Source organism: Sphingomicrobium clamense, from assembly GCF_019264355.1.
GTDB lineage: Bacteria > Pseudomonadota > Alphaproteobacteria > Sphingomonadales > Sphingomonadaceae > Sphingomicrobium > Sphingomicrobium clamense.
Window position 1 is genome coordinate 1,942,236 of record NZ_JAHVAH010000001.1, and the last position, 54,939, is coordinate 1,997,174.

Genomic DNA, 54,939 nt, shown 5'->3' on the forward strand with positions numbered 1-54,939 from the left:
CATTGCCCTGTTGGGTGTCGCCGCCTGGTGGACTGCTAGGGATCCACGACAAAATAGGTGGATATTGCGGTCTCTCCTGACGCTCTTGGCCGCGGCCGTGATATTCCAAGGCTATCTGGGCGGCGAATTGAGCGACGGGCCAAATCATTTGGGCCTGAGATAGCGATCTCATACGGCCGTGCCGGCCATTGTCTCGAGACTGAGATCGTCGGGAGAGAAAGCGCCGGCGGCTGGTGGAGCTAGGGGGATTCGAACCCCCGACCTCTGCAGTGCGATTGCAGCGCTCTCCCAACTGAGCTACAGCCCCGAGCCTGCCGGCGAAGCGCGTCTTTAGCGCCGCGTGCACCCCTTTGCAACGCTTGATCTTGCCTCGTTCACGGCTTGGCGATTACGCCGCCGAAGGCCGGAACGCGCACCTCCAATTTTCCGTTGGTTCTCCGAATGTTACGCGCAATCGGCGTGTGACGATCTGTACCGACGTAAAGGGAGAACACGACCATGGCATATGATCGCTATGACAACAGGATGAGGCGCAATTCGGGGTATGAGACCTCGGAATTCCGCAGCCCCCGCAGCACTGGTCGTAATATGGGGCGCGAAGACCTTCGCGACCTTGATTATGACCGTAACGACCGCGACTTTTTCGAGCGCGCGTCGGATGAAATCCGCAGCTGGTTTGGTGACGAACGCGCCGAACGACGCCGCATGATGGACGAACGTTTCGAAGGGCGTAGCCGTTACGACACCAGCCCCGGTAATTATCGCCGCGAGTATGACCGTCGGCCCTATTCGCCGTCGTCCTACGACCGCACCGACGATTACGACTATGAACGCGCCCTAGCGCAGAACCGCTTCGATCGCGGATCGACGCAGGGTGAATTCACCTCGCGCGGCTCGTTCGACGACGATTACACCAATTGGCGCAACCAGCAGATCGAGGAACTCGATCGCGATTACGCCGAATGGCGCAGCGAAAATGCTCGTCGCTTCGACGACGAGTTCACCAACTGGCGTAGCGAGCGGATGAGCTGCGCGAGATGATGCGCTCGATCCCAGAGCATGTCGAAGTGGTCGACTGCGAAGGCAATCATGTCGGGACCATCGACAAGGTCGTTGGCGACCGCATGATCCTGACCAAGAATGACAGCGAAGATGGCCACCATCATTCGCTGACCTGCCGCCACCTCGATACGGTCGATGGCGACAAGGTGAAGCTGAACCTCACCGCCGAACAGGCCAAGGACGAATGGCGCGATGAAGGTCGCGGGCGCAGGCCTTGGCGAAAAGTTCGACAGTGGTGAAGCCGGTCCGCACATGCTGAACCGCAGCTTCTCGCACACTTACTAATCGACACAGTTCGATTTCGGGTCGGCCCCGCTCAATAGCCGGCCCTTGGCCCGGTCATCTTCGGATGGCCGGGCCTTTCATTTGCACCGCCAGCCGCGTAGGCCGGTGGCAATTCGAAACGGGAGACGAGATATGGCCAAAGCCTGGCACCTGATGCAGCGCCCGCAAGGGCTCCCTACCCATGATGATGTTGCGCTCAAGGACATCGAGCTCGCCCCACTCGAGGACGGCATGGTGCATGTGAAGAACGACTGGCTGTCGGTCGACCCTTATATGCGCGCGCGCATGGACGACACGGAAAGCTATTTCGACGCCTTCCAGCTCGACCGGCCGATGGACGGCGGCGCGGTCGGAACAGTCGTCGCTTCGAAAGCCGACGGCTTTGCGGAGGGCGACAAGGTCCTGACCTTTGCAGGCTGGCGCGACGAGGCGGTGCTTCCCGCCGCTGCGGTCAACAAGCTCCCCGATTTGGGCGTCGACCATTATCACTTCCTCGCCAATCTCGGCCTGACCGGCGGCACCGCCTGGTTCGGGCTGATGGACGTGGCCGAGGCCAAGGAAGGCGATGTCGTGTTCGTCTCCGCCGCGGCGGGCGCGGTCGGTAGCGCGGTCGTGCAGATCGCCAAGGCCAAAGGCATGACCGTCATCGGCTCGGCGGGCGGCGCCGACAAATGCGACTTCGTCAAAGGTCTCGGCGCCGATGCCTGCGTCGATTACAAGGCCGGTCCGATCCTCAAGGGGCTCAAGGCCGCGCTCAAGGAGCTCGGCCACAAGGGCATCGACGTCTATTTCGACAATGTCGGGCGCGACCATCTCGACGCCGCCTTTGTGGTCGCCAAGGATAATGCGCGCTTTGCCGAATGCGGGATGATCGACGGCTACAACCACGAAGATCCCTATGCTTATCGCTACATCATGTACGTGATCGGCAAGCGGCTGCAGTTGAAGGGCTTCATCTTCACCGATTTCCAGCCGCGCATGGGCGAATTCTACGCCGCCATGGGCCCGATGATCGCGGGCGGACAGGTGACCAGCAAGGAAACCGTCATGAACGGCCTCGACAGCACCTTCGACGCCTTCCTCGGCCTCTTCAGCGGCGCCAACACGGGCAAGATGCTGGTGAAGCTGTAGGGTTAGCTAGCCTTTCCCCGCTCGCGCGCCAGATAGTGGCCGATCGGCAGGCAGATCGCGACCAACCCGAGCATCACGGCCCCGCCGAAGAAATCGGACGTCACGAACAGCACCAGCAGCACCGCATCGAGCACCAGCACGGCGGCGGGAAGCCAAGGGTAGAGCCGCGCGCGATAGGGTCGCTCGAGATTCGGAAACTTGCGCCGCAATCCGAACAACGACGCTTGGTAGAGCACCAGGATCAGGATCGTCAGCGCCCCCATCAGGCGGAACAAGAAATCGAAGCCGCCGGTGAAGACCAACGCGATCATCAGCGCCATCGAGCACAGCAGTGCGACGTGAGGCGTGCCGCCGCGATTGACCTTGGTCACGACATTGGGGAACAGCCCGTCGCGGCCCAACCCGTAGATGATCCGCGGCATCACCATGACGCTGCTGTTCATGCAACTCGCGGCCAGCAGCAGCGCGCCGCCCGCCACGATCTTGCCCCCCGTCGCCCCGAAAATATTCTCCAGCGCCACCGCGACCGGCAGCTCGGATGCGCGCATCTGTTCGACCGGCAGGGCCGACAGCAGGCTCGCATTGACCAGGAAATAGACGCCGGTGATCGTCAACAACGACAGGAACAATCCGCGCGGCAGGTTGCGCGATGTGTTGACGTCTTCCTCGGAAAAATTGACCGGTGCAGTCCACCCGGCAAACGCGCCATAGACCAGCTGGTAGGCCGCCACGATCGCGAACAGGCCGAGGGGCTCGACCGTTTCGGTCAACGTGGATTGCGGGGCGGCGGGCTTGGTCGGCTCGACCAGGAAAATTATGGCGATAATCGCGAACAGGAAGCTCGCCTTGAGCAGGCTACCGATCAACTGGAAGGCCGCGCCTTCCTTCACCCCGAAATAGTTGAGCAGCATGGAGCCGAGCGCAACTCCGGTTGCCGTGATTGCGATATGGTCATTGGCCGCTGGCACGAGGAGCGCGAAGAATTCCGCCGAAACGACTGCCAACATCGCCGCGCCAGCGACATAAGAGAGCCAGTCGGTCCACCCGGCGAGCAGTCCGATGGCGTTCCCGAATGCCAGTCGCACCGGCACGAACAGCCCGCCAGCCTTGGGCACCGATGTCGCCAATTCCGACGCGGTATTGCGACCAGCATGCAGTGAACGCCGCCTAGGACCCAAAGGAGCAGCACCAGTTCCACCACCGGCAAGGCATCGAGCACCGCGCCCGGCGTTCGCATGATGCCCGCGCCGATCACCGCCCCGACCCCGATCGCAAGCGCGAAGGCGAGCCCGAGCACTCGGTGGAGTTTCCCGCGCGTGCGTCCGGTTGCGATGATCGTTGCCATGGCGTGTCCCCCTCAACGCGCGGGCGTGCTGCCGCGCGCGTGTTTCCAACACGCCTTACGAGGGAGTGATCTTAGGGCGCGTAGGCGCGAAAGCTAGCCCGAATAGTTGCAGGCCGCCGGATTGCCGGTGCTGAGGCCGCGGCGGAGGGCTTCCATGCGCTGGGCAGACGAGCCGTGGGTGAAGCTTTCGGGCTGGACACGGCGGCCGGCGTTGCGCTGGAGCGTGTCGTCGCCGATCGCTTCGGCGGCGCGCATGCCTTCTTCCAGGTCGCCTTCTTCCATCGCGCCGGTCTGCGCGGCCCACACGCCGGCATAGCAGTCGGCCTGTAGCTCGACGCCGACCTGGAGCTGGTTGCCCTGCGTCTGGCTGACGCGCTGCTGCTGGCGCTGCACGTTGGCGAGCGTACCTTCGAGATTTTGGACGTGGTGCCCGACCTCGTGTGCGATCACGTAACGCGCGGCAAAGTCGCCCGGCGCGCCGAACCGCTGGTGGAGCTCGTCAAAGAAATCGGGATCGATATAGATCGAATTGTCGCCCGGGCAGTAGAACGGTCCCATCACCGCCTGGCCGTAGCCGCAGGCCGTCTGCGTCCCGCTTGTGTAGGCGACAAGCTGCGGCTCCTGATAGGTCGCGCCAGCCTGCCGGAACAGCGCGGTCCAGACGTCATCGGTCGATTCCAGCGTGCCCGTCAGGAGCGCACGATCTTCGGCTGATAGCGTCGATTCGCCCGCACTACTGGCTCCTTGCGGAGCGCCGCCCAGCATCCCGCCGAGCCCGCCGGAAAGCGCGCAGTAGCCGAGCGCGAGGACGATGACGCCGACGATCCCGAACTTGGACGCGACGAAGCGGAACAGCAGCGCGAAGATGCCCGCCGACAGTCCGCCGCCGAGGCCGCCGCCCCCGCGCTGACCCGTCCGGTCCTGGAAATTATTGCTGTCGCGACCACCGATACGCATGCTTCGTCCCCTCTTGGATTGCCCCTTGGGAATGCTTGGGGACCCGAAACGGTTGCAATCGCGCGCCGCCCACGCGACACGATGCGCCAAAGGGAGAAGACCTGATGAAGCTTCAAGGGAAACGCGCGCTGGTCACCGGATCGACGTCGGGCATCGGCCTTGCAGTCGCCAAGGCGCTTGCCTCCGAGGGCGCGTCAATCATGCTCAACGGCTTCGGCGATGCCGACGAGATCGAGGCCATTCGCGCCGAAATCGAGGAGCTGGCGGACGCCCCCGCGCTCCACGACGGCGCCGATCTTTCCGACCCCGAACAGATCGATGCGATGGTCGGCCGCTGCACCTCCGAACTCGGCAGCCCGCACATCCTCGTCAACAATGCCGGCATCCAGCATGTCGCCCCCGTCGCCGAGTTCCCGGTCGACAAATGGGATGCGATCATGGCGGTCAACCTCTCGGCGGTTTTCCACACCACCCGCCTGTGCCTGCCCGCCATGCGCCAGAAAGGCTTCGGCCGCATTATCAATATCGCCAGCGCGCACAGCCTAGTCGCCTCGCCCAACAAGTCCGCCTATGTCGCGGCCAAGCACGGCGTCGCGGGCTTCTCCAAGACCGTTGCGCTCGAGGCAGCGACCGACGACGTCACGGTCAACTGCATCTCTCCGGGCTATGTCTGGACCCCGCTGGTCGAGGCGCAGATCCCCGACACGATGAAGGCCCGCGATATGACCCGCGACGAAGTCATGAACGACGTGCTTTTGAAGGCCCAGCCGACCAAGCGCTTCGTCACGGTCGAGGAAGTCGCCAGCCTTGCCGTCTATCTTTCGGGCGACGACGCAAAATCGATTACCGGCGCCAATCTCTCGATGGACGGCGGCTGGACCGCGCAATAGGGTGCGCCTCATGAGATGGCCTTTTCTCGCCTTTGCGCTCGTGCTTTCGGGATGCTCCCAGCTCCCCGGCCGCCCGCTGATCGACACGCTTGAGACACGCAACTGGCGCCAGGCCGCCACCGCTGCCGACCGCGATCGCATCGGAGACTGGCGGGAGACCTTCGTCGCCGCGCTCGCGGATGCGCGCGCGAACGGGCATGGCGACGACATCGACGCGCTAGGCGCGCTCGGTCAGCCCGATGCCGCGCTGCCCTACGCGCCGCCGGCACCCGGCGACTATCGCTGCCGCGTGATTAAGGTCGGGGCGAGGAGTGCCGGCATGCTCTCATATGTCGACTATCCCTATTTCAATTGCCGCATCCGCACCGAGCAGGACCTGTTGGGCTTCGCCAAGCTGACCGGTTCGCAGCGCCCGGTCGGGCTGATCTTCCCCGACGGCCAGCTACGCGCCGTCTTCCTCGGCACGCTGGTACTCGGCGACGAGCAACGCGCGATGCGCTACAGCGCCGACCCCGACCGCGACGTCGCGGGCGTGCTGCAAACAATCGAGGGTGGCCGCTACCGCCTGCTGCTCCCCGAACCGCGGTTCGAGAGCATGCTCGACATCATCGAGCTCGTCCCCGCGACCTGATCACTCCGCAGCCCACAGGTCGGCTTTCTCGTTGAGCGTCAGCTCGCGCAGCATGGCATCGACGCTCTTCGTGAGTTCGGGAAGGAAGGTCGGCTGGTGCCGCGCCCCGCGATAGGATTCCACCAGCAGGATCGCGTCGAGCAGGATCGGCACGACCAGCGCCTCGGGATCGTCCAGCGCGCCGAGCCCGTGTAGCTTGCGCAGCGCCTTTTCCCGCGCTTTTTCGGGATTTTCCATGGCCGCGGCCCTTCCGATAATCCAACCCATCCAACGATCCTTTCGCGCTCCACGATAGGTGGATCGCCCCCGGTCGCCTAACGCGCCGGGCGCAGCAGGACGGCGGCTCGCCGATAAGGCCGTTAACCGCTGGCTTGGTCGAGTTTCTGAATCTGCGCGTCGGTCAGCGACAGTTCCATCGCCACCGTCAACTCGCTCAGCTGCGCCAGGCTCGTCGCGCTCGCGATCGGTGCGGTCACCCGCTGCATCAGCCACGCCAGCGCAATGCTCGCGAGCGGCGCGCCCGTCTCGGCCGCAACCTCGTCCATCGCCTCGAGCACCTTGGGCCCCTTGCCCACGAGATAGCCAATATTGCGCATCCCGCGCGGGCTCTTGTCGAGATCGTCCTTCGAGCGATATTTGCCCGCGAGGAAGCCATTGGCGATGCCGTAATAGGGGAAGACCGAGAGCCCCGCTTCCTTCGCCGCGCCTTCCAACTCATCCTCGAACCGCGCCCGCTCGACCAGGTTGTACCAGGGCTGCAGCGCCTGCGGGTTTGCAAGCCCGTTTTCCTCGCACACCCGCATCGCCTCGGCGATCCGCGGCGCGGTGAAATTGCTCAGGCCGACGGCACGAATTTTGCCGGCCTTCACCAGCGCGTCATACGCCCCCATCGTCTCCTCGAGCGGCGTCGCGTCGTCATCCTTGTGCAGGTAATAAAGGTCGATCGTCTCGACCCCCAACCGCTCCAGCGACGCCTGGCACGCCGCCGCGACCGTGTCCGCGGCCAGCCCCGCCATCATCCCGACCTTGGTCGCGATCACCACCTCGTCGCGCTTGCCCGACTGCGCTAGCCACTTGCCGATGACGGTCTCGCTTTCACCCCCTGAATGACCCTCGACCCACGCCGAATAGACGTCGGCCGTGTCGATCATGTCGCCCCCGGCATCGACGAAGGCGTCCATCAGGCGAAAGCTGGTCGTCTCGTCGGCGGTCCATCCGAACACGTTTCCGCCTAGCGCGAGCGGCGCCACCATGATCCCGCTCGACCCGATTTCCCGCTTTTCCGCCATAATTTATCCGCCTCTCGGTAACGCTTCATTTGTAAAGTTTTGCGACAGTGCCACTATGTCGGTGATCTTTACACCCCTACGCAAAGGCACGCTGCGATGGACGCGCTGATCGCCTTCTGGACCCACGCGCTGGCGGCGGGGCTCTTTGCCGTGCTGGTCGGCTGGCAGCTGCACCTCGGCGTGAAAGGCAATGGCCAGCGCCTGCTCCTGTCGTCGCTGGCAATGACCTGCCTGTGGGCATGGGTCGTCGCGACCGAGCCGGGTTCGCCGCTCGCCATGGTCGCGGAAACTGCGCGCAACCTCGTCTGGATCGCCCTGCTCTACAGCATCGCGATGAGCGACGAGCATGCCGAGCGACAGAAGGGCGTGCGGCTCGTCTACGGCGCGGTCGCGGCGGTGCTCGGCCTGCAATTCCTCGCCGACACGCTGCCCCATGTCATGCCCCCCGACGCCTCGCTAGAGGCCGGGCTGGTCACGACCGCCGCCCTGCTGCGCATCACCGCGGCGGCGGGCGGGCTGGTGCTCGTCCACAACGTATACGGCCAGGCGGCGCCTGCCAGCCGCTCGGCCATCTCCTACGCCATGCTCGCCTTTGCGGCGCTGTGGGTCTTCGATCTCAACTATTACACCATCGCCTATCTCGGCTGGGACTGGACGCAGACCGTCTATGACTGGCGCGGGCTGGTCGTCGCGCTGACCGCCCCGCTGTTCGCGCTGGCCGTGCGTCGCAATTCGCTCTGGCGCATTCGCCTGTCGCGCGCCGCCACCTTCCAGTCGCTCTCCATCCTCGGCATCTGCGCCTATCTCGTCGTGATGGCGGTGCTGACCAGCGTGCTGCGCGAGGCGGACGGCGACTGGTCGACCAATGGCGCCATCGCCTTGCTCTCGGTTCTCACTGTCGGCGCCATCGCCATCCTGCCGTCGGCCCGCGCGCGCAGCTGGGCCAAGGTCAAGATCGCCAAGCATTTCTTCGAACATCGCTACGACTATCGCGCCGAATGGCTGCGCTTCGTCGACACGCTCGGCGGGACGCGCGAAGCGGGCAGCCTCGGCCAGCGCATCGCGCGCGCCTTTGCCGACATGCTCGAGGCACCGGGCGGCATCCTCATCGCCCGCGACCGTGACGACAATCTCGTCCAGGCTGCTGACTGGGGTTGGCCGGGCAGCACCCCGCCCATCGCCTCCGACGCCGATCTCGATGCACTGTGGGACCAGCTGTCCAAACAGGGCCATATCCTCGAACTCGATGCCATTCGCGGCGGTTGGGCCAAGGGGCCTTCGCTCCCCGTACCCCGCTGGATGAAGCAGGACGAGACGATCTGGGTCGGCATCCCGCTGATCCACGACCATCGCATGGTCGGGCTCGTCCTCGTTGCCGCGCCCGATTATCGCCGCCCGCTCGACTGGGAGGATTTCGATCTCCTGCGCACGGCCGGCCGTCAGGCCGCGTCCGCGCTGGCTGAGGCGCTGATGCAGGACGCGCTCGCCAAAGCCGAACGGTTCGACGAGTTCAATCGCCGCTTCGCCTTCATCCTGCACGACATCAAGAATCTGGTTAGCCAGCTCTCGCTGGTCGCGCGCAATGCCGAACGCCATGCCGACAATCCCGAATTCCGCGCCGACATGGTCGCGACGATCAAGAGCTCGGTCGGAAAGATGAACGACCTGCTCGCACGCCTGAACAGCGAAAGCGGAGCAGCTTCCGAAAAGGTCGGCGCCGCGCCGCTCAAGGACGTGCTCGGCTTCGCCGTCGCGGCCAAGAATCGCGGCCACGAGGTCCGCCTGCTCGGCGATATCGATCGCTGGGTCCACGCCGATGCCCACGGGCTCGAACAGGCGGTCGGTCACTTGCTCCAGAATGCGGTCGACGCGAGCGATCCCGACCAGCCGGTCATCGTTCGGGTCGACGGCGACGGCGACGAGGTCACGATCGCAATCATCGACACCGGGCGCGGCATGGACGGCGAGTTCGTCCGCTCGCGCCTGTTCGAGCCCTTCGCCTCGACCAAGGACGGCGGCTTCGGAATCGGCGCCTACGAAGCCCGCGCGCTGATCGGCGCTATGCACGGTCGTCTCAGCGTCGAGAGCCGTCCCGGCCATGGCAGCAATTTCACCATTCACCTCAAGAAAGCGGCCCCCGAGGTCGCTCAGCCCACCAGGAAAAGCGCATGAGCAAATCCGATCTTCCCGTCCTACTCGTCGTCGAAGACGATGAAGGCCTGCAGCGTCAGCTGAAATGGGCTTATGAAGACTATCAGGTCGTCGCGGCCACCGACCGCAAGCAGGCGATCGAGATGCTCCGCCTTCACGAGCCCGCCGTCGTTACGCTCGACCTCGGCCTGCCGCCCGATCCCGACGGCACCACCGAAGGCTTCGCAACGCTCGAGGAAATCCTCGCGCTCAAGCCCGATACCAAGGTCATCGTCGCCTCGGGCCATGGCGCGCGAGAAAGCGCGTTGAAGGCGGTCGCGAGCGGCGCCTACGACTTCTATAAGAAACCGGTCGATATCGACGAGCTCGGCCACATCGTGAAGCGCGCCTTTCAGCTGCACGAGATCGAAAGCGAAAACCGTCGCCTCGAGGCTAGCGCGGGCGAGAGCCAGACCGTGCTTGGCTCGATCGTTTCGGCGTCGCCCGAGATGCTCAAGGTCGCGCACACCATCGAACGCGTCGCCTCTGCCGACGTCTCGGTCATGCTGCTGGGCGCAAGCGGCACGGGCAAGGAATTGCTCGCCCGCGCCGTCCATGACCAGAGCCCGCGCGCCAAGGGCGGGTTCGTCGCTATCAACTGCGCCGCAATCCCCGAAAACCTGCTCGAGGCCGAACTGTTCGGCTATGAACGCGGCGCGTTCACCGGCGCGGTCAAGACGACCGAAGGCAAGATCGAACAGGCGCAGGGCGGGACGCTCTTTCTCGACGAAGTCGGCGACATCCCCCTGCCCCTCCAGGTCAAATTGCTGCGCTTCCTCCAGGAACGCGTCATCGAACGCATTGGCGGGCGTAAGGCGATCGAGGTCGATACGCGCATCGTCTGCGCCACCCACCAGGACCTCGACGCGATGACCGCCGACGGCAGCTTCCGCGAAGACCTCTATTACCGCCTCGCCGAGATCGTCGTGCCGATCCCGCCATTGGCGCAACGCACCGGCGATGCCGTCCTGCTCGCGCGGCATTTCGTCAACAAGTACGCCGCCGACCTCGGCCGCAAGGTCACCGGCCTTGCCCCCGACGCGGTCGAGGCGGTCGACGAACATCCCTGGCCCGGCAACGTGCGCGAACTCGAAAACCGCGTGAAGCGCGCGGTGATCATGGCCGACGGCAAGCTCGTCACCGCAGGCGATCTCGACCTCCAGTCGGGCGTCGACAGCGAGGGCGAAGCCACCCCGATCAACCTGCGCGCCGCGCGCGAGATCGCCGATCGAAAGGTGATTCAGCAGGCCCTGACCCGCACCGAGAATAACATCTCGGGCGCGGCCAAGCTGCTCGGGATCAGCCGCCCGACGCTTTACGACCTCATCAAGCAATATCAGCTCAGCGCCTGAGCCCGACCGACCATCGGAGAGACCAGATGACCATCCTTCAACGCCTCTCGAGCATCACGCTCATCATCAATTTCAAGACGGTGCTGATCTCGGCGCTCGCGATCGTCGCGACCTGGGCCAGCCTGCAGCTCGGGCTGGTTGCGGACTATCCGCTGACCATCATCTCGACCGCGGTGATCTTCCCGATCGTCTTCTCGATCGGTCATGCCTACAAGCGCCGCGAGGCCGCGCTCGACGATTATGGTGTCATGAAAGCGCATGGCCGTGCGCTCTATTTCGCCGCACGCGACTGGCTCGCGGAAACCAATCCGGCGCGCTTGCGCCAGATCGAGCAGACGATGGCCGACCTGCTCACCGCCTGCCGCGACATGTTCAAGGGCGACCGCGCCGACATGCGCGAGAACGAGAAACGCGTCTACGCTGCCTTCTCCGACCTCTCGCGCTTCGTGCGTGCCATGCGCGAGGACGGGCTCGCCTCGGGCGAATGCTCGCGCTGCAACCAATATGTCTCCAAGATGATCGTCGCGTTCGAAAGCGTGAAGCACATCTATCAGTATCGCACCCCGCGCACCCTGCGCGTGTTTAGCGACATCTTCATCATCATCCTGCCGCTCATTTACGGCCCCTATTTCGCCTACGAAGCGGTCGAATATGGTGCGCCCATGCTGACCTACGTGATGCCCATCCTGTTCGCGATCATTCTCACCGGGCTCGACAATATCCAGTCGCACCTCGAGGACCCGTTCGACCAGATCGGGGTCGACGACGTCGCCATCCATGCGGAGAAATTCGTCGAGTTGCTGGCTTGCGGTGAAGAGCCGGAGGCACGGCTCGCCGCCTAGGCCAGCGCCTCCGCCTTCTCGGCGACTTCCAGCCACCGCTCCTCGGCTGCATCCTTGTCGGCGCGCAGCTGCTCGAGCTTCTTGGTCAGCGCCGCGAAGCGGTCGGGATCCTTGGTGAACAGGTCGGGGTCGGCCATCGCGCCTTCCGCCTTCACGATCTCGCCCTCGATGCGCTCGATCTCGCCCGGCAGCCGGTCGAAGTCGCGCTGGTCCTTGTAGCTAAGCTTGGTCGCCTTGGTCGTCGGCGCCGCCTGCTTCTCGCCCTCTGGCTTCGCCTTCTTGGTCTCGACCCGGCGCTCCTTGCGCCGCTTGGCCCAGTCCTCATAACCACCCGCGACGATATCGACCTTGCCCGAACCATCGAGCCCCAGCGTCATCGTCACCGTGCGGTCGAGAAAGTCGCGGTCGTGGCTCACCAGCAGCACCGTGCCCTGATAGTCGCTGATCACCTCTTGCAGCAGGTCGAGCGTCTCCATGTCGAGATCGTTGGTCGGCTCATCGAGCACCAGCAAATTGCTCTCTCGCGCAAATTCGCGCGCCAAGAGCAGCCGGTGCCGCTCGCCCCCCGACAGCGTCCCGATCAGCGCATCGCTCAACCCCGGATCGAACAGGAATTCCTTGAGATACCCCTTGATGTGCTTTTTCGACCCCCGCACCTCGATCCAGTCGCCGCCCTCGGCCAGCACGTCGCGCACCTTCTTCTTCGGATCGAGCAGCTTCCTCTGCTGGTCGACCACGATCCCCGACAGCGTTTTGGCCAGCGTGACCGACCCCTCGTCCGGCGTAAGCTCACCCGTCAGCAGCTTCAGCAGCGTCGTCTTGCCCGCCCCGTTCGCGCCGACGATCCCGATCCGGTCGCCGCGCTGGATACGCAGTGAGAAATTGTCGATGATCGTGCGCTCGTCATAGCGCTTGGTGACCTCCTGCGCGTCGATCACCACCTTGGTCTTGGCGTCGTCCTTGGCGAGTCCCAGCGCCGCCTTGCCCTGCATCCCGATCATCGCCGCGCGCTGCTGGCGCAGCTCGAACAGTTTCCTCAGCCGCCCCTGGTTGCGCTTGCGCCTCGCGGTCACGCCCTTGTGCAGCCACTCGGTCTCCTGACGCAGCTTTTCGTCGAGCTTCTCTAGCTGGCGGCGATCCTCCTCGAGCACGTCCTCCATCCATTTCTCGAACCCGCCATAGCCGACCTCGGCGCGGCGCAGCGTCTTGCGGTCGAGCCACAGGCACGAGCGCGTCAGCCGCGACAGGAAGGTCCGGTCGTGCGAAATCACGATGAAAGCGCCGGTATAGCGCTGCAGCCAGCTTTCCAGCCAGTCGATCGCGGCGAGGTCGAGATGGTTGGTCGGCTCGTCAAGCAGCAACAAATCGGGCTCGAGCGCCAGCGCTCGCGCGATCGCCGCGCGCCGCCGCTCGCCCCCGCTCGCCGTCTTCGCGGGCCGCTCGAGATCGATCCCCATCTGGTCGGCGATCGCTTCGGCGGCATGCGCCTCGGGCGCGCCCTCGCCATCGGTGACCCAGTCGATCAGCCGCTCGTGCCCGCTCATGTCGGGATCCTGCTCGAGGATCACGACCTGCTTGCCCGGCACCAGCGTGCGCGACCCCTTGTCGAGCTCGACCTGGTCAGCGAGCATCCGGAACAGCGTCGTCTTGCCCGCCCCGTTGCGCCCGATCAGCGCCAGCCGGTCCTTGGGCCCCACATGCAGCGTGAGGTCCTCGAACAGCCAGCCTTCGCCCTGGTGGAGCCAGACATCTTCCAGTGAAAGGATCGGTGGAGCCATGGCGCGGCGCTGTAGCTTGGAGCCGCCCCGGCTAGCAAGCGGCATCGCTTTCTGGCAGCGTCGGGAGCCATGACGCGCACCATCCTCGTCTACGCAGGCCTCCTCGCGCTCGCCGCCTTCGTCCTCCAATGGCTCGATGCCCGCATGATGATGCGCAGCCTGTCGGGCGACCTCGTCACCGCGCTCGTCGCATTGGGCTTTGCCGCGCTCGGCCTGTGGACCGGCATCGCGCTGATGCAGCGTCGCCAGGCAGGTCCGGAACGCAACGAGGCGGCGATCCGCTCGCTCGGCCTGTCGACCCGCGAGGTCGAAGTGCTCGAACAGCTGGTCGCGGGCGGCTCGAACAAGGAAATCGCCCGCGCGCTCGCCATCTCGCCCAACACGGTCAAGACGCACCTTGCCCATCTTTACGAGAAACTAGGGGTCGACCGGCGCGCCGCCGCCGTCGCCGAGGCCCGCCGTCTCTCCTTGGTCGGCACCGGAAGAACGGGTGATTTTGGCCAAATCACCCATGTGGGCGATAGCTAGGCTGCTTTTCGTGTGACTAGTGGGAGGTCTTCCCGAACATTGGAGGACAAGATGCAGAAAACGATTCTCACCTACGGCCTGCTCGCAGGCATCACGATCGCGGTCTCGATGACGTTGGGCGGGCTGGCCGCCTCGGGCGACGGCTTCATGGTCCCCGAATGGGTCGGCTACCTGTTGATGCTCGTCGCGATGAGCTTCATCTTCATCGGCGTGAAACGGTATCGCGACGGCGAATTGGGCGGTGCCATCGGCTTCGCCCCCGCCTTCAAGCTGGGACTCGGCATCGCCCTCGTCGCCAGCCTGATCTACGTTGCCTCGTGGGAGCTCTATCTCGCGCAAACCGACTACAGCTTCGCGCAGGACTATATTGACGGCGCCATCGCCTCGCTCGAAGCGTCGGGGGCCAGCGCGGCCGACGTCGCTGCCAAGCGGGCGGAGATGGAAGGTGCGATGGCCAATTACGGCAATCCGCTCTACCGCCTGCCCATCACCTTCCTCGAAATCTTCCCCGTGGGGCTCGTCGTCTCGCTGGTCACCGCGCTGATCCTGCGCAACGCACGCGCCGTCCCCGCGCATACCGAGTAAACACTTGCAAGACCAAATAATTCGGTACTCAATCTAGCGGAAATTGTCGGCGTAAGCCTGCAGCTTGAGCGTGTGGCGCGGTGCCTTGACGAGGTGATAGTCGAACCCGTTCTTCTCGCAATAACGGATCGCTTCCTCGCACGTCTCGAACGTCAGCCGCACTTGCGTCTTCGTATCGCCCGATCCGGCCCAGCCCGTCAGCGGGTCCGGGTTCATCTTCTCTGAGCGTTCGAATTCGAGCGTCCAGCGGCCAGCCTGTGCTTTGCCCGACTGGGTGGTCTTGCGCTGCTGTTCGATGATGCGTGCGGTAGTCATGGCGCTGCTCTGGCGCGATCCGGAACCGAAATCAAGATTTTCGCCGCGCCTTGGTGCGCAAATCCGCTGCCGCGCTTGCCGGGTCGTCGGGCCAATCATGCTTGGGATAGCGTCCGCGCATATCCTTCGCGACGTCGTCCCAGCTGCCCTGCCAGAATGCGGGCAGGTCGGTAGTCGTCTGGATCGGTCGCCCGGCCGGGCTGGTGATCGACAGGACCAGCGGCACCGCGCCGACCTTGGGATGCTCGGACAGGCCATAGAGCGCCTGCGCGCGCACCTCGACCTTAGGGCCGCCGGGCGCGGCATAGTCGATCGCATGGCTGGTTCCTGCAGGGCTCTGGAAGCGGGCCGGGGCGAGCCGGTCGATACGCCGCGCCGCATCGTACCCGGCATAGGTTTCGAGCGCGCCCGTAAGCGTGGCCGGATCGATCCTGTCGAGCCGTTTCTGGCCGTGGAGCAGGGGTGCAAGCCATGCATCCAGGTCTTCGAGCAGGGCGGAGTCGCTAAGGTTGGGCAGCGATGCGTCGCCGGTGCGTGCGAATTGCGCGCGGGTGCGTAAAGCCTTGCCGCGCTCGTTCCACGGGAGGATGTCGAGCCCCTCACGCTGAACTGCGTCGAGCAAGCCTTTGAGGATGGCGCTTTCGTCCGGATTTGGGTCGGGCGCGCTTGCCAGCGCAATCGTCCCCAGCTTGCGTCCCCTGGTCGCCGAAATCGACCGTGACCCGCTGTCATAGCGAACGTCGGAGAACTCGGTGATGCGGTCCGCAAGCAGCTCCTCGACACGGGGCCCGTCGATGGGCGCCGCGGACAGGATGCGGGCGCCCGACGCAGCGCCGGCCACTTCGGCAATGGCAAGCCATTTTGAGTTGGCGAGCGGGCTTACAGGGTCGAGCCGGAAACCGCGACCGCCGACCGATTGCCATTGCTCGCCGCTGGCATCGCGACGCCGTGCAACACGGTCGGGAAAGGCGAGTGCGACCGCTTCGCCGATCCGGTCGGGCTCGACTTGCCCTCGCCCCCAGCGCCGCAAGAGGCCGCGCGCCGCCTCGGCCCGTTTCGACCGGTCGGACGTCCAGCGTCGATAGCGCTGCTCCAGATCCTCGACCTTGCCGCCCAGGCCACGTTCGGTCAGCAACGCCGCCGCCGCCGCCGCGGTGGCTTTTAATCCGTGCGCCTCGGCTTCGACCAACATGTGCGCGAGGCGCGGTTCGAGCGGGATGGCCGCGATCGCCCGACCGTGCGGCGTGATCCGCCCCTCGGCATCGATCGCGCCCATGTCGTCGAGCCGCTGGCGTGCCTCTGCCAGTGCAGCAGGGGCCGGCGGATCGAGGAAGGGCAGGCGCGCGGGGTCGGCCTCGCCCCAAAGCAGCGATGCAAGTGTCAGCCGCGAAAGATCGGCCTCGAGGATCTCGGGCGGGTCGTGCGATGGAAGGGCCTTGTTCGCCGCCTCTTCCCACAGCCGGATGGCAACGCCGGGCGCCTGTCGCGCCGCGCGTCCGGCGCGCTGGGTGATCGCGGCTTGGCTGGCGCGCTCGGTGACGAGACGCGTCAGGCCCGCAGCACGGTCATAGCGCGGGCGACGGGCAAGCCCGCTGTCGACGACGATGCGCACGCCGTCGACCGTGACACTGGTCTCGGCGATTGCGCTGGCGAGAACGAGCTTGCGTTTGCCCTCGGGCGGCGGGGCGAGGGCCGCGCGCTGGGCGGACGGGTCGACCAGCCCGTGCAGGCGGTGAAGGATGATGTCATTGGAAAGACTGCCGAGCGCGTCGGCGGTTCGCTCGATTTCGCGAACGCCCGGCAGGAAGGCAAGCAGCGATCCTTCATGCTCGCCGAGCGCGGTGCGGATGGCCGACGCCATTTGCGGCTCGATGTGTGCGCCGGCGTCGCGCCCGACATGGTCGAGGGTGAGCGGGAAGCTCTTGCCTTCGCTCTCGATCATCGGCGGATTGTCGAGCAATCGGGCGAAGGCAGCGCCGTCGAGCGTGGCCGACATGGCGAGAAGGCGCAGGTCTTCGCGCAGACCCGTCTGGCTTTCGATCGCGAAAGCGAGCGCAAGATCGTTGTCGAGGCTCCGTTCGTGCACCTCGTCGAACAGCACGGCACCGACCCCGGGAAGGTCCGGATCGGACTGTATCCGCGCGAGAAAGACGCCGTGGGTCATCACCGTCACGCGCTTGCCCGGCTTGCTGTCGAGACGCGTTGCGTAACCGATCGTCTGGCCGGGCCGTTCGCCGCGTTCGCGCGCCATATATTCTGCCGCCGCCCGGGCCGCGAGACGGCGCGGGACGAGCAGAAGTGTCTCTCCATCGCACCAAGGCTCATCGAGCAGGGCAGGCGCAACCCGGGTCGTCTTGCCCGCACCCGGCGGCGCGATCAGCAGTGCGCGATTGTTCGCGGCCAGCGCGGCCTTGAGGTCGGGCAATACGGTGTCGATCGGCAGCGCCATGCCGCTGCCATGCCATGGGTGCAGGGCGGACGCTAGCGCAAGAGGCGGCGGCGCATGTCCTCGACCCCCAGCGCTTCGACCGCGCGTTGGCGGTCGGGCGAGGCCATCACCTTGTCGAGACGCGCGAGATGCTGTTCGACTACCTCGAGTTCCTGCAGGTCCCGCGGGTGGCGGGCGATTAGCGGTGCGAAGCCGCTGAGCGATTCCAGCGCGCGCCCGACACGGCGCGACAGCATGCCCAATTCCTCGGCGATGCGGCGGTCCAGCTTCTGGAGGTCGACCGATGGAGCGGTGTCCTCCGTTGCCTCATCAGCCTTGGCGCCCCGTACTTCGGCGACCATCTTGTCGACCTCCATCTGCTCGCGGTGGCGCAAGCCCGGTGCCCAGCGGGCGAGGTTGACCTTCGCGGCAAACTCGATCCCGGCCTGGTCGTCCTGCTGCCACGCGATCGCGCCCACCGCGCGCAGGTCGGCGCGAATAAGCTCGATCGCACTCCCGCGCTCGGGGAGGCAGTCGGCTTCGACCATTGCGCCGCGTTCGGAGATGTTGCGCACAATGACCGTGCAGTCGGAACCGCGGTGGCGCAGCATCGCGGCCATGTAGAGACCCGATCTCGGGGAGCGGCGTGCCTTCTTGCCGGGTTCGACGGGGAGGAGTTGGCCCATGCGCCGCGATTAGCGCAAAGATGGTCAACAGGCGCTGATGGAACGGTCCGTTTCGGATCAGTAGGCGCGGGCGACGGCGAACTGGGCGGCGTCGGCCATCGCGGTCTTGGCGCGGCTGTCGGGGAAGATGGACAGCGCATCGATCGCGCGGCGGGCGTAGGTGCGTGCTTCCTCGAGCGTGTCGGACAGAGCGTCGGTTTGCTGGAGGAGGGTCTGCGCGTGTTGGAGATCCTCGTCTCCTACACGGTTGCCCTGCATCGCGTCTTTCCAGAAAGCCTTGTCCTCGGCGCTGCCGCGGGCGTGGGCAAGGATGACGGGAAGCGTCATCTTGCCATCGCGGAAGTCGTCGCCAAGGCCCTTGCCCATCGTTTCCTCGTCGGAGGTGTAGTCGATCGCGTCGTCGGTGAGCTGGAAGGCGATGCCCAGGTTGCGGCCGTAGGCTTCGAGCGCGTCCTCCGCCTTTTCGCCCGCTTCGGCGATGATCGGGGCGACTTGGCAGGCAGCGGCGAAGAGCGCGGCAGTCTTCGCGCCGATGATTTTGAGATATTCCTCTTCCGAAGTCTCGATCCGGCGCTGTGCGGTGAGCTGGTCGACCTCGCCCTCGGCGATCACGGCGGAAGCGTGACTGAGGACCTTGAGAACCTTGAGGCTGCCATCCTCGACCATCAGCTCGAAGGCGCGGCTGAACAGGAAGTCGCCGACCAGCACGGTCGCGGGATTGCCCCAGATGAGGTTGGCGGCGCGCTTGCCACGGCGCATCGCCGACCCGTCGACGACGTCGTCGTGGAGCAGGGTCGCGGTGTGGATGAACTCGACCGCGGCGGCGAGCTTGTGATGGCGGCTGCCGGGATAGTCGAGCAGCGCCGCGCTCGCGAGCGTCAGCATCGGCCGCATCCGCTTTCCACCACCCGCGATCAGGTGGCCGGCCAGCTCGGGGATCAGCGCGACCTTGGACTGCATGCGATCAAGAATGACCGCGTTGACCGCGTTCATGTCGTTGGCAGTGAGCGCCATCATGCCCGCGAGGCTGGGCGGACGAGCAGGGTCGAGCGGGGTGACGGTCGCGGTCATGGGCAGCCCCTTAGCCTTCCTCGAGCGCGGCGGGAAGGGAGAGGATGACGAGGAGGCCGCCGAGGTCTTCGCTTTGTTTGAGCGTGACGTTGCCGCCGTAGATTTCGGCGACGTCGCGGACGATGGCGAGGCCGAGGCCGGTGCCGGGCTTGCCGGTCTGGTCGAGCCGCTTGCCGCGCGCGAAGATGCTGTCGCGTTCGGCCTCGGGGATACCGGGGCCGTCATCCTCGATCACAATGTCGACCATCGGGGCGGAGCGCTCGACGGTCACGAACACCCGTCCACCGCCATATTTGGCGGCATTCTCGATGAGGTTGCCGAGCATTTCGTCGAGATCCTGCCGCTCGACGCGGACCATCGCGTCGCGCTCGCCGACCACGTCGATGGTCGTGCCTTCGTGGAGATGGCTGACCGCGCGCTCGATCGTCTCGAGGCTCTTGCCGACCTCGGTGCGTGCCTGCGCGCTTGCGCGGCGACCGATGGCGCGGGCGCGCGCGAGATGGTGGTCGACCTGGCGCCGCATGACCGTCGCCTCGCGGCAGACAATGTCGTTAAGGCGATCGTCCTTGGCGGTCGCGGCATTGGTGATGACGGTCAGCGGGGTCTTCAAGGCATGGGCGAGGTTGCCGGCGTGGCGGCGCGCTTCCTCGGCCTGCGCCTCGCTATGCGCGAGCAATTCGTTGATCTCGTCGACCAGCGGGCTGACCTCGCGCGGGAAATCCTCGTCGACGCGGCTCTTGCGACCGGTGCGGATGGCGACGACTTCCTGCCGGACGCGTCTTAATGGCCAGAGACCGTAGACCGTCTGGAGCGCGGCCAGGAGCAACAGTCCGAGCGCGAGCGCGGCGAAGAACTGGATGAGGGTGGAGCGGACGTCGGCGATCTGCTCGTTGACCTGCTCGCGCGACTGGGCAACCTGGAAACGCCAGCGAATGTCGCTGTCGGGCAGGAACACGTCGCGTTCGAGGATACGCAGCGGCTCGCCCGGAAACTCGTTCGAATTGCGAACGTGCAACTCGGTATCGTTGTGGGTCATCGAGGCGTCGAGACGCCGGTCCCACAGCGAGCGGCTGGGGAAGGTCTCCGCGCCCTCGCCCGACACCTGGAAATAGAGGCCCGAATAGGGTTCGAGAAAGCGCTGGTCGGCAGGCGGGCGGTTGAAGCGCACCTCGCCATCGGGACCGATCTCGGACGCGGCGAGCATGGCGTTGAGCACGAATTCGAGCTGGGCGTCGAAATTGTCGACGATCGATTTGGTCAGCACGCGGTCGAGCGCGAAGCCGCCGCCCAGCAGGAGGACGGCGATCCACAGCGCAGCAATGCCGATCATGCGGCGGGTGAGCGTCACCCGCCGGTCGGGAAGAGCGACCTCAGCCTTGGGAGTCACGATCCTCCGGGTCCTCGAGGCTGTAGCCGAGACCGCGGATGGTGGTGATCGTGTCCGCGCCAAGCTTCTTGCGGATACGCGTGACGAACACTTCGATGGTGTTCGAATCGCGGTCGAAATCCTGGTCGTAAATATGCTCGATCAGCTCGGTCCGGCTGACCACCTTGCCCTTGTGGTGCATGAGGTAGGAGAGGAGCTTATACTCCTGCGCGGTGAGCTTTACCGGCGAGCCGCCCTTGGTGACCTTGCCCGAACGCGTATCGAGGCGAATATCGCCCGCGGTCAGTTCCGAGGAGGCATTGCCCGACGCACGGCGAATGAGCGCGCGCAGGCGGGCGATCAGCTCTTCGGTCTGGAAGGGCTTGGCGAGATAGTCGTCGGCACCCGCATCGAGTCCTGCGACCTTGTCCGACCAGCTGTCGCGCGCGGTCAGCACGAGCACCGGCATCTTGCGGTCCTCCTTGCGCCAGCGGTCGAGGATGGTCAGGCCGTCAATTTCGGGAAGGCCGAGGTCGAGCACGACCGCGTCATAGCTTTCGTTGGCGCCCAGGAAATGGCCGTCCTCGCCGTCGGTGGCGAGGTCGACGGCATAGCCGGCACCCTCGAGCGTGGTCCGCAGCTGCTGTCCCAAGGACGGTTCGTCTTCGACGATCAGTACCCGCATGGTGTGCGTTTCTCCGCTGTTCGTTTCACCCCATCAACAGTCCTTGGCATGAACGGTTGCTTGACGCCAAGGGCAAGCGCAAAAAATCGCGCAAATTGGGGGAAAGGCCTAGTTGCCCGAGCGGCGGACGACGCGGCCCGTGCTGGCATCGACATCGACCCAGATCACGCGCCCGTTGCGCAGGAATTTGAGGCGATAGATGCTGCCACGGAATTCGGGGCCGAGATATTGCGCGCCGCCCATCTGGGGCACGACGCGCCGCTCGATCATCGGCAGCGGCATCGACTTGCCCGATTTGGTCGCGTCATAGGCGCGATCCTGGTCCCGGCCATTGTCCTGCTTGGCCGCGGCAAGCGCGGAATCGCGATCGAACGCCGCGGCGGGCGCCTCCGGGATGGTCAGGGCCGCAAAGGCGGCAAGGGCAGTCAAAATACGCATCGAACTCATGTCCTTCACTACGCCGCCCTGATACGCAAGGGGCGTTGAATAACCCATGAATACGACGCTGTTGCTACGTTCAGGTAACGACCTTGGCGCCTTCGGGCATCGTTTTGATGTAGACGTCGCGCTGCGGGAAGGGGATCTCGATCCCCTCGTCCTTGAACGTCCACCAGATCGACTTGAGCACCTCGGAGCGGACGTTGCCCACGCCGCTCTCGGGATCCTTGATCCACGCCTGGATTTCGAAATTGACGCTATTGTCGCCAAATTCCTTGAGCCAGACATTGGGCTTGGGATTGTCGAGCACGCGGTTGCAGGCGCGCGTCGAATCGATGAGGATTTCCTCGACCCGCTTGAGATCGCTCGAATAGCTCACGCCGACTGGGATCTGGATGCGGACGTTCTTCGACGAATAGCTCCAATTCTCGACCGTCTCGGTCATCAACAATTCGTTCGGGATCAGGAATTCCTTGCCGTCGCGCGTGATCATGCTGACCGCGCGGGTCCCGATCTTGCTGATCGCGCCGAAATAGTCGTTCACGACGATGACGTCGCCCGGCTTCACCGAGCGGTCCATCAACAGGATCAGCCCGGCGATGAAGTTCCCGAATGTCTTCTGGAGGCCAAAGCCGACTGCGAGGCCCAATGCACCGGAGAAGAAGGCGAGGCTCGACAGGTCGAAGCCGATCACGTCCACGCCGATGAAGAAGACGATCGCGAAGATGATGATCGTCGCGATTTTCTCCGCCAGCAGTCCCTGCGCCGCATCGAAGCGATTGGCGCGCCGGATCAACCGTTTGACTACCCACAACAGGACCTTGGCGAGGACAAGCAGCCCGATCGCAATGACCGTCCAGGTCAGCAGGTCGAGCACCGAGACACGGAAATTGCCGATCGCGAGCGCGATCTCGTCCAGCCCCTCGAACAGGCGCACGGTCGTATCGACGGTCCCTTCGACCGCTCCTTCGACGATTTCCTCGGCTGCGTTCTGTGCCATCGCCTAACTGCCTAGCAGCGATGGGCCGAATGTCGAGTGCACAAGGCTAGAGGAGATACTTCATCTTGACCCGCTGCTCGACCTGTCCCGGCTCGAGCTCGAAGCGGACATGATGCGCCTTGGGCGGGCCCATGCGGATCTTGGGGTTGCCGGAGAAGCCGAAGCCTTCCTTGGGAATGCCCAGCATCTTGTCCATTTTCCCGTTGGCGTTTTCGTCATGAAGGACAAGGACGGCATAGGTGCCGGCAGGCAGTGCCTTGAAGGTCACGGGCGCGACGTCGCTGGTCGCCATCTCGGCGGTCCGCGCGGCCGGGTCCTCGTCGCACTTCAGGAATTCGCGGCGCTGGGTCACGCACAGCTGCACCTCGCCTTTCACGTTGCGAAGGCCATGGACTTCGACCGTGAGGTCGGCAGTCGCCTCATGCGGGGCGGCGGCGGTCAGGCTCAACGCGGCGAGCGCGCAAGCTGCCAGCTTCGGCAAATTCGCCGAGCCCGCGGTCCGTGCCGCAAAGATGGTCCCAGAAGCGGAAGTAGAGGCCATAGTTACACTTATATTTTTGATGGTGAAGTTCGTGATGACTGGCCGTTATCAGCCCTTTGCCCAATGAACCATGAACGATGCGCCTTGGGAAGATTTCCCACCCCATATGATTGGTGACGCCCATGATTGTCATGATGGTGAGGACAAGAAGCAACATGCCGACATGGATGGGGACGAAGAAGACCAGCATTGGGATCACGATCGCACCCGTCACCGATTCCGAAGGATGGAAGCTCATCGCCGCCCACGCCGTCGGCGGACGGCTGGCATGATGGACCGCGTGCATGCGCTTGAAGAGCGGCGGCCAGTGCATGGCACGGTGGGTCCAGTAGAACCAGGTGTCGTGCGCGAGCAGATAGACGAGCAGCGACGCCGGCAGCCACCACAGCGGATAGACATCGAGGTCGGTGTAGATTTTGGTCCAACCATGTTCGGCCCAGCCCCAGGCCACGAACCCTGCGGGCGCGCCGTAAATCAGTGCCGAGATCAGGCTGTAGCCGATTTCCATCCGCACCTGCTTGCCCTGCCCGGCGAGGCGGCCGGGAAAGCGCCTGGCGGTCCACGCCGCGAACAGGCCGCTCGAGGCGAAGTAGCGGATCGCGACGATCGCGCTCATGGCCAGCATCGAGAGGAGGATCGCGGTCATCATGCCTCGACCCTATGCGAGCGGGCGCATGGGGGCTAGAGGTCTTGGCATGAGCGGGGTGCGTCCAAATCTCCTGATCCTCGGTGGCGGGCTGGCCGGAGGGCTTGCAGCGATCGCGCTGGCGGCGCGACGGCCCGAATTGGAGGTGGTGCTGGTCGAGCGCGATGCGCAGCTTGGCGGGAACCATCTCTGGTCCTTCTTCGCGAGCGATGTCGAGCCGGACGATCTGCCGCTGCTCGAACCGCTGATCGAGCAACGCTGGGACGCTTATGACGTGCGCTTCCCCGATCACCGCCGGACGCTCGAAACGCCCTATCACAGCATGACGAGCGAACGGCTTAGCCGGACGGTGCGGGACGCGCTGGGCGAGGACGCGATCGTCATGGGCGAGGTGGTCGAGGCCGGGCCGGGTCATGCCAAGCTTAGCGACGGACGCCGGATCGATGCCGATGCGGTGATCGACATGCGCGGCCTGTGCGGCAAGCCCGAGGGCGTCGAGTGCGGTGCGCAGAAGTTTGTGGGACGCATGATGCGGGTCACCGGCGGGCACGGTCTCGAGCGGCCGGTGGTCATGGACGCCACGGTCTCGCAAACCGACGGGTACCGCTTCGTCTACCTCTTGCCCTTCAGCGAAACCGACGTGTTCGTAGAGGACACCTATTACCGCGAAGATGCCGCGCTCGACGTCGAGATGCTGGCGCAGCGGATCGACCATTATTGCGACCTGCAAGGCTGGAACGCCGAACCTGCGGGGCGGATGGAGACAGGCGTGCTGCCGGTCGTGACCGGCGGCGATCCGAAGATTTTCTGGCCAGAGGGGAGCGGTGTCGCGCGCGGCGGGGTGCGCGCGGGCCTGTTCCACCACCTCACCAGCTACTCGGTTCCCGACGCGATGCGTTTCGCCAACTGGCTGAGCGACGTGTTGCCGTGTGATGGCGAGATCCTGGCGCGCAAAACGCGCGCCTATGCCGTGCGGCACTGGAAGGAGCAGCGGTTCGACCGCATGTTGGCGCGGATGTTGTTCAAGGCTGCCGAGCCTCCCGAGCGCTATCGCGTGCTCCAGCGCTTCTACCGCCTTCCGTCCAGCCTGATCGAACGATTTTACGCGGGTAGAACCAATCCTGCCGACCGGGTACGCATCCTGGCCGGCAAGCCGCCCGTTCCAATACACCGCGCCATCCGCGCCATCTTAGGAAAAGCATGACATCAGCCATCGTGATCGGGTCGGGCTTCGGAGGTCTGGCGCTTGCCATTCGCCTGCAGTCCGCTGGCGTGCAGACGACCATCGTCGAGGCGCGCGACAAGCCGGGTGGGCGGGCTTATTATTGGGAAAAGGACGGCCACGTCTTCGACGCCGGTCCAACGGTCATTACCGACCCCGACTGCCTCAAATCGCTGTGGGCACTGTCGGGAGACGACATTGCCAACGATGTCGATCTCGTTCCGGTCGATCCCTTCTATGCGCTCGATTGGCCCGACGGCACACGCTTCGACTATACCAATGACGAAGAGCGATTGTTCGCGCAGATCGAGGCGCTCAATCCCGACGATGTCGATGGCTACAAGAAATTCCTGACCTACTCCGAGGGCGTCTTCCACGAGGGTTATGAAAAGCTCGGGACCAAGGCCTTCCTGTCGATCCTCGACATGCTCAAGGCCGCGCCCGCACTGGCCAAGTATCAGGCGTGGCGCTCGGTCCACTCGATCGTCGCCAAATATATCAAGGACCCGCACCTGCGCGAGGCGTTCAGCTTCCACACGCTGCTGGTCGGCGGCAACCCGTTCACCTGTTCGTCCATCTACGCGCTGATCCACAAATTGGAGCGTGACGGCGGTGTCTGGTTCGCGAAGGGAGGCACCAACCGGCTAGTCGCGGGCATGGTCGCGTTGTTCGAGCGGTTGGGCGGTACGGTTCGGCTCGGCGATCCCGTCACCTTCATCGGCACCAAGGGCGACCGCGTAACCGGTGTCGAAACGCGCAGCGGCTGGCATGGAGAGGCCGACATGGTCGCAAGCAACGGCGACGTGGTCTCGACCTATCGACTGCTCAAACATCCGCGCGGGCAGAAAGAGACGAAGCGGCTCGCGGGCAAGCGGATGAGCCCGTCTTTGTTCGTGCTCCATTTCGGGCTGGAAGGGACATTCCCCGACATTCCGCATCACATGATCCTGTTTTCGGAGCGCTACAAAGGCCTGCTCGGGGATATCTACAATGCGGGCCGACTCGCGCCCGATCCGGCGCTCTATCTCCATCATCCGACCAAAACCGATCCGGCGATGGCACCCAATGGATGCTCGACCTTTTACGCGTTGGCCCCTGTCCCACACCTCGGGAAGGCGCCGGTCGACTGGGACAATGAGCGCGAAGCTTATGAGGAGATTATCCTCGACACGCTCGAAAAACGGCTGATTCCCGACATTCGCTCGCGCATCCGGACGCGCTTTTCCTACGCGCCGACCGACTTCCAAGGTGATCTGTTCGCGCATCTGGGCAGCGCATTCAGTCTCGAACCCGTGTTAACACAATCGGCATGGTTTCGAGTCCACAATCGCGACGATGTCTTACAGAACCTCTTCTTCGTGGGAGCGGGAACCCATCCTGGCGCGGGTATCCCGGGCGTGGTCGGCTCTGCCGAAGCCACGGCCCGCCTCATGCTCGATGACTAGCCCGCGCGACCAACTCGTCGCCGATGCGCAGGCAACCATCGCCGAAGGATCGAAGAGCTTCCGCTTCGCCAGCCAGTTGTTCGACGCCCAAACGCGCGAGCATAGCTGGCTGCTCTACAGCTGGTGCCGCGCCTGCGACGACATCACCGACGGTCAGACGCTAGGCCACGATGCCGAAGTGACCGAGGACCCGCTCGACCGGATCGCATTCCTCGAAGAGAAAACCAATGCCGCCTTGCTAGGCGAGGAAACCGGGCTTGCCGCGTTCGACGCATTGGGTGTGGTCGTGGCCGAATGCGGCATCGACCCAACCCTGACCGACGATCATCTTGCCGGTTTTTCACGCGATGCGGTCGGCTGGCAGCCCCGGACCGAAGACGACCTGCTTTCCTATTGCTATCAAGTCGCAGGCGCCGTCGGCGTCATGATGGCGCAGGTGATGGGGGTCGATCCCGACGATCGCGACACGCTCGACCGCGCCGCCGATCTTGGCATTGCTTTCCAGCTCGCCAACATCGCGCGTGACGTGATCGAGGATGCCAATGTCGGGCGCTGCTACTTGCCGATGCAGTGGCTCAAGGCGGTCGGGCTCGCCGGTGAGGATATCACCCACCCGATCCATCGCTCCTCGCTCGCACGGCTCAACAAGCGCCTTGCCGACCTCGCCGACCAGTATCGCGCCTCGGCGCGTGTCGGTGCCGCCCGCCTGCCCTTCCGCAGCCGCTGGGCGATCAACAGCGCGTCGCGTATTTACGGTCGGGTCGCAGAGAAGGCGCGCAAGCTCGGCGAACATGCCTGGGACCAGCGCATCGTCGTGCCCAAGCACGAGAAGGCGCGGCTCGTCGCGCTGGCACTACTCGATTCGCTCAAATCGCCTCCGCAGGTCAGCCGCGAAGGGCTTTGGACGCGGCCCTAGTCGGGGCGGCTGTCAGCGAGAAAACTCATCAGCTGTGCCAGCGTGGATTCCATCTGGTCCTGCATCTGGCTGATCAGCTCGTTCTCGCGCATGCCTTCATGGTCGAGCGGCTTGGAATAGCTTTCCGAAAAGGCCTGCAAATCTTCCTGGTCGAACACGCCCCGCGCCACCAGCCGGGCAAGAATGACCAACAGGCCATTGGTGTTGGCAATGTTGCCGGCCACCAGCGCCTCGTCCACCATGGTCAGTCGCTGGCTTTCCTCTTCGGTTTTTTCGGTGCCTTCGAGCGTGTCGGATTCTTCGGTCATGCCGCCAGCTTAAGCGCTTCGTCGGCAAGCGCCACCCCCGAATGATCTTGCAGCGCAACAAGCCGCTCGTCTAAGCCTTGCGCCCATGGATCCAACGGCCATGCGTGTTGCCCTGTTCGCCGGCAACTACAACTATGTTCGCGACGGCGCGACGCAGACGCTCAACCGGCTGGTCGAGTATTTGCTGCGCAAAGGAGTCGCGGTCCGGATCTACTCTCCGGTCGTCAAGGCTCCGGCCTTCGAGCCGCAAGGTGAGATGGTACATGTCCCCGCGCTGCGCATCCCCGGACGGTGGGAATATCGCTACCCGATGGGACTGCCGCGCCGCGTGCGCAAGGACCTGGAAAAATTCGATCCCAATGTCGTGCACATCGCCAGTCCCGACATCACCGCGCACCGTGCTGTGACATGGGCGCGCAAGCGCGACATCGCGCGCGTCGCCTCGGTCCACACACGCTTCGAAACCTATTTCCAATATTATCATCTGGGCTGGGCCGAGCCGTGGGCGCGCGCGGGCCTGCGTCGCCTCTACCAGCGCTGCGACGCGCTGGTTGCCCCTGCCCAATCGACGGTCGATGTCCTCTACGCCCAGCGCATGAACGACGACATCTCGATCTGGTCACGCGGGATCGATCGTGAACAATTCAATCCCGAGCGGCGCGACATGGGCTGGCGCCGCGACCTCGGGATCGGCGACGATGAGATGGTCATCAGCTTCCTCGGACGCATCGTCATGGAAAAGGGGCTCGACGTTTTCGCCGACACGATCCGGGCGCTGAAGGACAGAGACGTCCCGCATCGCGTGCTCGTCATCGGCGACGGCCCGCATCGCGACTGGTTCGAAGACGCATTGCCCGACAGCGCAGTGTTCGTGGGTCACCAGGAAGGCCCCGACCTCGCGCGCGCCCTCGCCTCGAGCGATGTGTTCTTCAATCCCTCGATCACCGAAACATTCGGAAACGTCACCTTGGAGGCGATGGCCTGCGCGCTGCCGGTGGTCGCCATCTCGGCGACAGGAAGCTCGAGCCTGGTGCAGGACGGCGTCAACGGGCAGCTCGCACGGCCGGGCAATGTCGATACCATGGCGGATGCGATCGCGGCCTATCAGGAGTCCCCTGAATTGCGCCAACGCCACGGTCGCAAGGGGCTCGAGATGGCGCGCGACCGCGATTGGGACACGATCAACAATGCGGTGCTCGACGTCTATGCGCGCTGCATCGCCAAGCACCGCGACTGAGCGTTAGATCTTCTCGATCTTCTTGGCCGCCTTGTTGACGATGGCGGCAATCTTCTCGAGCGTTTCTTCGTCGCCATTGGTCTCGGCCATCTTCATCCAGAACGCCTTCATCAACCGCTTGACCGCGGGCTTGATCGGCTTGGTGTCCGAGTGGGCCTTGTGCTGGCGCTCGCCATGGCCTTCGAGCCGCTCGAGCAGCGCCTCGACCTCCTCGGCGCGATCCTTGAGATATTTCTTCCCGTCCTTGGTCGCCGCAAACAGTCGTTTCTTGCCGTCGGGCTCGCGCTCTTCGATCAGCCCCATGTCCTCGAGCAGTGTCAGCGTCGGATAGACGGTGCCGGGCGAGGGCGCATAGGCACCTCCGGTCATCTCCTCGAGCGCGCGAATGACGTCGTAGCCGTGCCGCGCTTCCTCGGCGAGCAGGTGCAGGATGACGAGCCGCAACTCGCCGCTATCGAACATGCGCGCGCGGCGCGCGCGAGAGCGATGGCGGTGACGATGGCGGTGCCGGTCGCCTCCCAGATGGAAGGTAAAGCCGCCAGGACCGAAGTCCATGTCGAACCCCTTGCCGCCCTTCATGGCCGCGAACTGCCGGAAAAACTCTTCGTCGAATACGAAGGATTTGCGCCTGCCTCTCATGATCTCGTCTCCTTTGGGATATCGCGAGTCCCGCGATATATCTTTGCTTAGATATATCTTTTTGTGTGTTAGTCAAGTAGTGCAGCTAAGCACGGGTGGAACATTGGTGCGGGAGCGGGCATAGGCAGGCCATGGCCGACCTCTTCGGATCAGACCCCGCAACACCGCCCGACACGCCCGCCGAGGGCGCGCCGCTTGCCGATCGGCTTCGCCCCCGGTCGCTCGACGAGGTCATCGGCCAGGACCACCTCACCGGTCCTGAGGGCGCCATCGGCAGAATGGTCGCGGCGGGCAAGCTGTCCTCGATCGTGCTTTGGGGGCCGCCCGGCACCGGCAAGACCTCGATCGCGCGGCTGCTCGCCGATGCGGTCGGGATGCGTTTCGCGTCGCTATCCGCGGTCTTTTCGGGCGTCGCGGACCTCAAAAAGGCCTTCGCCGAAGCCAAGAAGATGGCGGGTGCGGGACAGCGCACTTTGCTGTTCGTGGACGAAATCCACCGCTTCAATCGCGCGCAACAAGACGGCTTCCTGCCTTATGTCGAGGACGGCACCATCGTGCTCGTCGGCGCGACCACCGAAAATCCCAGCTTCGAGCTCAATGCGGCGCTCTTGAGCCGCGCGCAGGTGCTCATCCTGCATCGCCTCGACGAGACCGCACTGGGAACCCTCCTCGACCGTGCGGAGGAGGAGATAGGCACCGCCCTGCCCCTCACCGACGACGCGCGCGCTGCGCTGATCGCCAGCGCCGACGGCGACGGGCGCTTCCTGCTCAACCAAGCCGAGACGCTGCTCGATCTGGGGCTCGAGGAAAGGCTCGATCCGGCGAGCCTCGCCAAGCTGCTCCAGCGCCGTGTTGCGGTCTATGACAAGGATCGCGAGGGGCACTACAACCTCATCAGCGCTCTCCATAAGAGCTTGCGTGGTTCCGACCCACAGGCTGCGCTCTACTATCTCGCGCGGATGCTGGTCGCGGGCGAAGAGCCGCTCTACGTGCTCCGCCGCCTCGTCCGCTTCGCCAGCGAGGATATCGGCCTCGCCGACCCGCAGGCGCTCGTCCAGTGCCTGGCGGCAAAGGACGCTTACGACTTTCTCGGCAGTCCGGAAGGCGAACTCGCCATCGTGCAGGCCTGCCTCTACTGCGCCACTGCCCCCAAATCGAACGCCGCCTACAAGGCGCAAAAAGCGGCCTTCCGGAGCGCGAAGGAGACTGGCAGCCTGATGCCGCCGCAGTCCATTCTCAACGCCCCGACCAAGCTGATGAAGGAGATCGGCTACGGCAAGGGCTATGCCTATGACCATGATGCCGAAGACGGGTTTTCGGGCGCGGATTACTGGCCCGAGGAGATGGAGTCCCAGGACTATTACATGCCCTCCCCGCGCGGGTTCGAGGCGAAGGTCGCCGAACGGCTGAAATATTGGGAAAAACGCCGCCGCGAAATCAGGGGCGACACGGCGCCCTAAATGTCGTTATCATGCCCCCGTTCAACAACAGGGGGTTGTTCCATGTACCGTTCCGACACTCCGGCCGCCTATTGGCGCGACCAACTGGTCGAATGGGGACCCAAGGTCCTCATCGCCATCCTCATCCTCGTGCTTACCCATTTCGTCGCCAAGGCGGTGCAATGGGGGGTCAAGCGGGTCGTAGAGAAGCTGCCCATCCTCAAGCGAGACCCCGGCGTCGGGGGCGACAGTGTCGGCACCGAACTCGGCCGCCTTGCCTATTGGCTGGTGTGGCTGGTCGGGCTCATCATGGCGCTCAACTCGCTGGGATTGAGCGAATCGCTCCAGCCGCTCGAACGGCTCGCCAACGAAGTCTTCGCGTTCCTGCCCAATCTTCTGGGTGCGGGCGTTATCTTCTTTGTCGGCCTGATCCTTGCGCGAATCGTCCGCCACGTAATCGAAGCCGCGCTCGGCGCGCTCAACATCGAACGGCTCGCGGGACGCGCGGGCCTTAATATCGGCGATGCGCCGGTGGCAGTCGACAGCGAAGGGAGTGCGACCGAAGGCGCTGCTCCCGCCCGCAGCTCGATCGCCAAGGCAGTCGGGATGACGGTCGGTGCGCTAATCATCATCTTCGCGTCAATTGCAGCGCTCCAGGCGCTCGAAATCACCGCCATCTCCGATCCCGCCACGCGGATGCTCGAAGCCATCGCGCTGGCGATTCCCAACGTGATTGCTGCCGCGATCTGGCTCGCCATCGCGTTCGTGATCGGCAAATGGGTCAAGACGCTGATCGAGACGGTGCTGCCCAGCATCGGCTTCGACGACAGCGTGCGCGCGATCGGCGTGCTTCCGGCGGCTAGCCAGCCGAGCCGCATCGTCGGCGTGATCGCGATGACCGCCATCCTGCTCTTCGCCGCCATCGAAGCGGCGCGCCAGATTGGCGGGGACAGCGTGGCGATCCTGCTGTTCCAGATCACCGAATTGGGCGGAAAGGTCATCTTCGGCACGGTCATCATCGTGGTCGGCCTGTTCCTCGCGCGCATCCTTGCCAACATCGTCGGCGCGGGCACGGGCGAAGGAAGCTATGCCGAAACGATCGTCAAATATGCGATCATCGCGCTCTTCACCGCGATCGGCCTTACCTTCATGGGTCTGGCCAACGAGATCGTGATCCTCGCCTTCGGGCTCATCCTGGGTTCGGCCGCCATCGCCACCGCGCTGGCCTTCGGGCTCGGCGGGCGCGACTTCGCGGCGAAGAAGCTGGAGCAGTGGGACGACGGCTCGGCCCCGCCCGCGGCGCATGCGCCGCCCAAACGCATCCGCAAGGCACCGCCCGAGGATGACAGCCAACCGCCTCTGGTGTGAGGCACCGCTTCGAGGCGACGGTCGCGATCGACTGGTCAGGCGCAAAAGGCCGTCGCCACAAGGGAATTGAGATTGCAGAGGCGCGGGGGAGCGATCCTCCGCGCCTCGTGCGTCCGGGCCATGTCTGGTCACGAAGCGAAGTGCTCGACTGGCTGCTCGACCGTGCAGCCAAAGAACCGACGCTATTCGGCTTCGACTTCTCCTTCGCGCCGCCCTTCGTCGAGCGCGGTAGCTACTTGCCGGGCGATGACGTGCCGGTCGAAGCAAAACCATTCTGGGCCTATATCGATGCCAATAGCGCCGATGAGGATCTGGGCGCTGCCAGCTTTCTCGAGCAGCTCCACCGTCGCCACTTCTATTTCGGCAAGGCCGACGGGACCAAGGCCGACTATATGCATTTCCGGCGATGCGAGATGCGCTTCAATGCGAGCGGCGGCGGCAAGGCGGCGACGGTCTACGACGCGATCGGCGCGGCGCAGGTTGCCAAGGCGAGTTTTGCGGGAATGCGATTACTGAATCGGTTTGCTGGAAGGGTGCCGGTCTGGCCGTTCGATCCGGTGCCGGCACAGGGGAGCCTGGTCGTCGAGATTTACGGACGGCTGTACATCCGGATGGCTGGCTTGCGTGGGCTCAAGCTGCGTGATCGCAGGAGCCTGAACCAGGCGCTGGACGCGTTGGGCAGTCCGCCGTGGCGGCAGCGAACCCGCCTCACCGACCATGCCAGCGACGCGCTGGTCACCGCGGCGGGAATGCGTGCGATGCTCGAAAAGCCAGACGCGTTCTCGCCCGAAGGTCTGACGCCCCTTATCGCGCGAACAGAAGGCTGGACCTTCGGCGTGACTTGAGCCAATAGCGCCGACGCGGTCGCCGGCTTAGCTCAGCTGGTAGAGCAGCGGTTTTGTAAACCGAAGGTCGCGGGTTCGACTCCTGCAGCCGGCACCGCCCTCACGAAATCTCGGAACCTTTCGGGCGCCCGCCCGTTGGGTGTGTGTAATTCAATTCGACAGATGCGAATTATGGGAAGGTCGCCAACTCACGTTGGCGACCTTTACCGTTTCCGGCTCCCGAGATTCCTAAAAGCTGAAGCGCGTGCTCAGCTTAATGTTGCGACCCGCGAGCGGCACGAAGTCCTTCGTGTAGCTGGCGTGGCGGCGGGCATCGACGTCGAAGATATTGTCCGCCGACAGCAGGATCAGGCTTTCATTGTCGCGGCCGCGGAAGCGCCAGCCGATCGACGCACCGACGAGGAGATGATCGTCGGTCGGATTTTCGAATTCGGCAACGCGGTCCTGCTCGGCAGCATATTCCGCCTCGATGCGCAGGTTGAAATCGCCAACCTCGGCACCCAGGCCGCCGTTGACGCTGAACGGCGGGATGCGCGGGACGGGATTGCTGTCATCGAGCGTCGCACGGACATAGTCGACGACCGCATCGGCCTTGAGAGCAAAACCGTCGCGCTCGACCAGCGTGGCGCCGGCCTCGAACTCGATTCCCCACCAGTCGGCATCCTGCTGGTCGTAAAGGAAGACCGGCAGCTCATCCTCTTCGACGCCCGTGTCGAAATTGTAGATGAAGCCGTCAAATTTGTTGCACCACAACGTGAGCGAGGCTGCCGCGCGCGGCCCCTCGTAGCGCGCATAGAGTTCCCCGCCCCAGGCCTTCTCATTTTCGAGCGTCGGATCGCCGATCTCGAACGCTTGCGTCGCGATATGCGGGCCGTCCGACAGCAATTCCTCGCCCGAGGGAGCGCGCGACGTGCGCGACATGTTGGCGCCGATCCGGAAATCGGGCGTGACCTTGTAGTGCGCGCCCACCGCGCCGCTGAGCGCGGTGAAGTCACGCGAGAAATTGAGCGGATCGCTGGTCACTTCGGTGCCCTCGACGCGGATCGCGCCTTCAACGCCGAATGCGCCGGGCTCATATTCCTGACGCGTGAACAGGCCCCATTGGCTGGTCTTGTGCGGCGGTACGAACGCCTCCGCGCCGATCGCTTCGAGGTCGCGCTCATAATATTGCGCGCCGCTCACGCCACCCCAGCCGTCACGATCGGCCTGGTGGAATTCGATACGACCTTCGAGCCCGTCGGATAGGAACACCGTGCCGACCTCGGCACCTTCGAACTCGGTATGCTCGTAATCGGCATAGGCGAAGCGGGCATCGATGCGGTCGAGAAACCCGTCGAGATAGACCCGGCCGCGGAAGTCGAGACGTTTCTGGAGCATGTCGATCGAAACGGGGGCCTCGCCCTCCTCTTCGCCATGCTCGTCTTCGTCATGATCCTCGTCACCGTGATCTTCTTCTTCCTCGCCATGGTGGTGCTCGGCACCCGGACGGCCCGGCACGCCATAACGCGTGTCGAACAGGCTGGCCGAGGCGCCGAATTCGAAGCGGTCGCCAAGATAGGAGAAGCCGGCACCGGCGCTGCTCTGGCGCGTCTTGCTGTTGGGCAGGACGTCGCGCAGATTGGCGGCTTCGAGCGCCTCTTCGGCTTCTTCGAGTTCGCCCTCGTCGAGGGCTTCTTCATAAAGCTCGAACAGTTCGGCGCGGAGCGGTTCGCTCACGACGTAGCCGCCCACTTCGAGGTCGTCGCTGGTCGAATGGCTGCCATCGATATGGAAGACGAAGTCGTCGCCCAGCGCGAGATCGAGTGCGCCGCCAACGCCGACACCTTCGTCGGCCGAGCTGTAGCGGCCGATATAGTCGAGGTGGATGCCGCCGTCGGGACGCGAGCGCGGGATGCGATGGTCGATCACGTTGACCGCGCCGCCGATCGCTTCCGAGCCGAACAGGAGGACCGCGGGTCCGCGCAGCACTTCGATGCGCTCGGCGGTCAGCGGATCGATCGTCACCGCATGGTCGGCCGAGGTGTTGCTGACGTCGATCGACCCGAGACCGTCATTAAGCACGCGAATACGCGTACCCTGGTAGCCGCGCAGCACGGGGCGCGAGGCACCGGGCGAGAAGCTGGTTGCCGATACGCCCGGCAGCTTGACCAACGTTTCGCCGATCTGGGTCGACATTTCGCGCTGCAGCTCCGCGCCTTCAATCGCCGACGTCCCCGCGAGCAGGTCGAGACCTTCGATATAATGGCCGGTGATGACGATCTCTTCGCGCTCAGGCGGCGGTGGCGGCGCATCGGCCTCCTGCGCAGCGGCAACCGATACATTCTGGAATGCCAGCACCGAGGCGGACAGCAACAACGTCTTCATTAACGATACTCCGAATTCAGGAAATCCCGTTCAGTGTGATGAGATAACGTAACATTGCTGTTCGCCTAGGGTAGCTTCGACGAAATGCCGGATTTGGCCGACGAAGCGTTGCGATTTGCGACGAAAAACGCGCCCCGGCATGGGGGCCGGGCCGCCTCGTGGACGGACGGGAGCGGGAAGGGGATGCGCCCGTCCGGGGTGGGACTGGTGATCTAGAGGTCGATGCCTTCGGCAATCGCCTCCAGCTTGCGCACGCGCTCGCGAAGGTCGGCGAGTTCGATGCGTCCGCCGGCGGGCGGCAATTCAGGGTCGAGCACGCGGCTGTCGAGCTCCATGCGCTTGAAATCGATCCAGCTCTGCCACCCCTTGAGGCCCATATGGGCGGCAAGCCCGATGCCTGCCAGCGTGGTCGCGCCGATGATGGTGGTGGTGACGGGGTCGATCATGATTTCTTCTCCCGCAGTTTCTCGATTTCGCGCGCCAGCTCGTCACTGTCGGCGCTGTGAAGATGCTGGTCGATCGCCATCATGCGGCGGTCGCTCTTGTCCAGCGTGTTGAGCATGTCGTGGGTCGAGCCTTTCTTGCGGCGCCCCTCGAGCAGCTTTCCGATCTTCTCGAACTCGCTGAGGCCTTCGCCGCGGTCTTCGTTGGCCTGGCCGGCTTTCCACTTCATCACGGTGAAGAGGATGCCCATGGCAAGGTAGCTGAAGAAAGCGAATGATGGCGAAATGAGGAAGATCGAGGCGATCCAGCCGATGCGGAAGAAGACCGGGTCGACCCCCGTCATCTGGCCTGCGGTCGCAGCGACGCCGGCAATCTTTCTTTCACTGGGCGCGAGCGAATATTTGTAACGTTTCTTGGCCATGGTCCCCTTTTCCTTCACCTAATTCTTCTTCGCGGCCAGCGAAGCCTTGAGCGCCTTGAGGTCGGCTTCGACCCGCTCGTCGCTCTTCAATTGCTCGAACTCGTCGTCGAGCGTATTGCCCATGCCCAGCGCATCGGCGCGGGCCTCGGCCATATCTGCTTCGCGCTCAAGATCGTCGAGGCGCGAGAGCGCGCTTTCGGTACGCGAGCCGTAAATCGCCTCGTTGGCGCGGGCGCGGGTCATCGCGCTCTCGAACCGCTGGGCGATCGCCGCCTGGCGACGACGGGCGTCGCGCAGCTTGGCTTCGAGCTTGGCGATATCGCGCTCGTAATTCTTGAGCACGGTTTCGATCTGGCCGACCTCGCCCTCAAGATCCGCGATCAGGTCGCTCGCCTTGCTGCGCTCGACCAGTGCCTGGCGGGCGAGGTCCTCGCGGTCCTTGGCAAGCGCCAGTTCGGCGCGGTCGGTCCACAGCGACTGCTGCCGGATGAGCCGGTCGGTCGCGCTGCGCAATTCCTTGATATCGGCGATCGAACGGGCGGCGGAGGCGCGCAATTCGACCAGCACTTCCTCCATCTCGGCGATGATACGGCGGATGGTGACCGCCTGGTCGTCGCTGCGATCGAGCAAATCGTTCATGTTGGCGGCGATGATGTCGCGCGCCCTCGAGAAGATCGGACCCGACAGGATCGCCAGCCGCGGCGTCTTCGCGGGCTCGGCGTCGGACCGGATCGGTCCGACGGTCTCGAGCTTCGCGACGCGCACGGTGGGAACTGCCTTGATGGGCTCCAGGTCAGGCATAGATCGACTTCTCCACCTGATCACCGCCCATGATGGCGTCGGTCGGCAGCACGGTCGAACCGACGAACAGCGCGCTCATCAGGATCGAGGCGATGCCTGCGAATATCTGACGCTGAAAGTTCGGACCCAACATTTTCTTTCTCCCTTTTCTTGCGCCGAGTGCTCGATGCATCGGTCACACCCTCACTATGCAGAGGCCGTGCCAATTGCGCTCAGGCGCAGAAAAGTGCGGATTTTGAAGCGCGCGAAAATTTTCCCAACCCGTGTTTGGTGAGATTTCCCACCAAGCGTTGGGATTTTGCGCCGACCCGTCGCGCAGCACGGAACGTCAACGCGCTTGAAGCGCTGGTTAAGTGAAACACGCATTTTCGAAAGGACCTCAATATGGTCAGGAATCTGATTACCGCCATCGCCGGCAAGAAGGTCGCCCAGAAGCTGGGCGGCGGGACGCTCGGCATGGCTGCCGCCACCGCCCTCCCCTTCATCGCCAAACGCGGTCTCGGGCCGCTCGGCCTTGCGCTGGGTGCAGGCTGGGCCGCCAAGAAGCTGTACGACAAGCGCCAGGCCTCGAAGGTGCGCGAATATCCGCGCGATGCCGTCCCGGCGACGGGTGTGGTCGTCAAATAACCGCTCCAAACAGCGGAAAAATGTTCTTTAAGGCGGGGTTGCGCAAACCCCGCCTTAACCATTTTCGGGCATGACCCGGGCCTATGTCCGAGGAAATGTTTCCCGACCCCGGCAAATTGGCCTCCTCGCCGCTCTCCGGCCTGCTCCGGCGCGCGGGCGAAGCACATGAGGAATTGCTCGATTTTCGCGTTCGCGGGATGATGGCGGTGGTCTGGTATTGCTGGGCCTGCAGCGCGACCTTCTTCGCGATTGCGTTCCTCATCCCTACCTACATGCCCAATGCGGCGATCGCACTGTCGGCGGCGACGAGCGCAATCGCTCACCTCGCCGCAGCCAGCCGACGCTATAGCGTGTTCACCTTCGCGCCGATTGCGCTGATGGCGACGCTGCAGCCTGCCATCCTGCTTTATATGCTTCAGGGCCAGGGATGGCAGAGCGAGGCGCATCTCTTCTTCTTCCTCGGTCTCGCCGCGACGACGTTGATGTGCGACTGGCGGCCGGTCCTGCTGGGGGCGATCGGGATCGCCATCCACCATCTGGCGATTGGGGAGACGATCCCCGTCTGGCTCTATCCGGACGGCGAAGCGCTGTCGCGCACACCGGTGCACATCGCCGCGCTGGTGGTCGTGGCGCTGCTACTCGGCCGTATGGCGGCGATGTTCACCGAACATCTTAACGATCAGGGCGAGGCGCGCGCGATCAGTTTCGGCGCCGCCGAGCAGGCCGACCAGGCGCGGCGCGACATGCTCGAAGCGCTCGAGGCGCAGCGGCGGGCGGAGGCGGATACCGAGCTGGAACGCGAGGCGCGCCTCAAGGCAGAGGCCGACGCGCGCAACGCCCGCGAACATGCCATCGCAGAGCTCGCCGAGGGCTTCGAAGCGTCGGTGGCGCAGGTCATCACCGGCGTTGGCAGCGCTGCCGCCCAGCTCGAACAGAGCGCGCGCGACATGGCCGACTTCTCGCGCAGCACCGGCAGTCAGGCGAAGGAGGCTATGGACCAGGCGCAGCTCGCGGCGAGCAGCGCCGAGCAGGTGACCAAGGGGATCGTCTCGCTGACCCAGTCGATCGGGTCGGTCGCCGACACCAGCCGCGAACAGCGTGCGCTTTCCGAGGCGGCGCGCCAGTCGACCGATGCGGGCGAACGCTCGGTGCGTGCGCTGGCGGACCGGACCGCCAACATCCAGCAGTTCGTCGAGATGATCCGCGGGATCGCCAACCAGACCAACCTCCTCGCGCTCAACGCGACCATCGAAGCCGCGCGCGCGGGCGAAGCAGGCAAGGGATTTGCGGTGGTGGCAGGCGAAGTGAAGGGGCTGGCAGGCCAGGCGGGCGATGCCACCGACGAAGTGGCTGCGCTGCTTGCGTCGATCAGCGAGGGCGCGGATGGCGCAGACAACGCATTCGCCGATGTCGCGGCAAAGATGGCGAGCCTGCTCGACCATGCCGAAAGCCTCGAAGCCGAACTCGATCGCCAGCGCGATACGTCACAGATGATCGAGCAGACGGCCGAGGAAAGCGCGCTTTCGGTCGACGGGATGAGCCGTCATTGTACGGGGGTCGCGGAAGCTGCGGACCGCGCCTCGACCTTGTCGGAAGAAGTCAGCGAGGCAGCCAGTCGCCTTGCGGAGAGCGCCGCGGCGCTCGAAAAGGCGACAGCGGATTTCGTAACCCGCCTGCGCGGGGCTTAACGCCTACTTTTCCTCGTCGGAATACCAGAAGGGTTCGACCTTGCCTTTGAGCTTGACGGTCATCGGGTTGCCGTGACGATCGCGGCTCTTGCCCGCGGCGATGCGGATCCAGCCTTCGGACAGGCAATATTCCTCGACATTGACCTTTTCGACCCCGTTGAACCGGATGCCGACACCCTTCTCCAGCGTTTCCGCGTTGAAGTAGGGGCTCCGCGGATCCATGCACAGGCGGTCCGGAAAGTCGGTATTGGGGATCGCTTGGGCGCCCTTGTCGTCTTTGTCTTCGCTCATGCCCGCTCCCTTGCCTGTGCCCGCGCGCGTCGTCAATCGTCCGCTCGTCGAAGCCCGCGTTGCCAAGCCTTAGAGACCATCCCATAACGCGCCAAACCAAATCACGGGGGACTATCCATGAAACGCATCCTGCTTCTTAGCGCAGCCACCTTTGCGCTCGCCACGCCCGCCTACGCCCAGCACGAGCATGACGAGGGTCCCGGACCCTCGCCCGCGCTCGACGCCGCGATGGAAGAGGACGAGGCGGAAGAGGAAAAGTGGGACGTCTCCACCCCCCGCGGCCCGGGCGAGAATGTGGCCATCGACACGACTAGCGGCACGTGGATCAGCCTCGACGTATCGCCCAACGGGCAGGAAATCGTCTTCGACCTGCTCGGCGATATCTACCTGCTCCCGATCACCGGCGGGGACGCCGTGCCGATCGCGAGCGGTCACCAGTGGGACATGCAGCCCGTCTTTTCCCCCGACGGCAGCCAGATCGCCTTCACCTCCGACCGGTCGGGCGGCGATAACCTCTGGGTCATGAACCGCGACGGCAGCGACCCGGTGCAGGTGTCGGATGAAAGCTTCCGCCTCCTCAACCAGCCCGAATGGACCCCCGACGGTGAATATGTGGTGGGCCGCAAGCACTTCACCTCGGCGCGATCGCTGGGGGCCGGCGAAATGTGGCTCTATCACAAGTCCGGCGGCTCGGGCGGGGTGCAGATGACCAAGCGCCGCACCGACCAAAAGGATACGGGCGAACCCGCTTTCTCGCCCGACGGCCGCTACATGTATTTCTCCGACGACGCGACGCCGGGCGACACGTTCGAATATTCGAAAGACGTCAACGGCCAGATCTACGTGATCCGCCGCCTCGATCGCGAGACGGGCGAGATCGAGACCATCGTTTCGGGCGCGGGCGGCGCGATCCGCCCCACCCCTTCGCCCGACGGGACCAAGCTCGCCTTCGTCCGTCGCATCCGCGCCCAGTCGATGCTCATGGTGATGGACCTCGACAGCGGCCGCATCACGCCCGTGACCGATATCCTCGACCGCGACATGCAGGAAACCTGGGCAGTGCACGGCGTCTATCCGCACATGGCGTGGACTCCCGACGGCCAGGACATCGTCTTCTGGGCCAAGGGCGGCATCCACCGCGTCAACGTCGCCAGCCGACAAGTCAGCGAAATCCCGTTCCGCGTCACCGGCTCGCGCTGGGTCGGCGATGTCGTACGCTTCCAGCAAGACGCCGCGCCCGACAGTTTCCAGACCAAGGCGCTCCGCTTCGTCACTGTCCGTCCGGACGGCAACAGCGTCGTGTTCGAAGCGCTCGGCAAGCTGCATGTGCGCGATCTCACCACCGGAAGCACGCGCGCGCTGACCCGCGATACCGACCGCATGCAGTCCTACCCCACCTTCTCTCGCGACGGCAGCCAGCTGGCGTGGGTCGAATGGGATGACCAGGACCTGTCGCGCATCATGGTCGCGCGCGGCGACGGCAGCCGCGCTCGCGCGCTCAACCTGCCGCCGGGCCATTATGTCGAACCCGCCTTCTCGCCCGACGGCAATCATCTCGCCTATCGCCGCACCGGCGGAGGCTACATCACCTCCCCGCTCTACAGCCGCGACACCGGCCTTTACGTAAAGCGCCTGTCGGGCGGCGAGCCCATGCGTGTCAGCCGCTCGGGCGCCGACCCGCAATGGGGCCGCGATTCAAACCGCCTCTTTTTCGTCACCGGCGAGGACGATGCGACCGTGCTCAAGTCGGTCGACCTCGAAACGCGCGAGATGCAGACGCATTTCTCGAGCGAATATGCCGGCGACTATCGCCTCTCGCCCGATGAGAACTGGGTCGCCTTCACCGAGCGCTTCCAGACCTATGTCCTGCCTTTCGCCCGTTCGGGGCGGACCCAGACGCTCAACCCCAAGGACAAGTCGCTGCCGCAGGCGCAGGTGACCGCCGACGTCGGCGACTGGGTGCATTGGGCCGCCGACAGCGACACGCTCTATTTCGCCGAGGGCCCTGCGCTCTATCGCCGCGAGGTGGTCGATCCCGCCAGCCTCGGCGATGGCGAAACCGAAAAACTGGCCGACCTCGCCATCACGGCGACGATGGCCAAGCCGAGCGGCATGCTCGCCCTCACAGGCGCGCGCATCATCACCATGAATGGCGACGAAGTGATCGAGAACGGCACCATCTTGATCGATGGCGACACAATCAGCGCGGTCGGGCCGACGGCGGCGATGACCTATCCCGCGGGCACGCCGAGCATCGACGTCACGGGCAAGACGATCATCCCGGGCCTGATCGACGCGCACTGGCACGGCCCGATGGGATCGGGTCTCGTCATTCCGCAACAGAATTGGAGCCACGCCGCCAGCCTCGCTTATGGGGTGACCACCGTGCAGGATCCCTCCAACAACAGCTACACCGTCTTTGCCGCCTCGGAGTATCAGAAGGCGGGCAAGATCCTCGCGCCGCGCATCTTCTCGACCGGCACGATCCTCTATGGCGCGACCACGCCCTTCACCGCGCAGATCGACAGCCTCGACGATGCGCGTTCGCACCTGCGGCGCCTCAAGTCGATGGGCGCATGGAGCGTGAAGAGCTACAACCAGCCCCGCCGCGACCAGCGCCAGATGGTGATCGAGGCCGCGCGCGAGCTGGAAATGGAAGTGATGCCCGAAGGCGGCAGCCTGTTCATGCACAACATGACCATGGTCGCCGACGGTCACACCACCATCGAGCACGCGCTTCCGGTCGCCGACATTTACGAGGACGTGACCGATTTCTGGGGCGGCAAGGAAGGTGACGACGTCACCGCCTACACCCCCACGCTCAACGTCGCCTATGGCGGTCCGTGGGGCGAGATGTACTGGTACATGACCACGCCGGTTTGGGCCGAACCCATCCTCGGGCGCTGGGTCCCGCGCGGCAATATCGACGCCGCCAGCCGCCGAGGCACCTTCTTCCCGGTCGAGGAGAATAACCTCAAGAGCGTCGCCGAAGCGGCCAAGCAGCTCAACGACGTCGGGGTGCTCACCAATATCGGTGCCCACGGGCAGCGCGAGGGGCTCGGCGCGCACTGGGAAATCTGGGCCTTTGAACTGGGCGGCATGGACCCGATCGCCGCGATCCGCTCGGCAACGCTCAACCCGGCCGTGACGCTCGGCCTCGACCACCAGCTGGGCAGCATCACTGCCGGCAAGCTGGCCGATCTGGTCGTGCTCGACGCCAATCCGCTCGACGACATCAAGAATACGCGGACCGTCAACATGGTGATGCAGGGCGGACGCCTGTTCGACCAGAACCTCACCACCATCGCGGGCGGCAGCGGCCAGCTCGAGCCCTTCTGGTTCCAGACCAACGCCGGCGCGGCCTATAGCGGCGGCGAGAGCGAAACCGACCAGCAGGACTAGCCCAACTTGACATTGCGACAACGCTTCTTCATGTAACATTGTTACATTGAAGGAGCCTGTCCATGTCGCGTTCGCTTCTCGTCACCCTGCTTCCGCTCACCGCGCTGGGATGCGCGTCGCAGGCGGACAGTCCTCCACCAACGCCCCAGGCCGGCCTCGCTTCCTTCGAGAGCGAAGAGGAATTTCTCGCCTTCTATCGCAAGCATGCGCAACAGCTCCAGCGGCGCGAGAATAACGTCCAATATGAAATGGCGGACGGCGCGATCCCCGCTCCGCCCCCGCCCGCTGCGACCGCGCCCGAGGCGATGGTGGTCACCGGATCGAGGGTCTCGGACGATGCGATCACCAACACGCAGGTCGCGGGCGTCGATGAAGGCGGGATCGTCAAGAAGCGCGGCGACATCCTCGTCGTGCTGCGCCGTGGTCGCCTCTTCACCATGTCGATCGCCGACGGCTCGCTCGCCAAGATCGACCAGGTCGATGCCTATCCGCCCGGCACGTCGGGCCAGGGCAGCTGGTATGACGAGATGCTGCTCAAGGACGATATGGTCGTCGTCATCGGCTACAGCTATGCGCGTGGCGGGACCGAGGTCATCCGCTTCAATCTCGATGCGGACGGCGAGCTCACCTACCGCGACGCGACCCATTTGCGCTCGAACGACTATTACAGCTCGCGCAATTACGCCTCGCGCCTGATCGGCGACCGGCTGGTCTACTACACCCCGCTCTATCTGGGCTGGGGCGACGATCCTTACCAGTTCTTCCCTGCCTGGCGCCGCTGGCGCGGCCAAGTTGACGAGGAATTCACGCCGCTCCTCGGCCCGACCGAGCTATACTACGTGCCCACGCTTCGCGGCGAAGAAGGCGCGGATTTCTCCGCACTCCACAGCGTCATCGAATGCGACCTGACCGCTCGCGAGGTCGATTGCGACGCGCGCGCGGTGCTGGGGCCCTCGTCGCGCACTTTCTTCGTCTCGCAGGACGCCGTCTATCTCTGGATGAGCAACGCCTATCGCTGGGACGCCGACAGGAAACGCTCCTTCCTCTACCGTCTCCCCTTCTCCGACGACGAGACACCCAGCGCGATCGCGACCTTCGGGCAGCCGGTCGACCAGTTCAGCTTCCGCGAAGACACGGCAGGCGGCATCCTCGACGTGCTCGTGCGCAACGAAGGTGGCGGCGACTGGATGTGGAATCCCGAGGTGACCGGCGGCGACGTCGCCTTGCTGTCGCTGCCCTTGTCGGAACTTGGCGACGGGTCGGGCCGCGCCGACGCCCGCTTCTACCGCGACCTTCCTGCCGTCGAGGGCTACAACTTCCAGAACCGGTTCGTGGGCCGCCACATCCTCTACGGCGCGGGCAATTTTGCCGCCCGCAAGCCCGCCATCCTCGTCGCCGCCGATACGCGCGGCGGCCCGATCACGCCGCTTGCCGTGCCGCACGCCATCGAGCGGCTCGACCTGATGGGCAGCGACGGCATCGTGATCGGCTCGGGCGCGAAAGGGCTGACCTTTACATCGGTCCTGCTCGACGGCACCGCGCGGCTCGGCTCCGACTTCACCTTCCCCAAGGCGAGCCAAGGCGAAAATCGTAGCCACGCCTATTTCTTCCGGCCCGACAATCGCGACGGCACGGATGGCATCCTCGGCCTCCCTGTCGCCAAGCGGCTCGAACCGAGCGCGCGGCGTTTTCTCGGCAATGGCAGCGCCATCCTGTTCCTCGAGCGCGACGACCGTGCGCTGTCGATGGCGGGTGAGCTGGTCGCCAATGCGGCAGGCGCACGCGACGATGCCTGCGTCGCCAGCTGCGTCGACTGGTACGGCAATGCACGCCCGATCTTCGTCGGCGACCGCGTCTTCGCGTTGATGGGATACGAGCTGGTCGAAGGGCGATTCGACGGGTCGGAGATCCGCGAGATCGCGCGCCTCGACTATGCGCCCGCCCCTCGCCCGCGACGCTAGGGAACGCACACGCTCTTCCATCCTGCGCGTCTCTCCGTTAGGGGAGCGCCAACAGGATCGCCGCACGCCATTCGTGCGTTCGCGGCAGGAGAGGTTGAGAATGGCACGATCTGACAAGCGCAGTAATCGCCCTGCGCTTTTCCTTCACGTTCCCGAGCCGCCCGCGCGGCCGGGCGAGACTCCCGACTACAGCTTCCTCGAGATTCCGGCTGCGGGCGAGGCACCGCGCCCCGACGCGCATTGCGAGGCGGAGGAAACGCATCCGCTGACCACGCACCTCGTGCGCGTGCTCGACGACAGTGCCGACGCGGTGGGGCCGTGGGACCCCAAGCTCGACCCCAGCGTGCTGCTTAAGATCTATCGCGACATGGTCACGGTCCGCGTGTTCGACGATCGCATGTATCGGGCCCAGCGCCAGGGCAAGACCAGCTTCTACATGAAGTGCACCGGCGAAGAGGCGATCGCGACCGCCGCCGCCGCCGCCGTCCATGACGAGGATATCCACTTCCCGACCTACCGCCAGCAGGGGCTGCTCGTCAGCAGAGGCTATCCGCTGGTGAAGATGATGTGCCAGATCTACTCGAACGCGGGCGACCACATGAAGGGTCGCCAGCTGCCGATCATGTATTCGGACAAGGAAAATGGCTTCTTCTCCATCTCGGGCAACCTCGCGACGCAGTTCCCGCAGGCGGTCGGCTGGGCGATGGCTTCGGCGATCAAGGGCGACAGCCGCATCGCGATGGGCTGGATCGGCGACGGTGCGACCGCGGAAGGCGACTTCCACGCCGCGATGACCTTCGCCAGCGTCTACCAGGCCCCTGTCATCCTCGCGACTACCAACAATCAGTGGGCGATTTCGAGCTTTTCGGGCATCGCCGGCGGCGAACGCGCGACCTTTGCGCAGCGCGCCATCGGCTACGGCATGGCCGGGCTTCGCGTCGACGGCAACGACGCGCTTGCCGTCTATGCTGCGGTCAACTGGGCTGCCGAGCGTGCGCGCGCCAACAAGGGCCCGACGCTGATCGAATTCTTCACCTACCGCGCCGAGGGGCACAGCACGTCGGACGATCCGACCGGCTACCGCCCCAAGGGCGAGGAAACGGCCTGGCCACTGGGCGATCCCGTCGAGCGGCTGCGCGCCCACCTCGTCAAGCTGGGCGAGTGGGACGACGACAAGGAATCCGAACTGCTCGAGGAAACGTCCAAGACGGTTCGCGCCGCGCAGAAGGAAGCCGAGAAGCTCGGCGTCCTTTCCGACCAGGGCGACGAGGGCAAGGAAACCATGTTCGAGGATGTCTATGCCGACATGCCGTGGCACATCGCCGAACAGCGCGATGCGGCGCTGAAGGAGGGCGAATAATGGCGGTCATGAACATGATCCAGGCCATCAACTCGGCCCACAAGGTGCTCATGCGCGAGGACGAGGACACCGTCGTTTTCGGAGAGGACGTCGGCTATTTCGGCGGCGTGTTCCGCGCGACCGAGGGCCTGCAGAAGGAATTCGGCAAGGAGCGCTGCTTCGACGCCCCCATCTCGGAGAACGGGATCGCCGCAGTCGCGGTCGGGATGGCGGCCTATGGCCTCAAGCCGCTCATCGAGATCCAGTTCGCCGACTATATCTACCCCGCCTACGACCAGATCGTCTCCGAAGTCGCCAAGATGCGCTATCGAACCGCGGCGGAGTGGACGATGCCGATGGTCATCCGCTCGCCTTATGGTGGCGGCATCTATGGTGGCCAGACGCACTCGCAATCGCCCGAAAGCCTGTTCACCCACATCGCGGGGCTCAAGGTCGTCATTCCGTCGACGCCGTACGACGCCAAGGGGCTGCTGATCGCGGCGACGGAAGATCCGGATCCGGTGATCTTCTTCGAACCCAAGCGTATCTATAACGGCCCGTTCGACGGGCATCACGACCGCCCGGTCTCGCCCTGGTCGAAGCACCCGGCCGCCGAAGTTCCCGAGGGCCACTTTACGGTGCCGCTGGGCAAGGCCAACGTCGTCCGCGAAGGCGAAGCGCTGACTGTGCTCGCCTATGGCACGATGGTGCATGTCGCGCTCGCCGCGATGGAGGAAGCGGACATCGACGCCGAGGTCATCGACCTGCGCACGCTCGTGCCCCTCGACATCGAGGCGATCGAGGAGAGCGTGAAGAAGACGGGTCGCTGCCTCATCGTCCACGAAGCCCCGCGCACGTCGGGTTTCGGCGCCGAGCTCAGCGCGCTCGTGACCGAACGCTGCTTCTACCATCTCGAAGCGCCGGTGGAGCGCGTGACCGGCTGGGACACGCCCTACCCGCACAGCTACGAATGGACATATTTCCCGGGCCCCGCCCGCATCAAAACCGCTCTTGAGAAAGTGATGGCCGACTAATGGGTACCTACAACTTCAAGCTGCCGGACATCGGCGAAGGCATCGCGGAAGCCGAGATTGTCGAATGGCACGTCAAGGTCGGCGATGTCATCGAGGAAGACGCGCATCTCGCCGACATGATGACCGACAAGGCGACCGTGGAAATGGAAAGCCCGGTCGCGGGCAAGGTCGTAAAGCTCGCCGGTGAAGTCGGCGACCAGATCGCGATCGGCTCGGTGCTGGTCGAGATTGAGACCGAGGGCGATGCCCCTGCCCCCGAGACGGAAGAGGAAATGGTCATTGCCGACGGCGCCGAAGAACCGACCGAGGAACAGGAAGAAGAGCTTCCCGCCGTCATGGATGACGAAGCGGAGGAGGAGCCGACACCTGCGCCCGAGCCTGAAGCAGCCCCCGAGCCCGCCGGAGAAGCCAAGGGCGAGAAGGTTCTCGCCTCGCCCACCGTGCGCCAGCGTGCGCGCGACCTCGGCATTGATTTGTCCAAGGTGAAAACCACGAGCGACCGCGTCCGCCATTCGGACCTCGACGCCTACCTCATGTATAATGGCGGCAGCGTCAGCCATGGCGGTTCGGCAACCCGCGCCGACGAGACCATCAAGGTCGTCGGCATGCGCCGCAAGATCGCCGAGAACATGCAGGCGGCCAAGCGCAAGATCCCGCACTTCACGCTGGTCGAGGAATTCGACGTCACCGCGCTCGAGGATACGCGCGCGATGATGAACAAGGATCGCGGCGACAATCCCAAGCTCACCGTGCTGCCCTTTCTCATCACCGCGATGGCCAAGGCACTGCCCGCCTGGCCGATGCTCAACGCGACCTATGACGACGACAAGAATGTCGTGACGCGTCACGGGTCGATGAATCTCGGCATGGCCGCGCAGACCGACAGCGGGCTGATGGTTCCGGTGATCAAGAATGCGCATTCGATGAGCGTCTGGCAGCTCGCACGCGAAATCGGCCGCCTTGCCGACGAAGCGCGCAGCGGCAAGATCGCCCGCGACGACCTGCAGGGCGCGACCATCTCCCTGTCGAGCCTCGGCCCGATGGGCGGCGTCACCTCGACCCCGGTCATTGCGCCGCCGCAGGTGGCGATCATCGCAGTCAACAAGATGCAGGAGCTTCCTGTCATCGAAAATGGCGAGCTGGTCGCGAAGAAGAAGATGAACCTCTCGCTTTCGTGCGATCACCGCGTCGTCGACGGCTGGGACGCGGCAAGCTTCCTTCAGGAAATGAAGAAGTTCGTCGAAAATCCGATCCGGCTTCTGAGCTAGAGGCCCGGCCCGCTTGGATACTTCGGTCAGCCTGTACACGCTGATGCTCGGTCTGATCGGCGGGCTGGCCGTGCTGGCACTCGTCGTTCGCATGGGAACGCAGCGTCATGCCGCGCTCGGATGGCTGGTGGCCGCGCTAGCGGTAGGGGCGGCCAATACTTGGCTATTTGCCAACGGAGGGGCGGGATCCACCACACGTAGCCTGCTCTACATCGGCGATCCACTGGCGCTGTTTTGCGTCGCCCAGTCCATCCGCCTCGCGCTCGGAGTGGGCCGCGCGCCTTTGCTCGTTCCGTTGGCCATGACAGGATTGTCGGGGCTTTCACTGGCACTGCTGCTGGTCGAGGCGCCGATCGCTGTCGAAGCGATCCCCGCAATGAGCGCAGGCCTGATCGCCTACGCCGATGCGTTGCGCGCGATCTGGCGCGCCGGACGAGGCTTCATCCGCGACGGATTGCTCGTGTCCATGTCGGTCATGGTCATCACCGATATCGTGCGCTTTCCTTTCTTCCCGACGCTGCTCGACGGCGGGCGGGCCTATCCCGGACTGGGGCCGACCTGGCTGCCCGAATTCCTGCTGATCACGACCAGCTTCGCGGTTCCGGCGGTAGTTCTCTTCATCATCGCAGCTATCGTCACGCGCGTCATCGGAACCTACCGCGACCGCTCCGAGCGCGACGTGCTGACCGATCTCTACAACCGCCGTGCCTTCACCGACGCGGTGCGCAACGTCCGCCCGTCGGTCGGCGTCCTGGTCGTGGCGGACATCGATCATTTCAAGTCGATCAATGACACATTCGGACATGGCGTGGGTGACGAGGTCATCAGCCGCTTCGCCGCCATGATGCGCGAATATTCTCCGCTGGCCGCGCGGCTCGGCGGCGAAGAATTCGCCATCGCGCTTCCCGGCGCCTCCTTGAGCGAGGGCGAAGCGATCGCCGAACGCATGCGGTCGAGCTTCGCGGCGTTCAGCCATCCCGCCATCGACGACGAGCGACCGCTGAGCGCGAGCTTCGGCATCGCGCCCTATTCCGCCCGGCAGTCGCTCGCCGAAAGCCTCGATCGCGCCGACCGGGCCCTCTACCGCGCCAAGCGACAGGGTCGAAATTGCGTTGCCATTTTCGGCACCGACCAGCGCGAGCGCGGCGACGGCACGCTCGTCCACGGCTGACCTTGCAAAGTCATCGTCGCAAGCGCACACTCACCGGGTGAGTTGCGTGGCGTCGGTGACATCCAGCAGGGGGACGCAACACCATGAAAACCATATTATCCCGCCGCCGCATGCTCGCGGGCGGCATCGGCATTACCGTCGGCGCACCGCTGATCGCGCAGGATACGGTGATCGACCGCATGATGAAGGCGACACCGCCACAGCAGCTTGGACCGTTTTATCCGGTGGCACGACCGCTCGACCAGGACGCGGACCTCACCCAACTCGATGGGCATGACGAACGCGCCGAAGGGCCGCTGCTCGACGTCTATGGCGTCGTGCGCGATTTCGACGGCACGCCGGTACCGGGCGCGAAGCTCGATCTTTGGCAAGCCAACGTTCACGGCCGCTACATGCACGGAGGCGACGATCGCGAGGACCTCCCGCTCGATCCCCATTTCCAGGGCTCCGCCATCGTCATGACGGACGACGACGGCCGCTATCGCTTCCGCACGATCAAGCCGGGCATCTATGGCGTCGGCACGCTCGTGCGGCCGCGCCACATCCACTTCACCATTGATGGCAAGCAATCGCGGCTGACGACGCAGATGTATTTCCCGGGCGAGAAAGAGAATGCCAACGAGGACATCAAGGACGACTCGCTCCTCGTCGCCAATCGCTCCGATCCGCTCGACGGCACGGTCGAAGCGCTTCGCTGGGACGTGGTGCTTCCGTTCGGCTAGGCCGCGAGCCGCTCGATCTGACTGCCGGCCTTTCCGAGCGCCTCGGTTCGAGCGTCGGGCGAGATGGCGACGCCCAACGCCTCGACGAATTCGGGCTCGATGCCAAGGAAGTTGAAGAAGGCCTTGAGGTAGCTCTTGTTGTGCTCGAACGGGTTGTCGTCGGCATAGACGCCGCCCGAAGCGAGCGCGACGATGACGCGCTTGTCGCCGACCAGACCCTTGGGGCCTTCGGGCAAATAGGCAAAAGTCGTGCCCGCAACCGCGAGCCGGTCGAGCCACGCCTTCAATTGGCTGGGCACGGTAAAATTGTACATCGGTGCGCCCACGACGATCGTATCGGCCGCCATGAACTCCGCGAGCACGTCGGGATTCTGGCCGCGTTCGGTGAGGTGGGTAAGCGGATTGGCGACGAGGTCGCGGTGGACGACTTCTCCGCCTAGCTGGTCGGCGATGTCGGCCGTGAGATGGCGCGAAACGCTGTCGGCCCCCGAAATGCTGCTGTCGATACGAAGGATGGTCATGGCACTGGCTTTCTTGGTTACGGTTTGATACCAAGGCCCATATCGTGACCGTCGAAAATCCCGCAAGACGGCACATTTTTGGGAGCGAGGCACATGAATGTAACCACCAATCCGCGCGTCGAGCTGGCCGGAGTCCATACGGCGGGCTGCAAGAACGTGACCCCCGTTCTCAATCGCGTGGGCGACAAGTGGTCAATGCTGATCGTGATGGCGCTGTCGGGTGGTTCGATGCGCTTCAACGAACTCAAGCGCGCGATCGACGGTATCTCGCAGCGGATGCTGACGCGTTCCCTGCGCGGTCTCGAGCGCGACGGGCTCGTCAGCCGCACGGTCACGCCCTCCATTCCGCCGCGGGTCGACTATGAACTGACCGAATTGGGCGAAAGCCTGCGCCAGCCGGTCAAGGCGCTGGGCGACTGGGCGATCGAGCACATCGAATGCATCCGCGCCGCGCAGGAACGCTACGACGCGGCGGAGGCCGACGCGCAATAGCTGGCGCTCGGCGTCGCCCCGCGCTAGGCGAGCGTCATGAGCATGTGGCTTGCGATCCTGCTGGGGCTCGTCCTTCTCGGTCTCGGCGGGGAATTCCTCGTTCGCGGCACGGTCGGGATCGCGCGGCGCGCGGGCGTCTCGCCACTGCTAGCCGGCCTCGTCATCGTCGGCTTCGGTACTTCCGCGCCCGAACTGGTCACCAGCCTTTCCGCAGCCTTTGCCGGCGCCCCCGACATCGCACTCGGCAATGTCGTCGGATCCAATATTGCCAACGTGCTGCTGATCCTCGGCATCTCGGCCATTCTCATCGACATTCCGATCGCCCGCCGCGCCTTCTATCGCGACGGTTTCTTCATGATGGTCGGGGCGATCGCGGTGATGTCGGGCGTGCTGCTCGGCGGGTTCGACCGCCTGTCGGGAATCCTGCTGTTCATCCTGCTGATCGTCTACATGATCGGTGCCTGGTATACCGATACGCGCAGCCCGGACGAGGAAGCCGAGCGCCATCTGGCAGCGGAAACGCAGAAACCCGATGCCAAGCGCCCGCTCCTCTTCCTGATCGTCGAGACGGTCGGCGGCATCGCTGCGGTCATTTTCGGTGCGGATCTCCTTGTGGGCGGGGCGATTGAGGCGGCGCGCGGCTGGGGCGTGTCGGAGGCCGTGATCGGCCTGACCATCGTCGCGGCGGGCACCAGCCTGCCCGAACTGGTCGCCTGCGCGGCGGCGGCTTGGAAGAAGCAGCCCGACGTCGCGCTCGGCAACGTCGTGGGCAGCTGCATCTACAACATTTTCGGCATTCTCGGCCTGACCGCCGCGATCCACCCGCTCGGCGTGGCCCCGCAGATCGCGGGCTTCGATGTCTGGGTGCTCGTCGGCACCACCGGTTTCCTGATGCTGTTCCTGCGCACCGGCTGGACCATCAAGCGCTGGGAAGGCGGCGTTCTCCTCGCCGGCTATGTCGCTTACATCGCGTGGCTGGCGGCCAGCGCCTGACCACGCTAGGGCAGCTGCCATGAGCAAGCCCGACCTCGCCGCGCTAAGCGCCCTCGACGATCGCCTCCGCTTCCTGTCGAGCTGGACCATCCACCACGCCAATCACGTCCGACCGAAGGCGGACGGCGTGAAGGTCGGCGGGCACCAAGCCAGCTGCGCATCGATGACCGCGATCATGAGCGCACTTTACTTCCATGCGCTCGGCCCCAACGACCGCGTCGCGGTCAAGCCGCACGCCGGCCCGGTGCTCCACGCGATCCACTATTTGCTCGGCAGCCAGACGCAGGAGCAGCTCGAAAATCTGCGCGGGTTCGGCGGCGCGCAGTCCTATCCCAGCCGCACCAAGGACATGATTCCCGTCGACTTCTCGACCGGCAGCGTCGGGCTAGGCGTCGCGATCACCCTCTTTTCCTCGCTGATCCAAGATTACCTGACCGCGCACGGCCATATGGACGAGGACGAGCGAGGGCGCTTCGTCGCGCTGATCGGCGATGCCGAGCTCGACGAGGGCAATATCTATGAAGCGATCATCGAGGGCTACAAGCACGACGTCCGCAACCTGTGGTGGATCGTCGACTATAACCGCCAGAGCCTCGACGCGACCTCGGCCGACCGCATGTTCGAGCGTTTCGACGAGATTTTCGCCAGCTGCGGCTGGCGCACGGTCGAGCTGCGCTACGGCAAGAAGCTGCAGAAGGCGTTCAAGGCAAAGGGCGGCAAGCCCATCAAGGACTGGCTCGACAATCTGCCCAATGCCGACTTTTCCGCGCTGCACTATCAGGGCGGCGCGGCATGGCGCGCGCGGCTCGAGGCCGACCTCGGCAAGAAAGTGGCCGACTTCCTGAAAGGCCATGACGACGAGGCGCTCGGGCATCTCATGACCGACCTCGGCGGCCATTGCATGGAAACGCTGGTCGAGGTGTTCGAGGAGGCGAAGAAGGACGACACGCCGACCTTCTTCATCGCGTGGACGGTCAAAGGCTTCGGCCTGCCGTTCGCGGGGCATAAGGACAACCATGCCGGGCTGATGAACCCCACCCAGGCCGCCGCGCTGCGCGACAGCATGGGGATTGCGGAGGGGGACGAGTTCGAACCGCTCGCGGGGCTCACCGACAATATCCGTGGCCAGGTCGACGGCGTGCTCGAAGCCACCCGCATCATGCGCGAGAAACGCCCGCGCCATTTTGGCGAAATGACCATCCCTTCCATCCCCGCCCCGCGAGGCGAGGAACAGTCGACCCAGGCCGCGTTCGGGCGCATCCTGATGGACCTCTCGAAAAAAGGCGGCGATCTCGCCGATCGCGTGCTCACCACATCGCCCGACGTCACCGTTTCGACCAATCTGGGCGCCTGGGTGAACAGCCGCGGACTCTTCAGCAGAGAGCAGAGAGGCGACGTTTTCGCCGAAGCAAAGATTCCGTCTGCGCAAAAGTGGGGCGCGCACAACAATGGCCAGCATATCGAGCTGGGCATTGCCGAAAGCAATCTTTTCCTGATGCTCGCGGCTGCGGGGCTTGCGGGAGACCATTTCGGTCGCCGCCTCGTACCCATCGGCACGCTCTACGATCCCTTCATCGCCCGCGGCCTCGATAGCCTCAACTATGGCTGTTACCAGGACGCGCGTTTCCTGCTCGTCGCGACCCCGTCGGGCATCACGCTCGGCCCCGAAGGCGGCGCGCACCAGTCGATCAATCCGCCGCTCATCTCGATGGGCCAGCCGAACTTGCGCCATTACGAGCCGGCTTACGCCGATGAACTTGCGGTGCTGATGGAAGAAGCGTTCCGCCTGATCGACGATCCTGACGGCGAAAGCACCTATCTGCGCCTCTCGACCCGTCCGCTCCAGCAAGTGGACCGCGACGGCGACGACTGGCAGGCCGACTGCATCAAGGGCGCCTACTGGCTGCGCGAACCGTCGCAGGGTTCGGAGGCCGCGATCG

The 54,939-nt window shown here is 64.7% G+C and carries 54 protein-coding genes and 2 tRNA genes (2 of these 56 running past the window's edge); 31 read left to right on the forward strand and 25 right to left on the reverse strand.

Going from position 1 to position 54,939, the window contains the following annotated elements; all coding sequences use genetic code 11:
- A protein-coding gene (locus KTQ36_RS09950; RefSeq protein ID WP_425600730.1) for a metal-sensing transcriptional repressor crosses the window boundary here: on the forward strand, nt 1-163 show its 3' portion. It extends 716 nt beyond the left edge of the window; the window shows 163 of its 879 coding nt (coding positions 717-879); the start codon falls outside the window, past its left edge; its stop codon occupies nt 161-163.
- A gap of 68 nt (nt 164-231) precedes the next feature.
- Here KTQ36_RS09950 and KTQ36_RS09955 read toward each other — a convergent pair.
- Nucleotides 232-307, reverse strand: a tRNA-Ala gene (locus KTQ36_RS09955).
- Nucleotides 308-588: 281 nt separating this feature from the next.
- Here KTQ36_RS09955 and KTQ36_RS09960 point away from each other — a divergent pair.
- The 3 genes from KTQ36_RS09960 (at nt 589) to KTQ36_RS09970 (ending at nt 2,478) form a co-directional block, all read left to right on the forward strand.
- Nucleotides 589-1,041 (forward strand): SWFGD domain-containing protein, encoded by a 453-nt coding sequence (locus KTQ36_RS09960; protein WP_218633508.1) that lies wholly within the window; start codon nt 589-591, stop codon nt 1,039-1,041.
- Nucleotides 1,038-1,301 carry a DUF2171 domain-containing protein gene (locus tag KTQ36_RS09965; RefSeq protein ID WP_218633509.1) on the forward strand — a complete coding sequence of 88 codons (264 nt, stop codon included), beginning with the start codon at nt 1,038-1,040 and terminating at the stop codon, nt 1,299-1,301. Before KTQ36_RS09960 ends, KTQ36_RS09965 begins: the two co-directional genes overlap by 4 nt.
- A 178-nt stretch (nt 1,302-1,479) precedes the next feature.
- Entirely contained in the window at nt 1,480-2,478 is a 999-nt protein-coding gene (locus KTQ36_RS09970; RefSeq protein ID WP_218633510.1) for an NADP-dependent oxidoreductase, read from the forward strand.
- A 2-nt stretch (nt 2,479-2,480) separates the two neighbouring features.
- Here the strand turns inward: KTQ36_RS09970 and KTQ36_RS09975 are convergent, their stop codons facing one another.
- Together KTQ36_RS09975 and ypfJ are read right to left on the reverse strand one after the other, a co-directional pair.
- Nucleotides 2,481-3,875 (reverse strand): APC family permease, encoded by a 1,395-nt coding sequence (locus KTQ36_RS09975; protein ID WP_345777705.1) that lies wholly within the window; start codon nt 3,873-3,875, stop codon nt 2,481-2,483.
- A gap of 41 nt (nt 3,876-3,916) precedes the next feature.
- Nucleotides 3,917-4,780, reverse strand: a complete 864-nt coding sequence (gene ypfJ / locus KTQ36_RS09980) for a KPN_02809 family neutral zinc metallopeptidase (protein ID WP_218633512.1) — start codon at nt 4,778-4,780, stop codon at nt 3,917-3,919.
- A 104-nt stretch (nt 4,781-4,884) separates the two neighbouring features.
- On the opposite strand from ypfJ, the gene KTQ36_RS09985 reads away from it, so the two are divergent.
- Nucleotides 4,885-5,670, forward strand: a complete 786-nt coding sequence (locus KTQ36_RS09985; RefSeq protein ID WP_218633513.1) for a 3-hydroxybutyrate dehydrogenase — start codon at nt 4,885-4,887, stop codon at nt 5,668-5,670.
- Between the two features lie 10 nt (nt 5,671-5,680).
- Nucleotides 5,681-6,301, forward strand: coding sequence for a DUF4893 domain-containing protein (locus KTQ36_RS09990; RefSeq protein WP_218633514.1), 621 nt, complete (start codon nt 5,681-5,683; stop codon nt 6,299-6,301).
- Here the strand turns inward: KTQ36_RS09990 and KTQ36_RS09995 are convergent, their stop codons facing one another.
- Together KTQ36_RS09995 and KTQ36_RS10000 are read right to left on the reverse strand one after the other, a co-directional pair.
- Nucleotides 6,302-6,568, reverse strand: a complete 267-nt coding sequence (locus KTQ36_RS09995) for a hypothetical protein (protein WP_218633515.1) — start codon at nt 6,566-6,568, stop codon at nt 6,302-6,304.
- 92 nt (nt 6,569-6,660) lie between these two features.
- The gene (locus tag KTQ36_RS10000) at nt 6,661-7,590 is read right to left on the reverse strand and encodes an aldo/keto reductase (RefSeq protein ID WP_218633516.1); all 930 of its coding nucleotides are present in this window, start codon (nt 7,588-7,590) and stop codon (nt 6,661-6,663) included.
- Nucleotides 7,591-7,686: 96 nt separating this feature from the next.
- On the opposite strand from KTQ36_RS10000, the gene prsK reads away from it, so the two are divergent.
- From prsK to KTQ36_RS10015, 3 genes are read left to right on the forward strand one after another with little or no spacing between them, the layout of a single operon-like run.
- A complete protein-coding gene (prsK, locus tag KTQ36_RS10005; RefSeq protein WP_218633517.1) occupies nt 7,687-9,762 on the forward strand; it encodes an XrtA/PEP-CTERM system histidine kinase PrsK in 2,076 nt (691 codons plus the stop codon).
- On the forward strand, nt 9,759-11,132 hold the full coding sequence (gene prsR / locus KTQ36_RS10010) for a PEP-CTERM-box response regulator transcription factor (protein WP_218633518.1): 1,374 nt from the start codon (nt 9,759-9,761) through the stop codon (nt 11,130-11,132). Before prsK ends, prsR begins: the two co-directional genes overlap by 4 nt.
- A 26-nt stretch (nt 11,133-11,158) precedes the next feature.
- A complete protein-coding gene (locus KTQ36_RS10015; RefSeq protein ID WP_218633519.1) occupies nt 11,159-11,974 on the forward strand; it encodes a hypothetical protein in 816 nt (271 codons plus the stop codon).
- Here KTQ36_RS10015 and KTQ36_RS10020 read toward each other — a convergent pair.
- Complete coding sequence (locus tag KTQ36_RS10020; RefSeq protein ID WP_218633520.1) at nt 11,971-13,752, reverse strand: ABC-F family ATP-binding cassette domain-containing protein; 1,782 nt, start codon at nt 13,750-13,752, stop codon at nt 11,971-11,973. The genes KTQ36_RS10015 and KTQ36_RS10020 overlap by 4 nt on opposite strands.
- 69 nt (nt 13,753-13,821) lie before the next feature.
- On the opposite strand from KTQ36_RS10020, the gene KTQ36_RS10025 reads away from it, so the two are divergent.
- Complete coding sequence (locus KTQ36_RS10025; protein WP_218633521.1) at nt 13,822-14,280, forward strand: LuxR C-terminal-related transcriptional regulator; 459 nt, start codon at nt 13,822-13,824, stop codon at nt 14,278-14,280.
- 51 nt (nt 14,281-14,331) lie between these two features.
- Complete coding sequence (locus KTQ36_RS10030) at nt 14,332-14,865, forward strand: DUF4199 domain-containing protein (protein ID WP_218633522.1); 534 nt, start codon at nt 14,332-14,334, stop codon at nt 14,863-14,865.
- Between the two features lie 33 nt (nt 14,866-14,898).
- Here KTQ36_RS10030 and KTQ36_RS10035 read toward each other — a convergent pair whose 3' ends face one another.
- From KTQ36_RS10035 to KTQ36_RS10080, 10 genes are all read right to left on the reverse strand, one after another.
- Nucleotides 14,899-15,180 carry an ETC complex I subunit gene (locus KTQ36_RS10035; protein ID WP_218633523.1) on the reverse strand — a complete coding sequence of 94 codons (282 nt, stop codon included), beginning with the start codon at nt 15,178-15,180 and terminating at the stop codon, nt 14,899-14,901.
- 31 nt (nt 15,181-15,211) lie between these two features.
- The gene (hrpB, locus tag KTQ36_RS10040; protein ID WP_218633524.1) at nt 15,212-17,629 is read right to left on the reverse strand and encodes an ATP-dependent helicase HrpB; all 2,418 of its coding nucleotides are present in this window, start codon (nt 17,627-17,629) and stop codon (nt 15,212-15,214) included.
- A gap of 32 nt (nt 17,630-17,661) precedes the next feature.
- Nucleotides 17,662-18,294 carry a PilZ domain-containing protein gene (locus tag KTQ36_RS10045; RefSeq protein ID WP_218633525.1) on the reverse strand — a complete coding sequence of 211 codons (633 nt, stop codon included), beginning with the start codon at nt 18,292-18,294 and terminating at the stop codon, nt 17,662-17,664.
- A gap of 57 nt (nt 18,295-18,351) precedes the next feature.
- Nucleotides 18,352-19,365 (reverse strand): polyprenyl synthetase family protein, encoded by a 1,014-nt coding sequence (locus KTQ36_RS10050; protein ID WP_218633526.1) that lies wholly within the window; start codon nt 19,363-19,365, stop codon nt 18,352-18,354.
- Nucleotides 19,366-19,375: 10 nt separating this feature from the next.
- Nucleotides 19,376-20,695, reverse strand: a complete 1,320-nt coding sequence (locus KTQ36_RS10055; protein ID WP_218633909.1) for a sensor histidine kinase — start codon at nt 20,693-20,695, stop codon at nt 19,376-19,378.
- A gap of 40 nt (nt 20,696-20,735) precedes the next feature.
- The gene (locus tag KTQ36_RS10060; protein ID WP_218633527.1) at nt 20,736-21,416 is read right to left on the reverse strand and encodes a response regulator transcription factor; all 681 of its coding nucleotides are present in this window, start codon (nt 21,414-21,416) and stop codon (nt 20,736-20,738) included.
- A 108-nt stretch (nt 21,417-21,524) separates the two neighbouring features.
- Complete coding sequence (locus KTQ36_RS10065) at nt 21,525-21,854, reverse strand: hypothetical protein (RefSeq protein ID WP_255554527.1); 330 nt, start codon at nt 21,852-21,854, stop codon at nt 21,525-21,527.
- A 79-nt stretch (nt 21,855-21,933) separates the two neighbouring features.
- On the reverse strand, nt 21,934-22,854 hold the full coding sequence (locus KTQ36_RS10070) for a mechanosensitive ion channel family protein (protein WP_218633528.1): 921 nt from the start codon (nt 22,852-22,854) through the stop codon (nt 21,934-21,936).
- Between the two features lie 46 nt (nt 22,855-22,900).
- Nucleotides 22,901-23,302 carry a DUF2141 domain-containing protein gene (locus KTQ36_RS10075; RefSeq protein WP_218633529.1) on the reverse strand — a complete coding sequence of 134 codons (402 nt, stop codon included), beginning with the start codon at nt 23,300-23,302 and terminating at the stop codon, nt 22,901-22,903.
- Nucleotides 23,274-24,044, reverse strand: coding sequence for a sterol desaturase family protein (locus KTQ36_RS10080; protein WP_218633530.1), 771 nt, complete (start codon nt 24,042-24,044; stop codon nt 23,274-23,276). Before KTQ36_RS10080 ends, KTQ36_RS10075 begins: the two co-directional genes overlap by 29 nt.
- A 46-nt stretch (nt 24,045-24,090) precedes the next feature.
- Between KTQ36_RS10080 and crtY the strand changes: the two genes are divergently transcribed.
- The 3 genes from crtY to KTQ36_RS10095 are packed head-to-tail and all read left to right on the forward strand — an operon-like array spanning nt 24,091 to nt 27,624.
- Entirely contained in the window at nt 24,091-25,245 is a 1,155-nt protein-coding gene (crtY, locus tag KTQ36_RS10085) for a lycopene beta-cyclase CrtY (protein WP_218633531.1), read from the forward strand.
- The gene (locus tag KTQ36_RS10090) at nt 25,242-26,708 is read left to right on the forward strand and encodes a phytoene desaturase (RefSeq protein ID WP_218633532.1); all 1,467 of its coding nucleotides are present in this window, start codon (nt 25,242-25,244) and stop codon (nt 26,706-26,708) included. Before crtY ends, KTQ36_RS10090 begins: the two co-directional genes overlap by 4 nt.
- Nucleotides 26,701-27,624, forward strand: a complete 924-nt coding sequence (locus tag KTQ36_RS10095; RefSeq protein WP_218633533.1) for a phytoene/squalene synthase family protein — start codon at nt 26,701-26,703, stop codon at nt 27,622-27,624. The genes KTQ36_RS10090 and KTQ36_RS10095 overlap by 8 nt, the downstream gene beginning before the upstream one ends.
- On the opposite strand, the gene KTQ36_RS10100 is transcribed toward KTQ36_RS10095, so the two are convergent.
- Nucleotides 27,621-27,932: a hypothetical protein gene (locus KTQ36_RS10100; protein WP_218633534.1), complete on the reverse strand. Its 312-nt coding sequence runs from the start codon at nt 27,930-27,932 to the stop codon at nt 27,621-27,623. The two genes, KTQ36_RS10095 and KTQ36_RS10100, sit on opposite strands and share 4 nt — an antisense overlap.
- A gap of 85 nt (nt 27,933-28,017) precedes the next feature.
- On the opposite strand from KTQ36_RS10100, the gene KTQ36_RS10105 reads away from it, so the two are divergent.
- Nucleotides 28,018-29,169, forward strand: coding sequence for a glycosyltransferase family 4 protein (locus tag KTQ36_RS10105; RefSeq protein WP_218633535.1), 1,152 nt, complete (start codon nt 28,018-28,020; stop codon nt 29,167-29,169).
- A gap of 3 nt (nt 29,170-29,172) precedes the next feature.
- On the opposite strand, the gene KTQ36_RS10110 is transcribed toward KTQ36_RS10105, so the two are convergent.
- Nucleotides 29,173-29,808 (reverse strand): PadR family transcriptional regulator, encoded by a 636-nt coding sequence (locus tag KTQ36_RS10110; RefSeq protein WP_255554530.1) that lies wholly within the window; start codon nt 29,806-29,808, stop codon nt 29,173-29,175.
- Nucleotides 29,809-29,939: 131 nt separating this feature from the next.
- Here KTQ36_RS10110 and KTQ36_RS10115 point away from each other — a divergent pair, with 131 nt between their 5' ends.
- The 4 genes from KTQ36_RS10115 (at nt 29,940) to KTQ36_RS10130 (ending at nt 33,554) form a co-directional block, all read left to right on the forward strand.
- Nucleotides 29,940-31,268, forward strand: a complete 1,329-nt coding sequence (locus KTQ36_RS10115; protein WP_218633536.1) for a replication-associated recombination protein A — start codon at nt 29,940-29,942, stop codon at nt 31,266-31,268.
- 42 nt (nt 31,269-31,310) lie between these two features.
- The gene (locus KTQ36_RS10120) at nt 31,311-32,615 is read left to right on the forward strand and encodes a mechanosensitive ion channel (RefSeq protein ID WP_218633537.1); all 1,305 of its coding nucleotides are present in this window, start codon (nt 31,311-31,313) and stop codon (nt 32,613-32,615) included.
- Entirely contained in the window at nt 32,612-33,460 is an 849-nt protein-coding gene (locus tag KTQ36_RS10125; protein WP_218633538.1) for a hypothetical protein, read from the forward strand. The genes KTQ36_RS10120 and KTQ36_RS10125 overlap by 4 nt, the downstream gene beginning before the upstream one ends.
- A gap of 21 nt (nt 33,461-33,481) precedes the next feature.
- Nucleotides 33,482-33,554, forward strand: a tRNA-Thr gene (locus KTQ36_RS10130).
- A 134-nt stretch (nt 33,555-33,688) separates the two neighbouring features.
- Here KTQ36_RS10130 and KTQ36_RS10135 read toward each other — a convergent pair.
- The 5 genes from KTQ36_RS10135 to KTQ36_RS10155 all read right to left on the reverse strand — a co-directional run bounded on the left by KTQ36_RS10135 (nt 33,689) and on the right by KTQ36_RS10155 (nt 37,623).
- Nucleotides 33,689-35,824 carry a TonB-dependent receptor gene (locus tag KTQ36_RS10135; RefSeq protein WP_218633539.1) on the reverse strand — a complete coding sequence of 712 codons (2,136 nt, stop codon included), beginning with the start codon at nt 35,822-35,824 and terminating at the stop codon, nt 33,689-33,691.
- A gap of 212 nt (nt 35,825-36,036) precedes the next feature.
- Nucleotides 36,037-36,270: a hypothetical protein gene (locus KTQ36_RS10140; RefSeq protein ID WP_218633540.1), complete on the reverse strand. Its 234-nt coding sequence runs from the start codon at nt 36,268-36,270 to the stop codon at nt 36,037-36,039.
- Nucleotides 36,267-36,689: a PspC domain-containing protein gene (locus KTQ36_RS10145; protein WP_218633541.1), complete on the reverse strand. Its 423-nt coding sequence runs from the start codon at nt 36,687-36,689 to the stop codon at nt 36,267-36,269. Before KTQ36_RS10145 ends, KTQ36_RS10140 begins: the two co-directional genes overlap by 4 nt.
- Nucleotides 36,690-36,707: 18 nt before the next feature.
- Nucleotides 36,708-37,490, reverse strand: a complete 783-nt coding sequence (locus KTQ36_RS10150; protein ID WP_218633542.1) for a PspA/IM30 family protein — start codon at nt 37,488-37,490, stop codon at nt 36,708-36,710.
- Nucleotides 37,483-37,623, reverse strand: a complete 141-nt coding sequence (locus KTQ36_RS10155; RefSeq protein WP_218633543.1) for a hypothetical protein — start codon at nt 37,621-37,623, stop codon at nt 37,483-37,485. Before KTQ36_RS10155 ends, KTQ36_RS10150 begins: the two co-directional genes overlap by 8 nt.
- Before the next feature lie 251 nt (nt 37,624-37,874).
- Between KTQ36_RS10155 and KTQ36_RS10160 the strand changes: the two genes are divergently transcribed.
- Both KTQ36_RS10160 and KTQ36_RS10165 read left to right on the forward strand, forming a co-directional pair.
- Nucleotides 37,875-38,117 carry a hypothetical protein gene (locus KTQ36_RS10160; protein WP_218633544.1) on the forward strand — a complete coding sequence of 81 codons (243 nt, stop codon included), beginning with the start codon at nt 37,875-37,877 and terminating at the stop codon, nt 38,115-38,117.
- Between the two features lie 83 nt (nt 38,118-38,200).
- The gene (locus tag KTQ36_RS10165; RefSeq protein ID WP_218633545.1) at nt 38,201-39,805 is read left to right on the forward strand and encodes a methyl-accepting chemotaxis protein; all 1,605 of its coding nucleotides are present in this window, start codon (nt 38,201-38,203) and stop codon (nt 39,803-39,805) included.
- A gap of 3 nt (nt 39,806-39,808) precedes the next feature.
- Here the strand turns inward: KTQ36_RS10165 and KTQ36_RS10170 are convergent, their stop codons facing one another.
- Nucleotides 39,809-40,096: a DUF3297 family protein gene (locus KTQ36_RS10170; RefSeq protein WP_218633546.1), complete on the reverse strand. Its 288-nt coding sequence runs from the start codon at nt 40,094-40,096 to the stop codon at nt 39,809-39,811.
- 117 nt (nt 40,097-40,213) lie between these two features.
- On the opposite strand from KTQ36_RS10170, the gene KTQ36_RS10175 reads away from it, so the two are divergent.
- The 7 genes from KTQ36_RS10175 to KTQ36_RS10205 all read left to right on the forward strand — a co-directional run bounded on the left by KTQ36_RS10175 (nt 40,214) and on the right by KTQ36_RS10205 (nt 50,993).
- Nucleotides 40,214-43,498: an amidohydrolase family protein gene (locus KTQ36_RS10175; RefSeq protein ID WP_218633547.1), complete on the forward strand. Its 3,285-nt coding sequence runs from the start codon at nt 40,214-40,216 to the stop codon at nt 43,496-43,498.
- A gap of 62 nt (nt 43,499-43,560) precedes the next feature.
- Entirely contained in the window at nt 43,561-45,459 is a 1,899-nt protein-coding gene (locus tag KTQ36_RS10180) for a beta-propeller domain-containing protein (RefSeq protein ID WP_218633548.1), read from the forward strand.
- Nucleotides 45,460-45,559: 100 nt separating this feature from the next.
- Complete coding sequence (locus KTQ36_RS10185; RefSeq protein WP_218633549.1) at nt 45,560-46,819, forward strand: thiamine pyrophosphate-dependent enzyme; 1,260 nt, start codon at nt 45,560-45,562, stop codon at nt 46,817-46,819.
- A gap of 8 nt (nt 46,820-46,827) precedes the next feature.
- Nucleotides 46,828-47,832, forward strand: a complete 1,005-nt coding sequence (locus KTQ36_RS10190) for an alpha-ketoacid dehydrogenase subunit beta (RefSeq protein ID WP_218633912.1) — start codon at nt 46,828-46,830, stop codon at nt 47,830-47,832.
- On the forward strand, nt 47,832-49,100 hold the full coding sequence (locus tag KTQ36_RS10195) for a dihydrolipoamide acetyltransferase family protein (protein ID WP_218633550.1): 1,269 nt from the start codon (nt 47,832-47,834) through the stop codon (nt 49,098-49,100). Before KTQ36_RS10190 ends, KTQ36_RS10195 begins: the two co-directional genes overlap by 1 nt.
- Nucleotides 49,101-49,113: 13 nt before the next feature.
- Nucleotides 49,114-50,271: a GGDEF domain-containing protein gene (locus KTQ36_RS10200; RefSeq protein WP_218633551.1), complete on the forward strand. Its 1,158-nt coding sequence runs from the start codon at nt 49,114-49,116 to the stop codon at nt 50,269-50,271.
- A gap of 83 nt (nt 50,272-50,354) precedes the next feature.
- Nucleotides 50,355-50,993 (forward strand): dioxygenase family protein, encoded by a 639-nt coding sequence (locus KTQ36_RS10205; protein WP_218633552.1) that lies wholly within the window; start codon nt 50,355-50,357, stop codon nt 50,991-50,993.
- Here KTQ36_RS10205 and KTQ36_RS10210 read toward each other — a convergent pair.
- A complete protein-coding gene (locus tag KTQ36_RS10210) occupies nt 50,990-51,514 on the reverse strand; it encodes an FMN-dependent NADH-azoreductase (RefSeq protein WP_218633553.1) in 525 nt (174 codons plus the stop codon). The genes KTQ36_RS10205 and KTQ36_RS10210 overlap by 4 nt on opposite strands.
- 93 nt (nt 51,515-51,607) lie before the next feature.
- Between KTQ36_RS10210 and KTQ36_RS10215 the strand changes: the two genes are divergently transcribed.
- The 3 genes in view from KTQ36_RS10215 to KTQ36_RS10225 are tightly spaced (at most 36 nt apart) and all read left to right on the forward strand, a layout consistent with a single transcriptional unit that may run on beyond the window.
- Nucleotides 51,608-52,006 (forward strand): winged helix-turn-helix transcriptional regulator, encoded by a 399-nt coding sequence (locus tag KTQ36_RS10215; protein WP_218633554.1) that lies wholly within the window; start codon nt 51,608-51,610, stop codon nt 52,004-52,006.
- 36 nt (nt 52,007-52,042) lie between these two features.
- Nucleotides 52,043-52,999 carry a calcium/sodium antiporter gene (locus tag KTQ36_RS10220; protein WP_218633555.1) on the forward strand — a complete coding sequence of 319 codons (957 nt, stop codon included), beginning with the start codon at nt 52,043-52,045 and terminating at the stop codon, nt 52,997-52,999.
- Nucleotides 53,000-53,018: 19 nt separating this feature from the next.
- Nucleotides 53,019-54,939: the 5' portion of a transketolase-like TK C-terminal-containing protein gene (locus KTQ36_RS10225; RefSeq protein ID WP_218633556.1), read on the forward strand. 395 nt of this gene lie beyond the right edge of the window; 1,921 of the gene's 2,316 nt are visible here — the first part of the coding sequence; its start codon is at nt 53,019-53,021; the stop codon falls past the right edge of the window.

What these genes read in the sequence shown, in the direction of transcription:
- KTQ36_RS10205 (WP_218633552.1), top strand. Translation starts at nt 50,355, where the DNA reads ATGAAAACCATATTATCCCGCCGCCGCATGCTCGCGGGCGGCATCGGC.
- KTQ36_RS10120 (WP_218633537.1), top strand. Translation starts at nt 31,311, where the DNA reads ATGTACCGTTCCGACACTCCGGCCGCCTATTGGCGCGACCAACTGGTC.
- KTQ36_RS10080 (WP_218633530.1), bottom strand. Translation starts at nt 24,044, where the DNA reads ATGATGACCGCGATCCTCCTCTCGATGCTGGCCATGAGCGCGATCGTC.
- KTQ36_RS09985 (WP_218633513.1), top strand. Translation starts at nt 4,885, where the DNA reads ATGAAGCTTCAAGGGAAACGCGCGCTGGTCACCGGATCGACGTCGGGC.
- KTQ36_RS09995 (WP_218633515.1), bottom strand. Translation starts at nt 6,568, where the DNA reads ATGGGTTGGATTATCGGAAGGGCCGCGGCCATGGAAAATCCCGAAAAA.
- KTQ36_RS10135 (WP_218633539.1), bottom strand. Translation starts at nt 35,824, where the DNA reads ATGAAGACGTTGTTGCTGTCCGCCTCGGTGCTGGCATTCCAGAATGTA.
- KTQ36_RS09970 (WP_218633510.1), top strand. Translation starts at nt 1,480, where the DNA reads ATGGCCAAAGCCTGGCACCTGATGCAGCGCCCGCAAGGGCTCCCTACC.
- KTQ36_RS10025 (WP_218633521.1), top strand. Translation starts at nt 13,822, where the DNA reads ATGACGCGCACCATCCTCGTCTACGCAGGCCTCCTCGCGCTCGCCGCC.
- KTQ36_RS10155 (WP_218633543.1), bottom strand. Translation starts at nt 37,623, where the DNA reads ATGTTGGGTCCGAACTTTCAGCGTCAGATATTCGCAGGCATCGCCTCG.
- KTQ36_RS10220 (WP_218633555.1), top strand. Translation starts at nt 52,043, where the DNA reads ATGAGCATGTGGCTTGCGATCCTGCTGGGGCTCGTCCTTCTCGGTCTC.
- KTQ36_RS10065 (WP_255554527.1), bottom strand. Translation starts at nt 21,854, where the DNA reads ATGCGTATTTTGACTGCCCTTGCCGCCTTTGCGGCCCTGACCATCCCG.
- KTQ36_RS10045 (WP_218633525.1), bottom strand. Translation starts at nt 18,294, where the DNA reads ATGGGCCAACTCCTCCCCGTCGAACCCGGCAAGAAGGCACGCCGCTCC.
- KTQ36_RS10020 (WP_218633520.1), bottom strand. Translation starts at nt 13,752, where the DNA reads ATGGCTCCACCGATCCTTTCACTGGAAGATGTCTGGCTCCACCAGGGC.
- KTQ36_RS10145 (WP_218633541.1), bottom strand. Translation starts at nt 36,689, where the DNA reads ATGGCCAAGAAACGTTACAAATATTCGCTCGCGCCCAGTGAAAGAAAG.
- prsR (WP_218633518.1), top strand. Translation starts at nt 9,759, where the DNA reads ATGAGCAAATCCGATCTTCCCGTCCTACTCGTCGTCGAAGACGATGAA.
- KTQ36_RS10210 (WP_218633553.1), bottom strand. Translation starts at nt 51,514, where the DNA reads ATGACCATCCTTCGTATCGACAGCAGCATTTCGGGGGCCGACAGCGTT.
- KTQ36_RS10195 (WP_218633550.1), top strand. Translation starts at nt 47,832, where the DNA reads ATGGGTACCTACAACTTCAAGCTGCCGGACATCGGCGAAGGCATCGCG.
- KTQ36_RS10055 (WP_218633909.1), bottom strand. Translation starts at nt 20,695, where the DNA reads ATGATCGGCATTGCTGCGCTGTGGATCGCCGTCCTCCTGCTGGGCGGC.
- crtY (WP_218633531.1), top strand. Translation starts at nt 24,091, where the DNA reads ATGAGCGGGGTGCGTCCAAATCTCCTGATCCTCGGTGGCGGGCTGGCC.
- KTQ36_RS10165 (WP_218633545.1), top strand. Translation starts at nt 38,201, where the DNA reads ATGTCCGAGGAAATGTTTCCCGACCCCGGCAAATTGGCCTCCTCGCCG.
- prsK (WP_218633517.1), top strand. Translation starts at nt 7,687, where the DNA reads ATGGACGCGCTGATCGCCTTCTGGACCCACGCGCTGGCGGCGGGGCTC.
- KTQ36_RS10100 (WP_218633534.1), bottom strand. Translation starts at nt 27,932, where the DNA reads ATGACCGAAGAATCCGACACGCTCGAAGGCACCGAAAAAACCGAAGAG.
- KTQ36_RS10175 (WP_218633547.1), top strand. Translation starts at nt 40,214, where the DNA reads ATGAAACGCATCCTGCTTCTTAGCGCAGCCACCTTTGCGCTCGCCACG.
- KTQ36_RS10105 (WP_218633535.1), top strand. Translation starts at nt 28,018, where the DNA reads ATGGATCCAACGGCCATGCGTGTTGCCCTGTTCGCCGGCAACTACAAC.
- KTQ36_RS09960 (WP_218633508.1), top strand. Translation starts at nt 589, where the DNA reads ATGGGGCGCGAAGACCTTCGCGACCTTGATTATGACCGTAACGACCGC.
- KTQ36_RS10060 (WP_218633527.1), bottom strand. Translation starts at nt 21,416, where the DNA reads ATGCGGGTACTGATCGTCGAAGACGAACCGTCCTTGGGACAGCAGCTG.
- KTQ36_RS10160 (WP_218633544.1), top strand. Translation starts at nt 37,875, where the DNA reads ATGGTCAGGAATCTGATTACCGCCATCGCCGGCAAGAAGGTCGCCCAG.
- KTQ36_RS10215 (WP_218633554.1), top strand. Translation starts at nt 51,608, where the DNA reads ATGAATGTAACCACCAATCCGCGCGTCGAGCTGGCCGGAGTCCATACG.
- KTQ36_RS10115 (WP_218633536.1), top strand. Translation starts at nt 29,940, where the DNA reads ATGGCCGACCTCTTCGGATCAGACCCCGCAACACCGCCCGACACGCCC.
- ypfJ (WP_218633512.1), bottom strand. Translation starts at nt 4,780, where the DNA reads ATGCGTATCGGTGGTCGCGACAGCAATAATTTCCAGGACCGGACGGGT.
- KTQ36_RS10000 (WP_218633516.1), bottom strand. Translation starts at nt 7,590, where the DNA reads ATGGCGGAAAAGCGGGAAATCGGGTCGAGCGGGATCATGGTGGCGCCG.
- KTQ36_RS10015 (WP_218633519.1), top strand. Translation starts at nt 11,159, where the DNA reads ATGACCATCCTTCAACGCCTCTCGAGCATCACGCTCATCATCAATTTC.
- KTQ36_RS10030 (WP_218633522.1), top strand. Translation starts at nt 14,332, where the DNA reads ATGCAGAAAACGATTCTCACCTACGGCCTGCTCGCAGGCATCACGATC.
- KTQ36_RS10110 (WP_255554530.1), bottom strand. Translation starts at nt 29,808, where the DNA reads ATGAGAGGCAGGCGCAAATCCTTCGTATTCGACGAAGAGTTTTTCCGG.
- KTQ36_RS10190 (WP_218633912.1), top strand. Translation starts at nt 46,828, where the DNA reads ATGAACATGATCCAGGCCATCAACTCGGCCCACAAGGTGCTCATGCGC.
- KTQ36_RS10150 (WP_218633542.1), bottom strand. Translation starts at nt 37,490, where the DNA reads ATGCCTGACCTGGAGCCCATCAAGGCAGTTCCCACCGTGCGCGTCGCG.
- KTQ36_RS10185 (WP_218633549.1), top strand. Translation starts at nt 45,560, where the DNA reads ATGGCACGATCTGACAAGCGCAGTAATCGCCCTGCGCTTTTCCTTCAC.
- KTQ36_RS10090 (WP_218633532.1), top strand. Translation starts at nt 25,242, where the DNA reads ATGACATCAGCCATCGTGATCGGGTCGGGCTTCGGAGGTCTGGCGCTT.
- KTQ36_RS10050 (WP_218633526.1), bottom strand. Translation starts at nt 19,365, where the DNA reads ATGACCGCGACCGTCACCCCGCTCGACCCTGCTCGTCCGCCCAGCCTC.
- KTQ36_RS10095 (WP_218633533.1), top strand. Translation starts at nt 26,701, where the DNA reads ATGACTAGCCCGCGCGACCAACTCGTCGCCGATGCGCAGGCAACCATC.
- KTQ36_RS10070 (WP_218633528.1), bottom strand. Translation starts at nt 22,854, where the DNA reads ATGGCACAGAACGCAGCCGAGGAAATCGTCGAAGGAGCGGTCGAAGGG.
- KTQ36_RS10170 (WP_218633546.1), bottom strand. Translation starts at nt 40,096, where the DNA reads ATGAGCGAAGACAAAGACGACAAGGGCGCCCAAGCGATCCCCAATACC.
- KTQ36_RS10140 (WP_218633540.1), bottom strand. Translation starts at nt 36,270, where the DNA reads ATGATCGACCCCGTCACCACCACCATCATCGGCGCGACCACGCTGGCA.
- KTQ36_RS10035 (WP_218633523.1), bottom strand. Translation starts at nt 15,180, where the DNA reads ATGACTACCGCACGCATCATCGAACAGCAGCGCAAGACCACCCAGTCG.
- KTQ36_RS10180 (WP_218633548.1), top strand. Translation starts at nt 43,561, where the DNA reads ATGTCGCGTTCGCTTCTCGTCACCCTGCTTCCGCTCACCGCGCTGGGA.
- KTQ36_RS09990 (WP_218633514.1), top strand. Translation starts at nt 5,681, where the DNA reads ATGAGATGGCCTTTTCTCGCCTTTGCGCTCGTGCTTTCGGGATGCTCC.
- KTQ36_RS09965 (WP_218633509.1), top strand. Translation starts at nt 1,038, where the DNA reads ATGATGCGCTCGATCCCAGAGCATGTCGAAGTGGTCGACTGCGAAGGC.
- hrpB (WP_218633524.1), bottom strand. Translation starts at nt 17,629, where the DNA reads ATGGCGCTGCCGATCGACACCGTATTGCCCGACCTCAAGGCCGCGCTG.